Raw genomic sequence first — 48,506 nt, forward strand, 5'->3', positions numbered from 1 at the left:
TGTCAATTTGAAAATATATTAAAATTTAAAGTATTTGTACACATCACTTAGCCGTATCTTTATAATCACATAAGATATTTTGTTGATAAAATATTAATTTTTAGTATTTCTTTAAGAATTAATATTTAAAAGATTTATAAAATGAAAGAAAAATCAATGATCAATTGAAAGAAGCACTATCTTTTATGAAAGACGGTGTCTTAGATTGTACAAATTTAGAGGGAATAAGCTTACAAGAGATTTTTAATTTTCTTCAAAATCCTTATATAGTAAAGGATAAAATTATCGCTCTTGATATATCAACTTATGAACATTGGAAAGAAGTAAATGATAATTCATCTTTTAAGCCCCAAACTATAGAAATTTATACCTTCTATAGATATATGGAAGATATTTTGAATTTAAGATTAAAAACAGGCATAAATATTACTAATCATATTGATGTTAATATGACAGATCGCAGAAAAGAGGCTTTATTAAAAAAATTCTTAGAGAGATTTAAAAAAGAATAATTTTACTAAAGATGAAGAACAGTGAAGTCAATTTATAAAAGCTGTATGTAAAGAAGATAAAACCCCGGATGGAATCGAAATGTAATATGGGCGAGCTTTACGGCTTGGTTCTAAGTATAATTTCAGTAAAATAGATAAACAATAAACAATATTCTGATTTACAGGGTATTTTTAAAAAGTTACAAGAGACACAAATACAAAAAGTAAATTCAGAAATTCATCATTATAAACAGGAAGATGATTTACATTTTTATATGGTAAAAGTCAACGGAGCGAATATGTCTGCTTGGCAAGATTTTTTGGGTAAGCAGAGTAGCTTTCAAAGTGCTTATCAAGGTAATGATCTGGTGATAAAAATTTTTAAGGGGAAGTATGCCTTTTCCGCTAGCTTAGATTATCATGATCAAGGCTTAACCGACCAATAAAATATGACTCGCGTGATACTTCTCATCTATAGAGATGTTTATAACCATGCTGACTTCTCAAAATGCAAGCTTTATTTCGCATTCTGGTATAGCAAGACTTCCAATATATCAAGAAAAACCTTTTATTATAAAACATAAAAATCTTGCAGTTAAACTTCATAGTTTTATTGCCGCCTGTGCCAAAGATATGTATTCTAATAAAAAAGAATATATGATTACTGTACCGGTAAAAGAAATGACACAAATAATTCTTAAAGAATATGAGAAAAAAGGAGTTTTAGAAAAATATATATAGGACATCAGCAAGAAAATTTAGATAATAAACAAACCCCTATAAAAGTTATTGAGGATAATGACAAAACTTTATTTAGTCTTTATGATAAAAACGGTAATATATTACATGCATTAACTAGTGCACAAATGGAAGGAGAATTCGCTTGGTTTTGCAAACATCCGTATCTATGCAGGGGGCAAGGTAAAAGGTGCACCGTTCGTTACTTGTCATTTAGAAACATTAGCAACACTTGATCCTAAACCTAATTCTATAGAACATGAATATTATTCAGAAATAATTGGTAATTTATAAGATTTACTATAACTCTTATTTAAGGTTAAAATAATAATCGCAATACTCTTTAATAGGGCAGATGTCGCAATTGGGTTTTCTAGCTTTGCATATATATCTGCCGTGTAGAATTAGCCAGTGATGGGCATGCGTTAGCCATTTTTTATCGATAATCTGCAGTAGCTCTTTTTCTACTATTTCAGGAGTACCGCCTTTAGCAAGCCCGATTCTGTTGGCTACTCTAAAGACATGCGTATCAACTGCCATTGTAGGCATGCCGAATAAGCAATTTAGTACAACATTAGCAGTTTTTCTGCCAACGCCCGGTAGTTTAATTAATGCCTTAAAATCATTCGGTACTGAAGCTTGATAATTGCTTATCAATATTTTACATAATGCGATAATATTTTTTGCTTTGCTGTTAAATAGTCCTATAGATTTTATATATTTTTTAAGTCCTTCTTCGCCGAGTTCTAAAATTTTTTCTGGTGTATCATAAGTTTCAAATAAAGATTTAGTTGCTAAATTTACTGATATATCGGTGGCTTGAGCAGATAATATTACCGCTACTAATAAGGTAAAATCATTCTTATATATTAATTCGGTTTTCGGATTTGGATTATTCTTGCTAAAAATCTCAAAAATTTTATTCACTATTTGTGCTTGCATATATTACTATAGAAAGTGTATTTTAGAAGATAAATTATTGAGTCTTAAAATGCTAGAAAATAAAAATTTTAAATTTATAGAAAATGAGATAAAAAATAATAAAGTAGTATTGTTCATGAAAGGTATTAAAAAGTCGCCTGCATGCGGATTTTCAGGAACCGTAGTAGCTATTTTGAATAAATTAGGTGTAGAATTTCGTGATATTAATGTACTTTTTGATGCTGAATTACGTGAAGATTTAAAAAAATTTAGCGACTGGCCGACATTCCCACAATTATACATTAACGGAGAATTAGTCGGCGGGTGTGATATTGCTAGAGAGTTATATCAAAGTGGAGAACTTGAGAAGATGTTGAAAGCGTATACTCGGTGAATTTCAAAAATTGGCGTATTCGTCTAGCAAGTTCTGCGGTGTTCACGTATTCAGTATACGCTCCGCTCCTCGCCTTGCAGACTCCTTGCTCTTTTTGAAATTGACCTTCGTATACTCTACTCAACTTAATATTTTAAGTACATAAACATATAAAAACATGAGCAAATATTTAGAATACCCCGAAGTAGAAAGTAAAGAGCAGCCGCCGAAGAAGCTAGTAGTATTACTGCACGGTGTCGGCTCGGACGGACATGATTTAATAGGACTTGTGCCTTATATCAAAAATTATTTACCCAATTGTCATTTTATTTCCCCGCATGGTATCGAAGCTTATGATATGATGCCTTATGGTAGACAATGGTTTAGTTTGCAAGACCGCAGCCCGCATATTATGGTAAAGCTAATTGCAAATAATATTTCTAAGGTTGAAGATATAATAAAGCAAAAGCAGGACAAGTTAAATCTAACCAACAAAGATACTATCATTATTGGCTTTTCTCAAGGTACGATGATAGGATTATATTTAACACTAGTTCAAAAAGAGCCGTTTTTCTGTACTATAGGTTTTTCGGGTGCATTAATTCCACCTATGGAAGTTAATAATAAGCTTACTCCTATATGCTTGATTCATGGGGAATTAGATGAGGTGGTCGGTGTTAGCGAGATGTATAATGCTTCAAACTATTTATCTAAGCTGCATATAGAGTATAGCGGACATAAATTAACGTCTCTTGCTCATTCAATAGATGGACGGGGGCTTGAGATTGCGATTAATTTTATAAATAACCGTCATTGCGAGCAGCCGTAGGCTGCGTGGCAATCTCAGGATTTTGGTATGAGATTGCTTCGTCAAAATTTTCAATTTTTCCTCGCAATGATGATTAGATATCCACACAACAAAACCAAAAAAATATGAGGATGAATGAATATTTTTAATAATAATTTACGCGAAACGGATAAAGAGATTAATGAAATAATAAAGCATGAAAAGCTACGTCAAAGTAGCGTAATCGAGCTTATTGCATCAGAAAATTTCGTAAGTCCTGCTGTGCTTGAAGCTCAAGGGGCGCTTCTGACTAACAAATATGCCGAAGGATACCCAAGTAAGCGATTCTATAACGGTTGCGAGGAAGTAGATAAAGCTGAAAATTTAGCTATAGAACGAGTAAAAAAACTCTTTAACTGCAAATATGCAAATGTCCAACCTCATTCAGGATCACAAGCAAATCAGGCTGTATATCTTGCTTTATTACAGCCGGGTGATACGGTTCTTGGTATGTCCTTAGATAGCGGCGGGCATCTAACGCACGGTGCAGCTCCTAATATGTCTGGTAAATGGTTTAACGCCGTTTCTTATAGCGTAAATAAAGAGACTTATTTAATCGATTATGATGAGATTGAACGCTTAGCGGATTTGCATAAACCAAAATTACTTATAGCCGGTTTTTCTGCTTATCCTCGTAATATTGATTTTGCAAAATTTAGAGAAATCGTGGATAAAGTAGGAGCTTACTTTATGGCAGATATTGCTCATATTGCAGGACTTGTTGCCACAGGTGAGCATCAAAGCCCTATTCCTTACGCTCATGCTGTTACCTCTACTACTCATAAAACACTTAGAGGTCCAAGAGGTGGTTTAATTTTATCTAACGATGAAGAGATAGGTCACAAAATAAATTCTGCATTATTTCCAGGACTACAAGGTGGTCCATTAATGCATATAATAGCTGCAAAAGCCGTAGCTTTTTTAGAAAATTTGCAGCCTGAATATAAAAGTTATATTCAGCAGGTAATAAGTAACGCTAAAGCTTTAGCAAGTAGCTTGCAAGAAAGAGGATATGATATATTAACAGGTGGTACCGATAATCATATTGTTTTAGTGGATTTGCGTAAAGACGGAATCACTGGTAAGCTTGCCGCAAATTCTTTGGATAGAGCAGGGATTACGTGTAATAAGAATGCTATCCCGTTTGATGAAACTTCGCCTTTTATCACTTCAGGTATTCGCCTTGGTACTCCCGCATGTACTACTAGAGGCTTTAAAGAAAAGGATTTTGTATTAGTCGGTCATATGGTAGCAGATATTTTAGACGGCTTAAAAAATAATGAAGATAATAGCGCTCTTGAGCAGAAAGTATTAAATGAAGTGACAAAATTAATTGAATTATTTCCGTTTTATGGCTAATTTAAATAAACGACCTGATTGGATAAAAGTAAAAGCTCCTAATTCTACAGAGTACTATAATACAAAAGATTTAATAAAGAATCTGAGATTAAATACTGTGTGCGAGGAAGCTGCTTGTCCTAATATTGGTGAGTGCTGGTCAAAAAAACATACAACTGTGATGATTTTAGGTTCGGTTTGTACTAGAGCTTGTAGGTTTTGTAACGTTAAAACGGGTAGACCGGATTTACTTGATCCGTATGAACCGCAAAGGTTAGCGGAGGCGGTACAAAAGCTAAATCTTAAGCATGTAGTAATTACTTCCGTCGATCGTGATGATCTTGAGGATGGCGGAGCGTCACATTTTGCGGATTGTATTAGTGAAATCCGAAAATCATCGCCAAATACTACTATTGAGATTCTAACACCCGATTTTTTAAGAAAAGAAGGAGCAGCTGAAATAATAGCAAACGCAAAACCTGACGTTTTTAACCATAATGTCGAAACAGTACCGTCTTTATACAAAACGATTAGACCGGGGGCTAGATATTATAATTCTTTAAGCTTACTTCATAATATTAAAAAATTATCTCCTGAAATTTTTACAAAATCCGGTATGATGGTAGGACTTGGGGAAGAAATAAATGAAGTAGTACAGGTTATAGATGATTTAAGAGAAGCAAAGGTTGATTTCCTAACTATCGGGCAGTATCTGCAGCCTACCAAAAATCATGCTGAGGTCGCAAAATATGTTACGCCGGAAGAGTTTAAATATCTAGAGCGAGTAGCAAAAACAAAAGGATTCTTGATGGTTTCGGCAAGCCCGCTAACCCGTTCTTCATACCATGCCGATGAGGATTTTCAAAAATTAAAAGAGAATTACCAACAAAAACTGGTGTCTTAAAATACATGCTTATTGCCTGTGTGGTCAGTTTTCATAGCTATTATCTTTGTTTACTAAAGTAAATAATCCTTATGTTGATTAATTTATATATATGATATCATACGTGTAACACACGTGTATACGAGTATTTTATGCAGAAGAAATTGACAATTACTATAGATGAAGCGGTTTATTATAGGCTTTATTCTGTAATAGGTGAGCGTAAAATTAGCAAATTTATTGAGCAACTTTTTGTAAAACCTTATGTAATTAATGAGAAGCTTGGAGCCGCTTACAAAGCCATGGCTCAAGATACAAAAGCTGAGGAGAAGGCCGATGAGTGGGTAGAAGGGTTAATAGAACGCGATTTTTATGAAAAGAGCTGAGGTATGGTGGTCGACTTTAATCCTTTGTTAGGTGGGAAGTCGCTAAGGTAAGATCGGCAATAATTACTCAAATGCTTCATTAAATCGTGTGCAAGTAATACCTTTAACTAGTAACATCGATAAATGCTATCCTTGTGAAGCCTACGTAATGATAGGTAGCACAAAAGGTAAAGCCATGACTGATCGAATAATGACAGTAAGCAAATTAAGATTAAAATCTAAAATTAACTTTATCTCTAATGAAGATATACAGCTTTTAAAATATGCTCTTAAGTTACAGCTAAGTCTATAACGACTATTTATTCAATATTTGGTACAATGATAAACGTAGAAATTGTAAGAAACTACAACAAATGGCGTGAGCATAAGCAGATAAATAAGAGTTTAATCAAAAAAATAACTCAAAATATTTTATTGCGGTTTGATAATTTTAGTAAAATAAAACAATTTGAATTATCAATTTTACTAACAAATGCTGCAGAAATATTGACCTTAAACAAACAATTTCGTAATATAGAAAAAGCTACTAACGTTCTTTCTTTTCCAAGCAACGAATTAAATTGGCAGGATTTATATTCTAAACTTGAATTTTTAGGTGACTCTGATTATATGCATTTAGGTGATATAGCATTTTGTTATGAGGTAATATATAATGAATCGTGCGAGCAGCACAAAACTTTTGAGAATCATTTTATTCATCTTTTAATACATAGTATTTTACACTTAATTGGTTTTGATCATCAAAATGACACAGAAGCAAATATTATGGAAAATCTAGAAATTGAAATATTATCATATTTCGGTATTTTCCCCCCTTATTAACTAAATAAAAAAATTTATGTTAAAATCTTCAAAAAAAGAAGATTCTAGTAAAAAAAATCAAAATAATAAGTTAATTTTTATTGTACGAAAATTATTCTCTCCGATAAAAAATTTTTTTAGAAAAACAAAAACGCCCGATAATTTTTTTGGTGTCATAAAACGCCTTAAAATTAATAGCCAAAAAATGACTTTAGACGAGCGTAATATTTTAGCTAATTTATTGGAGCTAGAAGATAAAACTATTGAAGATATAATGGTACCGCGTTCCGATATTGCGGCAATAAAATTAACTACGAATCTAGAAGAATTAAGTGAGTCTATTAAGTTAGAAGTCCCACATACACGAACTCTTATATATGACGGTACTTTGGATAATGTAGTAGGGTTCATTCATATCAAGGATTTATTTAAAGCATTGGCTACAAAGCAAAACGGTCGTTTAAAAAAGCTTATACGTAAGCATATAATTGCAGCTCCTTCTATGAAATTATTAGATTTGCTAGCAAAAATGCGTCGTGAGAGAACACATATTGCAATAGTTGTTGATGAGTATGGCGGTACTGACGGTTTAGTTACTATTGAAGATCTTATAGAAGAAATAGTAGGACGAATAGATGATGAGCATGATCAGCAATTAGATAGCGATAATTTCAAGGTTATTAATAACTCAACAATTATTTCAAATGCACGTGTTGAAGTAGAAGTGCTTGAAGAAATAATAGGAGAAAAGCTACACAATGATTATGATGAGTTTGATACGATAGGTGGATTAGTATTGACTAGAGTCAGTAGTGTGCCGGCTATCGGTACTAGAATAGATATTTCAGAAAATATTGAAATTGAAGTTACGGACGCAACTCCTCGTTCTTTAAAACAAGTCAAAATTAGACTAAAAAACGGTTTGAATGGTCAATGAATACGAATTTAGAGTCGGTGTGTCCTCTAAATTCGTTAAAAATATTTTATTATTATATTGCAGCTTGTGCTTCATTTCCTATCATCGGACTTTCTTGCGAAGTTGCGTCTGTATAATGCTCATATGCTAGAATTGCTCCCATTGTTGCTAATATATCGGCACCACATTTGAGAATAAAAGCCGGAGATTTAAGTAAATCACCTGCTATCACATAAATTCCAACAGCACATGCTCTTACTACTGCAAGCTTACCATACCAAGGGGTTGGTATCATCACTTCTACATAACTCGACTATTTTGTTAAGCATAAAAATAAACCTAATTAGTTAATATTAAATTTTAGTTATGCGATATATAACTAAACATTAACTAATTGTCAATGATAATTACCATGAAACATGGACAATATAATTTTATGAAATTATTTTCATTTGACTTAGCAGAGAAATTTGAGTTAAATATCGAAGCTCTATACATAAAAAATTATCATTATGAATGAATTACATATTAAACTACAAAATTACAGTAGTACATATCCTGAAGAAATTGTTACAAAAACAAAAATGCTTGAATTTTTAAATGAATATGAAAACCCTTTTAGCTGAGATTTACAAATAGGACATTTCACTGCTTCGGCTTTTTTACTTAATAATGATAAAACTAAATTTTTATTGATGCACCATAAAAAGCTTGATAAGTGGCTTCAACCAGGTGGTCATTGTGATGGAGATAGTAATATATTAAATGTAGCGGTTAAAGAAGCTATAGAAGAATCCGGAATTAATGAAATCAAAACGATAAATAAGGAGATTTTTGATATAGACACCCATTATATTCCGCGAACTCATAAGGAGCCTGCTCATTATCACTATGATGTACGATTTTTACTAAAAACAGTAAATAATGATAATTTTATAAAAAATAACGAATCGAATGAACTTAAATGGTTTAACTTTTCTGATTATTCAAAATTAGATATTGAGCTAGAACGTTCCGTTACTAGAATGATAGAAAAGTTTATGACAATTAACCATCCTGCTTGTTAAATATAAATTATTGCCCTATAATAAATAGCGTTTTTTAAATAAAATGTAAATCAAATGCCATCATCTAGAATTTTTTCATTCCGTAGTAAGAACAAGGAAGATAATACTCCAAAAAACCTAGAAATTACGCATCCAGATTCAATTAATAAGAACAGATATCCGAACTCTCTAGCAGGCGAAGTTGTTACTATTAAACTTAAGACTCAACCTCAGCCTCATAATTTTATAAAGAGGGAAAAAGTTACCCTAACTTAATTTAAACCGCCTTCTTCTCAAAGTAAAGACGAATTTGATCCTATCTTAAAAGATGTTGAAAATATCTTAAAGGATTTTGAGATTTTCTTAGATAATATAGAGACTAAAGCTTTAGGAGAGATTGATTCATAGTAACATCGATAGTTTTATGCTGTAAGGTTCCTAGCTAAAAAGGGCATTACCCGCGTGGATCAAAAAACGCGTTCGGTGTCATACCGTGGCTTGACTACGGTATCTTGGTCACAGACTTGTATTCTTAGATCCCGTGGTCAAGTCGCGGGATGACAATAATTTATTTTATGCTATTTTTTGATATTCAAAATATATTTTTCTTACTGCATAAATCCACGCTAAGCATACAAAAGTAAATACCACCATTAGAATTGGTGAGATTAAGGTAAAAGTAGCGGTTGGAACTAAAGTAAAAATAATAGATTGCACAAGACCGCTAGAGGATTTGCCGACTTTTGCACTTATCACGTCAACCGCAGCTTTGCCTTTGGTTTTAAGTTCCTCATCAAGAGGGATATATAACATTTCTCTTGAAGTATCCCATATAGAATATTTAGTACCTTTAGCTAAAATATTTTGAATACCACCGATTGAAACGGCAAGAGCAAGAGGTGACATTAAAATTGCTCCATCAAATAATGATAAAATTTGTTGGTCAAATACGATAAGTACAAAGAACAAAATGCCGGTCACCATTATTATAACCGGTGAAATAACTGCTGCTACAAACCAGTTGTGCATACGCATAATGTTATTACCGATGATGGTCATAACCATTATTGCCACGCCTGTCCAAAGTATATACAGACTGTTAAATTCAGCATAGGTATTTACAGTCGGATATAATTCCTTAATTTTTGCTTTCCATACGGCTTCGACTAAGTTAATAGCAAATCCGAAAGCTGCCGAACAAATTAAAAGTAGCCATAAATATTTTGATTTCGCAATATATTTAAAGCTTTTAATTAGCCCCATACGTTCTGAAGTTGATCTACCGCTTTTTGCTTTAGCATAAAATAACGGATTAGTAAAAACGTTCTTGCTAATAAATCTAACTAACAAACAACAAATAATAGCAACAATTGCCACAATTGTTGTGGATACTTGAACTAAAGTGATTTTACTATCCGAAATACTCATAAACTTCTTAATAATAGTATCTTCCGATGATAGATTCATCATTAAAAAGCCGACTAATATTAAAGAAGAGTTGCCGAATAGCGAAAAGAGAGTATAAAATCTTTTTGCTTCTTCGGTAGTAGTAAGTTCATTAGCAAACTGCCAAAATAATAATACGTAAAAAATATTAGGCCAAAGCTCGGCAAGACTATAATATACTATATAACCCCAATTACCTACTAATGAGATGTACCACTTAAAATGAGGATAACGTTCCATCCAGTCAGCTAGATTATCGGGATGTACATGAAAAATATGAATATTAGGATAGATTACAAAAGTGAATAAAACAAAAAAGCTGATAAAAAATGCACTTAAATAATAAAAGATCTTTTCAAAAGTAAGATAATTAATCATTTTAGCATAAATAATCACGAATAAAGCAGCGGCAGGCGTAACGCAATAAACTTTAGCAAAACCTGCTATTTCTGCACTAATCTCGGAGATTAAAATACTATCTTTTAAGATTCGTAAAACATTTTGATTAAATAAAATACAAAACATTAAGGTACTCATCGGAATAAACTTTCCGAGTTCGTAATTATGCACAGGCCAAAATGCCGCTCTGAATTTGTTTTTAAACGATCGTGATGAGGTACTTAGCATTATAAATCCCTAAGGACAAAAAAAAACTTAAGCACTTCAAGATTTTATGAAAAGATATTTCCCCTAAGACTTTAGAGCCTATATACTTGTTATTACATTCTGAAGGTGCTGAACTTATACAATATATTTAGCCTTTTGTCAAGAATTACTAATATAAGATTAGATACTCTCAATGCTAGATAGTAATAAACTACAGGAATATTTTGACCTTTATAATAATTATACAAAAACACATAATTTAGGTAATTAATATTTAAAATCAGGTAAAATAGTAATGCAAACAGAGCATTATAGGGCGTTGTATTACTCGGCGTTATCCCGTGGTTTGTCCAGAGGTTCCAGTAAAAATAAATTAAAAATGGATTCCCGCTTTCGTGAGAATGACAAAGGGGAAGTCGGGAATGACATAGCAAGAAGTCAGGATGACATCAAAACTTTCCTAATCATCCTCTCTATCTTCAACTCACTGGAAATATTTTTTTTAGCTCGTGACAAAAGTTTTATTGAAAATTTGAGAAGCTACGGTGAAGTTTATTTAATAGATTGGCTAGAGATTGAGGAACCTAAATATTTACTAGACGACTATGTGCATAAAATAATCGAAGTAATAGATAATTTGAAAATTAAAGACATTAATTTAATAGGTCATTGTATCGGCGGTAACCTTGCGATAGCTACAAACGTACTTATGCCTAAATTTATCAAAACTCTGACTTTACTTACCTGCCTGTGGGATTTTTCTCATTTTTTCTATATAAGAATGTTGCATCGATATTTAAAACTAGATAGTGGCATAGACAATTTACCGATACTTCCTAAAATTCATATTCAAATTTTATTCCCTGATTATTTCAATGCTAAATTAAAAAAATTTTTCTCTATAACTTCCGATAAGGAGCAAGAATTAGCATTGAGAATAGAGAATTGGCTTATGTCAGGTAATAGTATATCTAAGGAGGTTTATAATCAAATTATACAAAATATATTAGATGAAAATATGTTTATAAATCTTAAATGGAAAATCGAATAATTTTATTATTGATCCGAGTTTAATTCATTGTCCTGTATATATATTAGTAGCAGCAGAAGATGATCAAATAGTACCTAAATTTTCCATTTTATCTTTGCAAAAATTATTAAAAAACTCTAAGCTTATAGATGTAGCAGGTGGACATATTAGTTATTTAATAAATGATAAACTATATTAATTGTTTAAGGAGTACACATTATGACAAAACCGGTTTATATAACTTATGCGAAAAGGACTGCTTTCGGCTCGTTTATAGGTAGCCTTAGTACAACGGCTGCACCTATGCTTGCTGCTCATTTAATAAAGGATATACTGCAAAACAGCAAAATCGATCCAGCTTTAGTAGGTGAGGTAATCCTTGGACAGGTAATAACCGGCGGTAGCGGGCAGAATCCGGCGAGGCAAACTCTGATTTATGCGGGAATACCGAAAGAAGTGCCGGGCTATACGATTAATAAAGTATGCGGCTCAGGTCTTAAAAGCGTAGTACTTGCAGCAAATTCAATTATGACGGGTGATAATGAAATAGTTATAGCAGGTGGGCAGGAGAATATGTCGCTCGGTATGCACGGTAGCTATATCAGAGCAGGAGCCAAATTCGGCGATATTAAAATGGTTGATCTAATGCAGTATGACGGATTAACCGATGTATTTTCAGGAGTATTTATGGGTATTACAGCCGAAAATATCTCGAAACAGTTTAATATTAGCAGACAACAGCAGGACGAGTTTGCCTTAAGCTCTCACAAGAAAGCAGCTAAAGCACAGCTAGCAGGAGTTTTTAAAGATGAAATCTTACCTATCGAAGTAACGATTAAAAAAACTACTAGTTTGTTTGATCATGATGAAACAGTAAGACCTGATATCAGCCTTGAAATTCTGAGTAAATTACGTCCTGCTTTTGATAAAGACGGTGTAGTTACAGCGGGTAATGCTTCCTCTATTAATGACGGTGCGGCATGTCTTATGGTAGTTTCCGAAGAAGCTTTGAAAAAGCATAATTTAACGCCGCTAGCTCGTATTGTTTCTTATGCTTCAGCCGGTGTTGATCCAAGTATTATGGGTACTGCCCCTGTTCCTGCATCCAAAAAAGCCTTAAGTAAAGCAGGTTGGAGCGTTAATGATTTAGAAGTTATTGAGGTTAATGAGGCGTTTGCCGCTCAAAGTATTTATGTAAACCGTGAAATGAAATGGGATATGGAGAAGGTTAATGTTAACGGTGGAGCAATAGCCATCGGTCATCCGATCGGGGCAAGCGGCGGACGTGTACTTATTACTCTGGTACACGGCTTACGCAGAGCTAAAGCTAAAAAAGGCTTAGTTACTTTATGTATCGGTGGCGGTATGGGTATGGCTATGTGCGTTGAAGCGGTTTAAATGTGCATTTGACTATATAGGAATTCATTGCTTTATTTGCTAAAGAAGAAAGTTGTATTCATCTGAATTAACTATAGTTCATTGTAATATATATCTGATCTAATATCTCTACAACCTAATAATGCATCATTACAATGTGTTATTGTATTTATAAACTCATGAAAGGTAGAAAAATGAGAGAATGCCTTCGGTTCATAACTCTCCTAATAATTTTCTGCTTCTTCTATATTATTACAAACACGCTTTAGCTTTTGACCAAAATATTTAGGAATGTTCCCTAAATTTTTTGCCTAACTCCATACCATAAAATAGTTAGGATTAAAATCAGTAGAATCTATAAGAGGAGTTAGTTTAAAATGCTTCAATAAATTAGAAAAGTTATTTATGAGCTTATGAGAGGCTAACGCTTCATTGGGTATATAATTCTCATCATCAAATTGATGAAATATTTTTAATCTTTTTAGGCATATAGGTATCTCTTTTGCAAGTTCCATATAACGGAGAAGATAGAAATTGGGTATTAAAAAGGTATAAGTTTGATTGCTTTTAAGCCATTCCTGGTCATTATTTATTATTTGTGCATCTTCAATTGGATATGCATCATTCCCATCAATTAAACAAGACAATATATAACTTAAGGTAGAGAATTGTATGCTTGGTGACCAGTTTATAGGATTCCAATAAGACCAAATGCTAGACACTATATATTTAATAATTTCCTTATTATTTTGCATTTATTATCTCCTATTTGGGTTAAGGAAATATATTAAATGAATTTATAAAATACTAAATTTTATTAAATCATTAATAATTTGGTGATAATTGTGTTAATTATACACATCTTTATATGCTATAAATGGTAACATTAAAAAGTTGTTTACTTCTTCTAGTGTCATACTTAGGATATTTCTATTTTAAGTGTACACTTCTTTTGATGTACAATCAATCTGATGAATTAAATCTATCCTCGGTGTATGGAAGATTATTGAAGTACTAACTCCTAATAAAAACGAAAATTTAAATAGATATTTTGACATTATTAGAGAACATACCGATAAAAAAGGCAGTTTTAGTTGCAAACTGGATAAGAAAGAAACACTTTGTTCTTAAAAGATGCTTAGTTTGTGGATAAAACAAAACTCGGTATTGATCTTGAGAAAAACGAAGTAGCAGTTCATTGGCATATTTATCTCGGTTATTTAAAATGGTCGGAAGCTGCACTTGATATTTTAAAGAAAATCCAAAATATAACTAAATTAGATCAAGAGTTCTTAAATGATTATAATAACCATCAAGATAAGCAAGAGCAACCGACAAACACCTATTGCTGGTTTAACTATAGATGAAAACGGTAAATATATTGAAGGATTGATGGTTATCTCTACTGCTGCTTATGCTCTCGGTAGAATCATGAGAGATGAGTTCCAAGAAAAAGAATTAAAAGATTTACCAAATTTTGTAGATAATAATAACAGCCTAATAGAGGAAGTATTTTCAGAAAGTGAGAGATATATTTTAAGGATAAAAAGCAATATTCTTGAGTTAAAACTCTAGATTTAAAAATGATTAATCTTATGATTGATCTTGTAGTGCAGAAGTTAGAAATTGAAAAATATTTATTTAGCCGCTCTGAAATATGCTTAAGAAGAGTTACCTCGCATAAAAAGAAAAAAGATAAACCGGTAATTTATAATTTTGCCGCTCCTTCCTTAGAAATGTTTAATAGTTTTTTTCTAAGACCATTAGATTTTGTACGAAGTAATATAGAAAAATTTGACTCGGAATCAGCAATTGCCAAATATCTCGGTAAAGAAGATAAGCCGGATTCCATAGATGTTTTAAAGCATCAAGAAAGTCTACAAGAACTGTTATCTCCATTTATGATGCAACCGACGCGTTGGTGTTCATCGCCGAGTCACTGTCTTGCGGTACTGCAAGCTGTTGCGATTAATTTGGTATTACCCTCTTTTCAGGAAAGCTTTTTGCTGTTAATGGTCCACCTGGTACAGGAAAACCACTATACTTTTTGATCTTATAGCAAATATCTATGTAGATCGTGCTTCATATTTAGCAACTTTAGAAGATCCTAAGGAGGGGTTTCAAAATAAACAATCTTCCTTACATACACCAAATTTTGATTATCATGTTAATTCTTTAAAACCGGAATTACAAACTTAAGGTATGGTTGTTGCATCATCTAATAACAATGCCGTTAAAATATATCTAAAGAAATATCGTTATATAGTAAAATAGATAAGCTATATCATAAAGATTTCAGTTATTTTAAATAACTTTTATTGAAAGAGGAAAAAGAGAAAGATAGGGGTATAGTTGCTGCGGTGCTCGTTAATCATGGAAATAAAAAGAGATTTTCAAATAAGTGTTGGAAATATAAAGATGAAGAAGAAAACGATGATAAGAATGATGAAAAACATACAATGCTGCAATATCTTAATCTGCTAGTTAATAATAAATGTAAAGATAAAGCCCCTGCACATTTTAAACCTGAATATTGTAATTCTATAGATGAAATTAATAATGAATGGAAAGAAGCGTGTGCTGGTTTTAACAATTTATACAGTGAAATTCATGAAGTTTATGAAAATATTGCATCAGTTATGGAATTTAATAAAAAGAAAAGAGAGTTAATTAAGGAAGAGGATTTAGGAGTGATATATGCAGAAAAAAAGAAGAGTAAAATGAGTTAGAATTAGAGCTTGATTATAAAAGCTCTAAAATACTTGAAATTGATTGTGAAATAACATTATTAAATTTGGGTTTTTTTGAAAAAATTCATGCATTTTTTAAAACCGCAAAATACAATTCTTGCTATGAGCAAAAACGGGATTTAATTAAGCTAAAAAATAAATCTTCAGAAGAAATTGACCGGATAAAAACTGATATTAAGAATATTAAAGCTGCAATTAAGAAAATTGAAGCTTCTGTAGAAGAAATAAAACAGCTTAACGACGATATAAGCTTGGCTATCTTAAGTTTAAAAGATAAATATTTTAATATTAAGGATTTTGAAGAAGATTTATTTTGGAAAAATTGGCAAGAAAATTTTTAACTTACAAGATTGCTTGGCAAAATTTCTTTATGGTCATACCTGTTGTGTCTACAACTTTTCACTCATTCGATAAAATGTTGGCAACATCCGAGCATAATGAAATTCCTTGGTTATTTATTGATGAAGCAGGGCAGATACCGCTACAATACGCAGCTAGTGCTATTTACAAATCAAAAAAAGTCGTAGTAGTCGTTGATCCGCTGCAAACAGATCCTATTTCTATATTAAAGCAAGATTTAATGAACAAATTATGTGAACATTTTAAGGTTTCATATCCTGAGTGGTCACCTTCGGAAGTTTCATTGCAAAACCTAGCTGACCGTAATTCTTTATGTCAAACAAAAATAGATGATGTTACGGTTGGTTTCCCTTTATGAGTGCATAGAAGATGCCAAAATCTGATGTTTAAAATATGTAACAAAATAGCTTACGGTGTGACAAAATGATTTTTGCTACCTCTGACTGTAACTCTGATATTAGAACGATTTTAGGTACTTCAAAATGGATAGATATAAAAGATAATAAGGTTCAACGTTATAAATATGCATCGGAAGCCGAATTTCAAAAATTACTAGAGTTATTAAAACCAAGTATTAAAAGAGAAAAATGGGGATGATTTGCTCAAACAAATTTACATTATTACAATGTATAAAGATTACAGCGAATCTATTCGTAGAAAATTGAATGAAATATATGACGATTCAAGATATGAGAAAACAATTACTACTAGGAGTTCAGCATCCTCTTGATAAAGGTGCACGAAATATAATGACACAAAAGCCAAACGTCTTAAACGTCGGTATTAGCAGAGCTAAAAATAACCTTTATATTATCGGTATCCTTGAGATTTGGCTGAAACATAAATATATGCCGGAAATCTATGCTTGGTGATAAAGATTATACTTAGATAGCACTACAAGAATTGGTTAACTGTCTAGACTGGCGGGGGGATACGTTATGCAAACCCTTAACCAGTTTAGATTAGCCTTGATTCAGGCTACGCTTAGGCCTGTTTATGCATTAGTACCAGCTCCAAATATTTAGTTTAAATATATTTATACCCCATGCTCATTAGTCCGGCTAAAATAAGCTCCTTATTATCATTATTAATTGCTTCGTAGATTAAATTAGGGCTTAGTAATGTAGTGGCCACTTGTAGCAATTCTGGATTATTGAAAAGTGGTTGGTAATAAATCCTTTGCTATAAATGTAATTATACTAGTGGATTCGTTTATGTCTTGAAGTATTATTGTCTCAATTTTCTTTCTTAAATCTATAACTGTTCCTTTAGTAATTTTGCCATCTAAAAGTTTCCCCATCCAGTTTGTTATTTGCTCTATACTAACATTGTTTTCTAAAGTTTGTACTTTACTTGATATTTCGTTTATTTGTGTTTGTATCACTGCACTATACTTTAATGTTAGCAGTTTCTAATTTCGTAATTATTTTTTTACTGTTGCGTTGAATATATTTAACTCTTGTTGCGTTTGTTTTTCTGCCATTTCATTAACTTCATCTTCTAAATCTACAACTGTCCCTTCGGTAATTTCGTTTCCTATAAGTTCTGTTATACTTTGAGTTATATTTATTATGTCGTTTTTATCTGTTAGCTTCTGAACCTTATTAAGTATTCTATATAAGCTATTCTCTATTATGGATTATGGGCTTGTCTGCTTCATCAATATTAGTACTATTTTGTAAGTTAAAAATTATCTTGCCTATTATTTGGTAAATATTTGCTTCCTCTGCAATAATAAGTTTTTCGTCCTCGTTCTTATATATATATTTGTTTTATTGAATTGATTATTTAGCTCATTTATTCTTAAAGTTAATAAGTCATATATATTTTTAAAATTATTTTTTATAACTAAATTTAATACTGTTTCACCTTTATTATTAACATGATGAATAGCTTGAATAGTCGTTCTAGGTATTAATATAACTCACAAATCCTTTCTAAACCATTCCATACAGCTAAAGTTAAGGCTATAGTACCAATAAGTTTTGGTAATAGTATTAATAGCCGGATCGCTCATTAGAGGGATTAGTTGCATGCATACTTTACTTAAGCCTTTACTAGCAGCATAAGTTAAAACCGTTTCACCATTATTAATAGTACTAATAGCCTGATTAGACATTTTAGAGATTAGTTGCAAACTTTATCTAATCCTTTATAAGCAGCTAAAGTTAAAGCCGTATCGCTGTTATCGTCTATCTTGTTAAGCATGTCACCGTTTAGCTCTTTAACTAAATTTTCTGCTTCTTCTTCCTTACTTTCTTTTATTACTAAAATTAGTTGATTATATTTTAGCTCATCAAGCTTGAGGTTTTGCTGTTGTTTTTCTTGTTCTTCCAATAGTTTTCTTTTTTCTTCCTCTACTTGTTGTGTTTCTAGTTCTTGCTTTTGCTGTTCTTCATATTTCTTTTCTGCTTTTTTTGGTTATAGTTTTATTTCTGTACAGATATTCATTAATTATTTTAAATGTTGCCTCGCCTATGTTGTGCCAAGGAAGATAAAGCGACGTTAAAGATTGATTACCGCTTAAGCTTGTTGCTAAGTCTCTTGTTCCAGCATCTCCTATTTGGTTATTCCAAAGACTAAGCGACGTTAAAGATCTATTAGCTTTAAGTGCTGCAGCTAAATCTTTTGCTTGTTCATCAGTTATATTTTTATTACTAAGGTCACTTGTTGTACTTTCGGATAATCTTTTGTGCCAGTTTGTTTTAAAAATGTTTAGTATGAACATAATTATATCCTTATTAAATTCTATAAATTTTAATATTTTGTTAAAAATGAGCTATAGACAGAATCATAATAAGAAACTTTAAGAATGCAATAGAAATTTAACTAAAAGCATAAATAAATTGGAATTGATTTAGGGAATTTTTGAATATATAGAAGATTAAGAGAGATAATTTTAATAAATGATAATAATTACAATTAGTAATTTAATATAGTAGTTAAGTATTTTAAACAATCAGTTACTACATTGGCAGCAACCGCAATCTCATTAGCAATTGAGGTTGTGCCTGTTGCACTTAAGAACAATGACCGCTCTATTTGCCGGTGTGTCACTAAGTATAGTACCGGACAATTTTTAAAAAGCCCTAGATGTTATCCCTGCGAAAGCAGGGATCCAGGCTAAAAAATCTTAATTTTAAAGATTTTTTATTATATCATTTTTTTCAAGGTAAAACTTTTAAAAAAGCTTTAAAGTACTGGATTTCCGCTTTCGCAGGAAGGCATTGTTGTGTGGATCAATTTCACCTCTGTCATCCCGTGGCTTGACCACAGGGTCCATAAAAACAATAAAAAATACTAATAATTTTAGTATTTTTAACTGGATCCCGAGGTCAAGCCACGGGATGACAGAGGTGAAATTGATCCACACAACAATGTCTCGCGGGAATGACAGTAGCACCTCAAATTGTTTGATTAAATCAGTCATAATTTAATCCTTTAAATAATATCTCAACTAATAAGCTATAATTATTGCATAATAATTACTGTAAGTTGAGTATTGAAGTGTTATAATATCTTATGTGGGTTCGTCCTTTCCCACCAATGAGCTGAAGAGGTCGTTTACTGGAGCGGGATACGATTTTGTATGTTGTGATTGCGTAGTTAACGCCTTAGATTTATTTCTTAATTTCTGTTATGCATCTCGATTATATACCAGCTACCGGCTTCATCTTTAACCTTTAAATCAAATATGCTTTTTTTTCCTTTATTGAGCATAGGTACTTGCTCTATGGGCATAAACTCTATTTCTTTAATTCTTAAAACCCTCCTGAAGTTCAAGAACTGCATTGATACATTCCTTTAATCTCTCTAAATCACGAAAGATTTTTTTTAACAAACTATCATTCGTTGGGTCTAAATATCTTTGCATATTAATTACTACTTTTAGTATTGCTTATATTATTTTCTATATTTAGTAATTATGGCTTTTGATATCTTAACTTATGTAATTTTCGAATAAACCGTAATTTTTTGGTGTGTAATTGCTACTCATATATAAATTCTATTAAACCTAAGGTTATAGGAGATAAACCTTATATTATATAGTGTATTATAGCTTTTCCTACTTATGATTTAGCAAATTTTTATAATTTATGTTGTAATCAAAAGCTGAAATAGCTAGGTTATTTTGAATAAATAGAATTTAACTATATGTAAGAAGTAAAAAATGAAAGAACAAAAATTATTTATAAATGATATGAATTATATAAATCAACACTTGGAAATACAGAAGGAGTACAAGGTTGGTGTTGGGGTTTGTGTCACAAATACGATAGTGGTTTACCTTATGTTTCTTGGCATACTAATGAAGATATAAATGATATAAGAAGGACAGTTTCGTAAGGCGTAAATAATATATTTAATGAAGTAATAGATGGTTTTCGCAACATAAGTGATTAAAATTGGCTACCTTAGTAACACAATTAAAAGATTTAGTAGCAAATGATAAAGTAAAATTAGGATGTACCATGTGTAATAATGGTAGCATAGACTGTATTAATAAAGAAGAAACGTTGAAATTTTTAAACCTTTATATTTCCGACCCAACCCTTGAGCTTTATTTAAGTCCTTACTCAATTTTGGTAATAGGTGCAATTTTTATACACAAAAACTGAAAAATTGTGGTATAAACAATTAATTCTATTAAAAAAAATTTTTACAAAAAGCCCTCCAATCCCTTATTTTACGAGGAATAGCCCCTAGTTTGTATAGCGTACATATTTTTAGAAAAAAAATGGCTAAAATTGGTGAAATTTGTAGAAAATAACGTATAAGTAACAGAAAATATTAGAGAAAAGTCTAGCATAAACTAACATATGAATAGCATAGAACATATTAGTAGGTTTGTATTAAGAGCTAAAATCCTTGTTACATTAAGGCAATAAGGCGACAATGTGTATTTGCAAACCTAAATTTGAAATGTGGAAATCTTGATTACTCCTTGGCTTTTCCATTCGATAAACTACAAGAATTGGCTAACTGTCCAGACTGGCGGAGAGAGAGGGATTCGAACCCTCGATACGGTATGACCCGTATAACGGTTTAGCAAACCGCCGCCTTCGGCCACTCGGCCATCTCTCCGATTATGGCTTTACTTTATATCATCTAATAAGCAAAATTTCTAGAATTATTTTATAATTTTTCTAACTAAATATAATCATTTTCCGGCTTTACGGAATTGCCCATAATCAAAGCTTCCTTATCACATCCGGATAGCCCTTTAAAGTCCATATACCAATAACTAGGTAAATCATCCCAACTACGGAAATATTCAATATATTTGTAAAACTGTTTAGCCTTGGATTCGAGAGTTTTAATATCCGTGTTATCATCACAAATATCAAAAAGTTGTTGGGTTATGTAATAAATAGATTTAGTATCATTTTTATATTTATCTATTAAGTACTCTATAATTTCGATTCGCTTGTTTAAGCTAAGATTATAAGAGTCTGAAATTAACAATTTTATAAAATTCTCACTATCACTACAGATGCTAAATAATATGTTCTGAATGTTCTCAAATAATTTCTGATATTTGACTAAAAATCTATTCCAAGTTATTGCTTTAAGATTGACAAAACTCTTATAGTCTTTTGGTTGGCATTCGGGAATATATTTTTGTAACGGAAAAATTGAGGTTATCTAAATTTTGATGAAAATTGTTTAATTCTTCAAAATATGCAGCCATAAAAATGATTGTACACTGAGTAATAAGAAAATCTACAAAATAAAATTGATAAATAAATTTGATGATATTTGAATATCTGCTACTAACTTGCTGTCTAGTTTTCTAATATCATTTACTATATCACCTATATATTTTAACTCTTCATCCGTGTGATCTACATATTTAATATTTAAATCTTCAAAGGTAATAACTTATACCTTCGGCTATTTTATCTATTATTGTATAGTTTTTAATTATAGGTTCTTCATAATTAGCAATAATATAAATTTCCGGATTATATATATCTTTGAAGTTATTTCGCAGCATATTTTTTACTGCTTTTACCGTATTTTGATTTAGATAATCAAGCTCTAATATATGAGAATATTGGTAAGTAATAAACTTGCATGATCTATTTTATTAAAAGGAGCAACATACCATGGATATTCACCTTCTTTAATGTCTTTTTGGATAAGCGCAATTATAACATTCTTCTTTTAAAAATGTATCATTAGTATCTGTTAAGGCTAAATTTTAAAATCCTCGATTACCTTGTCTAAATAGCTCTGCCAACCACTAGTGAATAATTCTAGCAATTGCTTAAAAAAACTAAAACTAATTTGCATATAATAATATTAAGTTAATTTAAAAACTGTATGAATCAGAAGTTATTAGAGACAGTTATTGACTAACGTTATCTAAACAATGCTGTAGTTCTTCTAAATTACTTATATTACTTAACTTATATGGATAATTAATTTTCCGGAGCATATTTGTTAGTACGCTTCCTGCCCCTATTTCTACTATATGAGCGATTTCTAATTTGTGAAATAGTTCTAAAGTTTCACGCCATCTAACGCGCCCGCATATCTGAAGCATTAAATTTTGTTTGATTTCTGTAGGATCTAGAGTAGGTTTTGCGGTATAATTTTGGATTATCGGTATCAGAGGTTTATTAATTACAGCTTTATCAAGAGCTACTCGCATTTTTTCTTCTGCCGGCTTCATTAAGCTACAATGAAATGGAGCACTGACTTTCAGCTTTATCGCTTTATAACCTAAATCTTTAATTATACTAATAGCATGATCTATAGCTGTGGTCTTGCCGCTAATAACTATTTGTCCTTCGATGTTATCGTTGGCAATTTGGCATAAATTTATTTTGTTGATCTCTTCTAATATTTCTTCAAGTTTTTGAAGCGGAATATTGATACAAGCCGCCATGCTTCCCTCACCTTCAGGACATGCTTCCTGCATAGATGTACTACGTATATGAAGTAGTTTTGCTGCTGTCTCAAGGTTAATACTTTCGGTGCTACATAAAGCACTATATTCACCTAGCGAATGACCGGCAGCATAATCGCAAAGACTATCCAAACTTTTACCGGTTTCAGCTTTGATAATATTTATTATTGCCATAGATACTGCCATTAATGCCGGTTGTGCGTTAGTGGTTAAGGTAAGTTCTTCAGAAGGTCCATTAAAAATTATATCAGTGAGTTTTCGGTTTAGTACTTCATCAACGATTTGAAAAGTTTCTTTGGCTGGTTTAAAATTATCATAAAAATCTTTTCCCATGCCGATCAATTGCAACCCTTGACCGGGGAAGATAAAAGCTGTTTTCATATTTTGTATTATCGATTGAGTTTATTAATAGATTTTATTAAAATTTTCTAAAATAGTCAAATTATTTTAAGCATTTTAACACTGTTTTTCAATTTTTACGCTATATATAATTTTTACAAAAGTATTAATTTTTCTTAGCTCTATAACTTGATTACTTCCAACTAGTACTATAAATTAAACTAAGAAAATATAAACAATGAAATTAGTTATGAAGTTATAAAGAGTATTTTAAACAGTTAGAAAGTACAGCTTTTGGTCCGTGGCTTGCTGCATTTAAAAAATTATTTAGTAAAGAGGCATTAGAAGAGGAAATACTGAATATAAAACTAAAGGAATCTGAAAAGCAAGAGGTTAATAAAAAAGATTTAGTTATTTTATCTAATAATGTTATTGAAATTGGACAAAAAGATACAATAGCACATGAAATTTCAAGAGTTAACCAATATAAAGAAAATATAGGTTTGGTATTTACTCTAATTACCAATATTCAATTAGAAAAATTTGCAGAATTTATCTCTAATTTACCGAAAAAACATAGTGAATTTAAGGATTACTTTCGTAGTGAAGAACAAAAAGATGGTTTTTTTAAAAGAAGATGCTTATAAAAAAGTTGTTAATAAAGGTAAATTAGTTGAAAAATTCCAAAACTCATATAAATATAATTATGAAAAAATAGAACAAAATGTTCATGAATTACAAGCTTATTTAGATTCATATGAATATAATTGTGGTATCCTTAAATCTGATTTATTAAGGCATGATTATTATCATAATGCATAAATTATTATGCTATCTATTTTAGAAGTAGCGGTTTCAATAAAAATCTTATTAATTTTCTTATGACAATATCTATAAATGATTTAAATTTAAGATATAGGAGTTAAGTTGAAAAAATAAATGTTACTACTATTATGTAGTATCTAACTAAATTCTGTGAAATTAATGATGTTTGATCAGTTAAATATCTTATATCCTCTGTTAATAAGTATTTTTATTTTTCTTGTTGTAGTTGTTATTTCTAAAATAACAAAGTATAAACAAGCCTTAAAAGAAAAAAATTTAAGTATTATTCCTTATGACCTTTGTCATAAGCATAATGCAGGGATGGTAATTGTTTAACCTTTCTATTTTAATGCTTGCTTTATTTTCAAAGAAACTTTCTAAAATTTTTAACATAAGACGCTATTTAAATATATGTGCGTCTTAATAGTCTATTATATTTAATATAGCAGCTACTAATTGAGAGATTTATCGCAAGTTTGTTTGGCTATTTCATACCAGCAATTTTCAGGAGTGGTAGATTTATTACTAAACCCGCATATAATCAGCCTGTCTTTAGCTCTTGTCATTGCAACGTAGAGTAGTCTTATATATTCTTGCAAATCTTTTAATTTTTCAGCTTCTTTCAGTTCTTGCAAAAACTCAGGAGTATCGGCAGCATTAGCAGAGAAAAACATTTCTCCTTTATCATCCCAAATAAATTTATTGCTGCTTATCGGTAAAGTAGTAGAATCGCATAATATAACAATAGGAGTTTCAAGCCCTTTAGAGCCGTGAACAGTCATTACTCTTATTTTGTCTGAATGCTCTATATCACGTTTAATATAGATATCGTTATTCTCAAACCAAGCAACGAATCCTTGCAGTGAATTATCTATATCATTTGCATAGTTTTTGCTTAATGTTAATAGCTCATTTATCATATCATCACTATCATCATCGTAAATCTCTCGTAAATTTAGATTATGTACCACTAAATCAAAGAAGTTCTCAACAATCGATATTTTATAAATTTCAATTAGAGAATCTAACTTATTATATATCTCCTCATGTGAAGAGAGTATATCCCATAAGCTATTCTCACTTTTATTTACAAGAAGTTCGTATAATTGCTGCTCGCTTATTCCAATAATCGGTGATTTGAGTAAACCGGCAAGATTTAAATCATCATCAGGTAGTAACACAAATTTAGCTAATGAAATTAAATCCATTATAGTTAGATTTTCCTTAAGGTTCATTCTATCGCTTACCTCAACTTTAAGCTTAGCTTTGCTAAGTTCTTTGATCAGATTATTACTAAATTCATCTCTCTTTCTGACTAATATCATGAAATCTTTTTCAGATATTCTGTTTGCAGTAGACGGTAAAATTTCTGCGCTTTCTATTTGTTCTTTTATAAAATTTACGATTTTTTCTATGAGTAAATCGGCAGCGGATTTAGAATTTTCATAATCTTCAGGTAGTGCCCAAAAAAGCTCTTCTTGTTTTTCACTCGTCACTAATGGCCAAACCGTTACAGAGCCTTGATGTGTACGAAATGAGGATATTAAAGGATTATTCGAAAGGAATAAACTCGGCTCATTGGATTTTATATTTTTTAAAACATTATAAGTAAATTGTAAAATCTCTGTACATGATCTATAAGAATATTCAAGGGTGATATTTTTGAATTTCTTATTAGCATTTGTAAGATTTGCTTTTAGTCGCTCATTTACTAAGTTGAAATTACGAAGATCAGCCCCTTGAAAACTGAAGATCGATTGTTTATCATCGCCGACTATGAAAACACTATTATTTGGCCTCTCTACAGCATTAAACTCTGTTATTAAAGTAGTAATAATATTCCACTGCGAGGGGCTTGTGTCTTGTGCTTCATCGACAAGAATATGATTTATCTCGCTTTCAAGCTTATGCAGCAACCACTTATGAGTAGTTTTATTATTTAGTAATTTCTCGGTGTAGTAAATTAAATCGTCGTAATCGAGTAAATTATTTTCTTCCTTATATGAATCGTATTTTTTTAAAATAATATGCGCAAGTTTAGTAAGTAAGTTCGTATGATATTCTAGCTCTTCTATGCGACGCAGCTCATCTAATCGGTAAATTTCAGAGGTAATTTTTTCTAGCTCTAGTAATAATTTAGGATATTTCCTTATTAATTCTTTCGATAAAAGGCTTTTTCGTTTTTTCCCATCTTTGGTAAAAAAAATTTCTTTCGGTGCTATCTCCACATCATACTCGGCAAATAAGTTTTTTACCTTATCGTAAATATTATTTAATTCCCCTAACGCTAATCTTTTATTAGATATTTCTTTGGGAATTTGCTTATTTATAAATAACTTTCTGAATTTAATTTTCTGCTCGATTATCTCAGTAAAAATATCTTGCAGAGTTATTTCATGAAATCGGTTAAGTAAAATTTTCATTAAGTCATTATGTTCATCGCTTAAGTAAATTTCGTTTCTGATATTTAGGAAGATATCTTGTAATTTAGTTTCTTCAAGGATTTTAAATTCTGGTGTTATGCCGGCTTCTAAGGGAAAAGTGTTAAGGATTTTTTGACAAAAAGCATGAATTGTATAGATATTTAAAAGCTTATTGCTATTTAGTATTTTATCATATAAAGTTTTTGCGTTTTCTGTGTCTTGCGGCGATGGCTTATTGCCGCTCATTAAGAAAAGTGCTTCTTCTAGTTTCTCGGCGTTGCAAAGAGAAAGATATTTAAGTCTGCTATTAATCCTTACTTGCATCTCTATAGCTGCAGCATTAGTAAAAGTAAGGCATAAAATATTGGAAGGCTCTACGCCCGTTATTAACAGACGTAAAAATCGATCGGTTAGGATTTTGGTTTTACCGGTACCGGCAGATGCCGATACCCAAACGGAGTAATTAGGATCGGATGCTTCTCTTTGTAAGTCACTCATTTATGTATCGATTTTCTACTGTTACCCCGTGGCTTGACCACGGGGTCCAGTCTTTTTAATTATTTTTCTGGATCCCGCTACAAGTTCGCGGGATGACATCCACAGCCATATAACGACGTCGATAAATTACATATATTACGATTAAAGAAATAGCAAGTCCAAACCAAGTTAGGGCGTATTCTAAATGGTCATTTCTGACTGCTGCTAAATGATTTATTGCAAGAGGTAATAAAATATCTAGATTGCTAATATCTTTTCCTTCCGCAATAATATAAAAATTTTCAAGATCTAAGCCTAACACTTTGGATGTTTCTTTTAAATTTAGCGTTAGCCACACATTATTTTTTATATCGTTAGCAGGTAAGTAGATACGAGTTTTTTCTGATGGCATGGTAACACCGATAATCTCGTGCTGCCGGTCGTTTATAGCTTGTGTGATAATATTTTTATTGCGATTACTGAACCAACCTCGTACTACTAAAATAACTTTATCTTCTATAGTTTTAAAAGGAGTAACTAAATAATATCCGTCTTTTTCACTCGACATTGACCTTCTACCGTATAAATATATGTCTTTATTAGGCAAAAATTGACCGGTAATTTTTACTTTGTGATAAGGTAAACCGTCTTGAATTTCTGCTAAATTAATTGCAGGTGAGGTTAGGTTAGCTTGCATTGAAGCTAAAAATAATTTCTTTTCTTTTAAACGACTAAGCTGCCAAAAGCCTAAAGAGATAAGTATTGTAAAGGTTATAAATACAAGAAAATTTGTTTTCATAGATAAGGGGATTGTTGATAATCGTCATTACGAGCGACTAAAAGGAGCGTGGCAATCTCATGAAATAATATAAAATTCCTGAGATTGCCAAGTCGAGGGTTTGCCTCTCCTCGCAATGACGTTTTACTAAGCAGTTTTTAAAATCCTACTGAGAAACTCTTTATGTTTTTGTAGCTCTTCTGTTGTAGGTTTTATAACAATAGTAGTTTGCTCTGTTTTGTTATTTACTTGATTAGTTGCTAAATTATTTATTACGGCAGATTTATCAACCATTTTAAAAGCGGATTGTCTACCGCCCATTAACTCTACATATACTTCTGCAAGTAATGCGGCATCTTTCAAAGCTCCGTGAAGCTGCCTACCTGAATTATCAACTTTAAATCTTTTACATAATGCATCAAGATTATATTTTGAGCCTGGAAATATGCTTCTAGCCATTACTAAAGTATCAATAGTATTTGCTAGTTCCAAGAGTTTAATGTCGGTTCTTTTTAATAATGATAATTCGTGATTTAGAAATTTAATATCGAAAGGAGCATTATGAATAATCAGTTTGCTATCTGAAATAAACTCTAAAAAATCATCGACTATTGTATGAAATAGAGGCTTGTCTTTTAAAAATTCGCCGGATATGCCATGAATTCTATAAGCCTCAAACGGCATATCTCGCTCAGGATTAATATAAAAATGAAAATTCCTGCCTGTTAATACCTTATTTACCATCTCAATAGCACCGATCTCAACGATTCGATGACCTTGTCGTGGGTCAAGTCCCGTAGTCTCGGTATCTAAAATTATTTCTCTTAAACTCGACATTCCAAATCCTTTATTAGCTTCGCTATTTGTTTTTCCAAGTCTAACATATCAACGCCGCTATTTATAGCAAAATCTGCTTTTGCTATTTTGCTCTCTTGTGATAGTTGAATTTCTTTGATTTTATTATAAATTTCTATATCAAACGAAGATCTCGTTATTGCTCTTTGCATTCTTATTTCTTCAGAGCAGTATATTGTTACGATAAAATCAAAATATTTCTCAAATTTAGCTTCATAAAGCAGCGGTATTTCGGCAAAGCCAAATTTGGAATTAGCATTTTCTTTTTTAAATAAAATGAGTTTATCTATTAGTAAGGGGTAAATAAAATTTTGTAGTTTTTGTCTAGCTAGGTCGTTATTGTAAATTAAATTACTGATTTTTCTAATATTGAAAGACTCAAGTTTAGGTAGTAATTTTAAAATCTGAGTTTGCAAAACTACATCTTGATATAATTCTTTTATGCATCTATCGGCACAAAAAATTTTATATCCTTTTTCTGCTAAATAATCCAACATAAAAGTTTTACCCGATGCATAGCTACCGGTAATACCTATTGCTAACATTTTGTTATAAAAATTTTATGTTCATTAGCGAGTTTTATAGTTAATTCCTCTTCGACTATAATTACGTTATTTTTTTGAATCGCTACCCCTTTGTAATTATATTTAGCAAGATTCTTTATAGTATTAGGACCGATCGTCGGCATATCTAGTCTATTATCTTGACCTAATTTCGCTATTTTTACTAATACTCCTCCATGAGGATTTTTACGTAAATCTGCACATCTCGTTATTAAATTATCCGTTCCTTCGGCAGCCTCTATACCAAGTATATAGCCACTTTCAACTATAACCGATTGTGCGATATCGAATGCACTTAGATGATTCAATAATTTTATTCCAAGCTCAATATCATTTTTATCTGAACTTATAGGGTTAGTATCGGTTATAATATTGGAGTTACCTTGTTGATTTTTATATATTTCATTACTTGAAATTACCTTGAAACCGTAACTTTCAAAAAAATCCGCTACTATTTTTAGCAAACTATCATCTCCTCGAATTTTTTGCCCAACTATTTTGAAAAGCAATAAACCGCCTATTTTATCTACGGCTAAATTTTTAAAATTCGGTCTATTAATTCCACCGATAAAAATAATATTTTTTACCTTATGCTCCTTAAAATATTTTATAGCTTCCCCGACCATACCGATTTTTAAAATCTTATATTCAAAATCTTTAATTTGCTCTATATCAGCTTCGTCTTTAATTGCTGCGATATAGCAATTACCGCCTTGCTTTGTATAATTACCTGCTATTAAGTAAGGTAATGAACCTCTGCCAGCGATAATTCCAAGATTTGGTAGCATAATTAAGTTTTTAATTTAGAATTCTAACCATTTATTATAAGTCCATTTTTAATATAAATCTAGAATTCTTATTTTACCTTTACATTTTAATCAAATTAAGGCATAATATTTGGTGCTAATATAGCTATAGTAATAAACGTAATTTAGAATAGAGGTTGCGGACTCGGGGGCAGTACCCGACGCCTCCACCAAAACTTTCTAAATAACTTGCTCCTAAAGGTAATTTGTACGTCGATCCGGTATTCGAATCCTCACGTTACTTGCGTGTACCCTGCGTTCCGTGTCGCCTTCAAATTTCTCTTTATTAGCTACGTCATTTAGAAAAGTTTAAATATGTAATAACTCTTAAAGAGTAGACAATACGAAGTTCATTGAGTATTTTTGGGGGGCGAAATAGGATCGACGTGCCTAATAAAAAGATTGCTTTTACTCGGGATGATTCCGCCGATGGCTTGTGCCATATGGGTCAAAACAAAGAAACGCAAACGATAATAATCGTTCTGTAGGTCGTTTAGCTTTAGCAGCTTAATCCTACGCGGCTGGAGGGTGTGCCGGGCAACAGAAAAACCCTCACTTATACTTGTTTAATTTGAAAAATTGGCATTGCCTAAAAACGGTTGATCTTGTCATTGCAGGCGAACGTAGAGAATGTGGCAATCTCATAAAGTAGGACTTCTGAGATTGTTTCGTCAAAACTTACAGTTTTTCCTTGCAATGACTTAAACTGTTCAAATTAAACTTCGTCGACCTATTTTTATTTATTTTTCTCGTATGAATATTGAATATAAAAAATTTGTGCATGAATATATGCTAGAATTTGTGAAAAAAATTCTAACAAAAATTCAGCATGAAAATTTATATTGGGATCAGTTAATATACATATCGTACAGAACCGATAACCCTGCGGTAATTTTACCTTCAAAAGTTAAACAGGCATATCCGAAACAGATAACAATAGTACTGCAATATCAGTTTGAAAATTTAATAGTAAATGATACGGGCTTTTCTTTAACGGTAAGTTTTGACGGTGTTAAAGAAATAATTTACGTACCTTTTGATGCACTTATTAGCTTTGTTGATTCCAATAATAATTACAGTCTCACTTTTAATCAGTCGTTAAATATACATGAAAATCCTCAACATGAAGAGGCAATAAGTAATAATAAAAGTTATCAGACTTCATCATCTTCAAGTCCAAATGTTATAATGTTAGATAAGTTTCGTAATTCTTCTAAACCTAGTTAATGCATATTATGGATTCAAAAGTAGTGATATATACTGATGGTGCATGTGCGGGTAATCCAGGTCCCGGAGGGTGGGGAGCTTTGCTTCAATTTAATGATACTAGCAAAGAAGTATTTGGGTATGAGTTAGATACGACTAATAATCGTATGGAAATTACGGCAGCACTTGAAGCCTTGAGGATTTTAAAAAAATCTTGTAATATTGAGATTTATACCGATAGTAAATATTTGCAACAAGGAATTACAGCTTGGATTCATAATTGGATAAAAAATAATTGGTGTAAAAGCAACAATGAACCCGTTAAAAATGCCGATTTATGGCAAAAATTATACGCAGAATTGAGTAAACATACTATTATTTGGAAATGGGTAAAAGGTCATGCAAATAATAGCGGTAATATTGCTGCCGATAAACTTGCAGTGCAAGGAAGAGAAACTGCTATAGAAATTTTAAAATGTCGTGGATAGATAAGTTTTTTATTACTTTTTTTCACAAAAAAGTAGGAGAAGATGAGTTTTTGAACCAATATTATGAAAGCCGTAATATTGATTATTTAGGGCGTCCAAGGAGGTTTGTTATTTATAAAAATGTAAATGAACATACAAAAATTCCGCCAAGTTGGCACGCTTGGTTACATCATTTAGTCAATGAGATACCAAAAAATATTCAGCTTTTTCCATGGCAAAAGAATAATAAAATAGTTAAAAAGCTGCCTAAAACATCAAATCTTAAATATAATAGATGGCAACCGTAATTAATTAATAAAATATAAAAAACAATGCAACAGAATATTATTGAAACAATTATAGGCTTTGTAGTATTAATTATTGCTTTGCTATTTTTGATTTTTGCCTACAAAACAGGTAGTTCTATAACTAGCTCAAAAGGATATCAGGTAACTGCTCATTTCCAAAGTGCGGAAGGGATAGCAGTTGGAAGCGACGTAATGATTTCAGGTATAAAAATCGGTAGTGTAAAGCAAATTACTTTAGATCCAAATAGTTTTGATGCAAGTGTATATCTAAATATTAATGATGATGTTAAAATACCTAAAGATTCTAAAGCCCAAGTAGTCACCAGCGGGTTACTTGGAGGTAAATATATTTCAATTGTACCGGGTAATGACGATGAAAATTTAGCGGCTAATGAAGAGATAAAATATACTCAATCAGCAATTAATATTGAATCATTAATTAATAAAATTGTTTCTTCATTCGGTAGTAAGTAGAAGTAATACGAAATAAAAAATCATTAAATTTAGCCGAATCTAGTTTAGATTCGGTTTTTTTATTGTTTAAGCTATTGTAAAGTTCTTATAAGAGGAGCATCGTATAAGTTTTGTAGGCAAAATAATTTGCTTAACAAAATGTAAACTAATAAAGGAGTAAATTATGAAAGAATCAAATTCAAACTCTGCTAAAGCAGATGTCGAAGGTATCAAAAAAGATATTGAAAGCTTAGTGTCAAGATTACGTAATTTAAAAGGTAAATCCGGAGATATTCTAGATGAGCAGTTAGGTAATTTATCATCCCGTTATGGAACATTATAAAGATAAAGGAATGGATAAAGGTAAAGCTAATGTAGTGGATTTATGTGAGTCGACACGTGACCACCATTTGCGGAATCTCGCTTACGCTTTTGGTGCAGGTGTATTGCTCGCTATTCTTATGAAATAGGTAATTCCATGTTAAAATCTCTAATATATGAATTATTAAAAAGTAGCATTAAGCAAGAAGAGAAATCTTATGGCAAATCATTTGTCTATTTTTTTAATATTCTAGGTTTAGTTTTAATAATTATTGCTAATTATTGTTATTGTTCGGATAGTCTGGAATTTTATTTTCTTATGCAAAGCGGAATAATTTCTATTATATCTTCTATGGTTATTGAAACTGTTAGATGTTGTTTAAAATACAAAAATAGATATCGTACTTTAGATTGTTTAAGATCAAAAAGTAGAGAGTTAGTAGAGAGTATCAGTACGTCGTTTACTGACTTGGTCTCAACTAAGACCTTAATAAGATATTTACCTATGATAATTCGCTATGTTTCAAGTACCGTACTGACATTTTTAGTATGTACTTATATTAAAAGAAAATTCTTAAAAAATGTTACATATCCACTTTTAGGTAAGTAGTAATTTATCTCTCGGTTTAGGTAACTCTAAACCGAGCTTTAAATAACTCTGTCTTACTTAAAAATATAGTGTCAATATTAAGCTCTTGATACCGAATTTGGTAAGATTCGCTTATACGACTTCGTTAAGCTCACTCTTAAATTTGTTATTTGAGTGTCTGATTTTGTTTTTGGGAAATCTACATTATCTTAGCCAAGTGTATGAAAGTGTTTAAGCTTTCTTCGTCGTCTTTGGTCATTATATAATGCACTTTGACATATATTTGATTGTGTTGTCCGATATTTTATTTTTCTCTAAAAACGCATATGATTTATGAGTATTGTTATGTTCATCTTGTATACTAAACACTTTATTTACTGTAACTGATTTATCGGATTTTGATATAAAATCATCAATAAAATAGTTTAAAGAATCTCTAAATAATTCGCTTAATTGCTTATCATTTTCAAGTTCTTCATGTGATAACGATCTTGCGGTTTTCAACTTAAAATATGATTTAATCATTTCAAGAGCAGAATATCTATCGCTTATTAAGAATTTTATATAACATTTTTTTATCAAAATATGCAGGTATTATTTTTAAATCCTTATTAATAATTTGCTGTTTGTAATAAGATAATTGACGCATAAACACGATAACAGTAGCTGTAAGACCTGCAACTAAGATAGAGTATAAATTTAGTGATTGAAAAAGCATATTTTGAATATATTTAATTATAACTACTAATGATAGTATAGTATTTTTGCTTTTCAATCTAAAAATGAACCATTATTACTGTATATTATTTATTTTTTCTTTCAATTAGTTTATTTATCACATATCTATCCATGCTAATAAAATAAAGTAAATTTAAAGTACTAATTGTTAGTTTTTTTCTTGCTTTTAACGTTACTATTTGCTGGGGAATACAGTTAAATCTACATAATTACAACTATAAAAAACATCGCAATATATTATAGCTTTTTTCTATCAATTCACGGAATATATTAAGTTGCACTTCCTTTTCTTATTTATCGTGTACAGTGAAATTTTCTATTGACTTTTATATAAAACAGTTAATTTTTTGTAAAGAATTTATGCTAGGCTATGAAAAAGAACAGAGAAGTTTAACAAGCAACCAAAAAGCAGCCACGGGAATTTTATCTACAGCTACTTTTCTTGAGATTTTGATTTAATGTTGTACGTCCATTTAGCAGTATAAATGAATTGTTCTTTCCTAAATATGATGCGAGTGCAGCTGCTCTTCTCTCTGCCTTTACCGTTTGTTCTACCTTTATATTTAGACCACTAGGAGCATATGTTTTTGGTCGAATAGGTGATATAAATTAGGGCGAAAATCTACTGTTATCTACCTTAATGGTTTTATCCTGTATAATTATGGTAAATGCTCCTACTTATGAACAAGTAGGTTATTTTGCTGCTGTATTAATCACAATTTGCCGTGCAATTCAAGGTATAGCTTCTGTAGGTGAAATAGTAGTAGCAGAACTTTATTTAACTGAAATTACAAAACCACCTATACAATATCCCGTAGTGTCTTTTATCGCTGTAGCATCAGTAATTGGGACAACTGTAGCTTTAGCTATAGTATCTTTAGTTACTACTCAAGGATTTAATTGGCGTCTTGCCGTTTGGATAGGTGCAATTATTGCAGTTGTGAGAGGTTACGCTAAAGCTCATCTTAGAGAAACGCCTGATTTTGTAGATGCAAGTGCTAGACTTTTACGAAAATATGAAAAAGCAAATATCGACAAAACAGAATTAAAAAACGATGAGATTTTTTACCAAAAACCTAATAAGAAGACAACTATATATTTTTTCATAATGGTTGTGCTTGGCCCATATTTTCTACTATACTTATATTACTTGTGGTGAAGTTTTAAAGAATGCATTTGGATATAGTGCAGCTCAGGTTATTCATCATAATTTTATTATTTCAATGTTCCACCTAGCTAGTATGTCTTTAATATGTTTTCTAAGTTATAACATATATCCTTTAAAAATTCTTAGAGTAAAATTAGCTTTACTCTTATATTTATTCTATTTGCACCATACCTTTTAAAAAGTACAACTACACCTTTCCTAGCTTCTTTTAATTCAAATAGGTTTGATAATATGTTCATTTGATACTGTTCCTGCTGTTTCAATCTTTTTTTTAGGCTCCGGTTTTTAAACGCTTTACAGTAGTATGATATATGCTGTTTCTAGAGCCTTAATGTGTATAAATCACTTCGTTTGGAATTATATATTTAACAAAATATTTGGGTCAATATGGTTTGTTTGTTGTGATGGTTCCATTACTTATAATTTGTATGTTTGGTCTAAATCATTTTCAAAAGTTGGAAAAAGAAGAAGGTTATTCATAGTGAATAATGATATTTATTTTTGTTGAGAAAATTTATCTTTGCATAAAAACCTATAGCAAATTTCATTAAACTTTTCTTCAATTTCATAACACTCTAAATGTATAGCAACAACTAGAAACTTCTTAAATGTTTCCACAATGATCTGCTTCGCTTTTTCAGGTGATTTAGCTACTAATGTTTGTACATTATGAATACGATCAAATAATTTTATAAGTGCGGTATCCTATCTTTTTTGCTTAATTAATAGGTTTAAGCTTTCCTCGACACTGAGTTGTCCGTGAGGTTTAATTCTAGTTAAACCTTCTACATGTTTTGCTATTTCTTTACCAAAAATTTCGATGATCAGTTTTTCAGTAAGTTCTGTATCCTCAATAGTATAGTGGAAGTAGAGCAGAATTTATAATATTAGAAGTAAAAAGCTTAGGCGCTTCGTCTGCTACAAACTTTGCAAGCATAATCGCTACTTCGATCGGGTGCGAATAATACGGATCACCTGACTGACGCATTTGTGAACCATGATATTTACGAGCGTAGTAGATACCTGTTTTAACTTCCTCTATATCAACAGGATTTTTTACTTTAGTGTTTAAATATTCGAGTTTATCAAGTAGCTTTTTAGCGTAAACACAAATTTCAAACTTTTCTTTCCAAGAGTTTATATCTTCCATAAAAGTTATTTTATTTATATTAATAATAGTTGATTACAATTAAAGCAAAAGTGTAAAAATTGTAATAACAAATAATTTTTAACTTTAAATAGATTAATAGTTTTTGGTTACATTGTATTTAAACAATTTCATTTTGTGTTATTATTTATTTCAAAAAGTTAAAAAACTAGTGAGAATAATAGCAAATGTTATTAATATTAACTTAAGCTCTTTCCTTGCATTGTGAGCTTTTAAACGCTTTTCCTCCTCTTCATCTATTATTCACTCAAGGGTTAAAGTTTCTTCTTCTTTATTTTCCATATTTTAACTCTTATAAATTAGATTATATTATGAATGACAGAGTTTAATCATTTTTAAGAAAAGTAATCTATAAAGTAATTAAAATAAATCAATGACTATAATGATTTAGAGTTGAAAAGATTATCATTACGCTTACGCGGGAATGACATCGGAAGGCTAAATTACAGCATAAAACAACTGCTTTTAGGTGATACCTGCTTTTAATCTTAATTTTTATATTCCAGGATAAACTATAGTATGCTAAGATATTGCTTTTAAAAATAAGTGATTATTAGTGTCAAAATTTTCTTTTAATATTCATCATCAGCATAAAAAAGCTAGAAGCGGTATTATCGTAACCGCACACGGTGAGATGCATACACCCGCGTTTATGCCAGTTGGAACTAGAGGAACGGTTAAGGCAATGCTACCTGAATCGGTAGCAGAAACGGGGGCGGATATATTGCTTGGCAATACTTACCACTTAATGCTTCAGCCGACTGCCGAACGTATAGTACAGCTTGGTGGCTTACATAAATTCATGAATTGGGATAAGCCGATATTAACCGATTCTGGCGGTTTTCAGGTAATGTCGCTATCGAAGTTATGCAAGATAACCGAAGAGGGAGTAAGTTTCAGCTCTCATATTAACGGCGATAAATATATGTTAACTCCTGAGCGTTCTACCGAAATACAATATCTGCTCGGTAGCACAATCACTATGGCTTTTGATGAATGTACGCCTTACCCTGCAACCTTTGAAGAAGCTAAAACTTCTATGCAGCTTACGACTAGATGGGCGAATAGATCACGTAATGCTTTTGTTAAGCGGGAAGGCTATGCACAATTCGGTATTATTCAAGGTAGCGTTTACGAAGAATTACGTGAGCAATCGGCTAAGGATCTAGTAGAACTTGATTTTGAGGGTTATGCTATAGGTGGACTTGCAGTAGGTGAGGGGCAGGAGCTTATGTTTAAAGTACTTGATTATGCTCCTGATTTTCTGCCGCAAAATAAGCCGCGTTATTTAATGGGAGTCGGTAAGCCTGCTGATATTATAGGTGCGGTTAGCAGGGGTATAGATATGTTTGACTGCGTAATCCCGACACGCTCAGGTCGCAACGGTCAGGCTTTTACGAAATACGGTACGGTAAATATCCGCAATAGCAAATATGCCGATGATAACAAGCCGCTAGAACATGATTGCCTATGTCCTGCTTGTAGAAACTATAGTAAAGCTTATCTACATCATTTAGTTAGAATCGGTGAAATACTTGGCTCTATGCTAATGACATGGCATAATTTAACATATTTCCAAAATCTCATGAGCCGTATTAGAGCATATATTAAACTAGGTAAAGATTTTGATTTTGATTCTTAAAGTGACTAGTTATAAAACATGCCTTATTACAAAACGTACTTAAGTAGGTTATGTTATGAAAAAAGTTTGTGCAGATCACACTTCAGTGATTGTAACTAGACAAAAACAAAAACCGGTGGTTATTATGTCGCTTGAAGGTCATAATGCTATGGAGGAAACTATACTTGTTAAAAAGTCCTAAAAATGCTGAAAGACTAAAACGAGCAATTAGCGATTTTGAAGAAAATAAAAATTTTAGGAATTGGATTTGATTGTAAATTAAAATAAAAGTATGAACTACTAATGCAAAATATTGATTTAATATCTGAAGAGGAAGCACAAAAATTACTAGAAGAACTCGCTGATAAAATTGCAGCGTATAACCATGCTTATTATATAGAAGATAATCCTTTAGTTTCTGATAGCGAGTATGATCAGCTATTTAATACCAATCTCAAGTTAGAACAAAAATTTCCTCATTTAATTTTAGAAAATAGTCCTAGCAAAAAAGTAGGGGCTAAAATAGCAAATAAATTTGCTAAAGTTACGCATCAAGTGCCCATGCTATCTCTCAGTAATGCTTTTGATGAGCAAGATGTGAGAGATTTTGTAGACCGTATAAAAATTTTCTTACGCCTTAATGAGTTTGCTCCTATCTTTTGTGAACCTAAAATAGATGGTTTGTCTTTTTCTGCTGTTTATAAATACGGGGTGCTTACAACGGGAGCTACAAGAGGTGACGGATATGTCGGTGAAGATATAACAGCAAATATTAAAACAATCAAAAATTTTCCTCATAAAATAGATAATGTTCCGGAGTTTTTAGAAATACGAGGGGAAATTTATATTGAAAAACAAGATTTTTTAAATCTAAATAAAGAACAAGAAGAGCAGGGCAAGGATAAATTTGCCAATCCTCGTAATGCTGCTGCCGGATCACTTCGTCAGCTTGATGCTTCTATTACGGCTAAAAGACCGCTCAAATATTTTGTATATTCAGGAGGGGTAACTGAACAGAATCTCGCTTCTTCACAAGATCAATTACTTACAAAATTAAAAGAATGCGGCTTTAACATTAATGAAATATCTAAACTTGCGAGTTCTGAAGAAGAAATTTTCGCCTTTTACGAATATCTCAAAACAAATAGAGAAAATTTACCTTATGAAATTGATGGAGTAGTATATAAGCTAAATGATTTTGCACTGCAAAATAGAATGGGCTTTATTGCACGAAGTCCACGCTTTGCTACCGCTCATAAATTTCCTGCAATAATAGGACAAACAAAGTTACTTTCTATTACTGTACAGATTGGTAGAACTGGTACGTTAACGCCGGTAGCCGAACTTGAACCCATAGAAATAGGCGGGGTAACTGTTAGCAGAGCAACATTACATAATTTCCAAGAAATTGCACGAAAAGATTTGCGGATTAAGGATTATGTATTCCTGCAACGTGCTGGTGACGTTATTCCTAAAATCATGGGAGTTGATTTTGATAAACGTCCTAATGATACAACAACGTTTGATACTCCTTTATTTTGTCTGTCATGCAATTCTAAATTGCATTATACGCCTGAAGATATTATTATACGCTGTGATAATGGCCTTAACTGCCCTGCTCAGAATTATGAGCGTATCCGTCATTTTGTATCGAAAAATGCTATGGATATTGAGGGGCTTGGGCGTAAGCAAGTTGAGTTTTTAATAGATAAGGGATTGATTAGTAATCCTTTAGATATTTTCTTTTTAAAAGAAAAAAATGACTCTAGCTTAGCAAAACTTGAAAATATGGATGGATGGGGTAAAAAATCAGTAGAAAATCTTTTTAAAAATATAGAAAAATCAAAAAACGTTAGTTTGCCAAGATTTATATATGCATTAGGCATAAGGCATATCGGTGCACAAAATGCTAAATTACTTGCTAGAGAATTTGGCAGCTATAATAATTTTATAGCTCAAATGGAATTGCTTAGAACAAATGAGCCTGATATTTATCAAAAACTAAACAATTTAGAAGGAATCGGTGATAAGATTTTAGTAGATATTATTGATTTTTTTGATGTTAAAGAAAATATTGAGCTTATCAAAAAACTTGGTGAAATATTAAATATTGAAGATTATAAAGAGACTAGAGAACAGAGTAGTTTAACGGACAAGATAGTCGTATTTACCGGTAGTTTACCGACGATATCTAGAGCAGAAGCTAAAGCAACGGCTGAGAAGCTTGGGGCTAAAGTTGCAGTTGGCGTATCATCGAACACGGATTTAGTTGTAGCCGGCGTTGATGCAGGCAGTAAACTTAAAAAAGCTAAAGAGCTTAATATTAAAATTATTGATGAAGAAGAATGGCTTACGCTTATAAAAAATGTTTAAAGCAAGGCATTGCTAACGAAATGATAGTACATAAAAAACTCGATGTCACTTCCGCGAAAGCGGGAATGACATCGGAAAGCTAAACTACACTATAAAACAACTTTTTCTAGGCAATGCTAAACTTTTTGACAAAGATAGAACAGTTATTACAAAACATATTAATAAAATTCTAAAAGAAAGAAAACTATACAATATAGTATGTACAAATTTTGCACATACTGCCGCTGATGATAAAACATACCAAGTAGAATACTATATTTAGATATGATAATATCAGTAGGATATAGGGTAAATTCTAAGAGAGGGATCGCTTTCAGAAAATGGGCTACTAACTTACTTAAAGAATGTCTAATTAAAGGCTATAGTATTAATCTACACAAATTACTGTAGCTAAATTAGACGAGATGCCTAAATCTACTAATACGAGAAGCCATTAAAAATTATTTACGTGAACTAAAAGAAGATAGAAAAGATGCAGAAACTGCTTTAGCAAGAAGCAATAATAAAAGTGATAAATTACTTACTTCAGCAGAAGCAACGGAATTCTTAAAAAAGAAATATGGTGTATAAAGTATATGCTCTATATCATTCCCGCTTTCGCGGGAATGATATAGAGCCATGCGTGTGAGTTGGTCATAGAAGTGAAATTTATGATTAATTTAAAATGAACTATCGTCATATTTATCATGCAGGCAATTTTGCCGATATAGTCAAACATTTAGTCCTAATTAGTATTTTAGAACAGCTCAAGAAAAAAGAAAAACCTTTTGCGGTTTTAGATGCTTTTACTGGGCTAGGTCTTTACGATTTAAACTCGGAGGCGGCTTCTAAAACTCTAGAAAGCGATACGGGAATTAATAAATTACTGCACGCTACCGATCCTATTCCTCAGCTCTTACAAACTTTTTTAAATATAATAAATATAGCAGGCAAAAGTCACTACCCAGGTTCACCTTTTATAATCAAGCAATTATTAAGACCAAATGATCGCTTAATTGCCTGCGAACTTCATCCAAGCGATTATTTAAGTTTAAAAAAATTATTACCAAATGATACGCATAATATAGATGCTTATAATGCTATCAAAGCTTTGCTACCATTTAAAGAGAATAGAGGATTAATTTTTCTTGATACGCCTTTTGAAGTAAAAAATGAGTTTCAAAAATTACTTGAAGCACTTAAAAAAATTAAGCTACGAGTTCTTAATAATACTGTCTTCATTTGGTATCCTATAAAAGATTTATCTTTAGTCCGTGATTTTTACCATAATTACAAAAATATCGGATTTAAAGAAACTATGATTATTGAATATGAGCTTTTAAATAGTGATAAAAATATGGTAAAGTGTGGGTTAATGTTAATTAACCCTCCAAATATTAGAGGAGAATTAGAGAAATTAACAGAATATTTAAGTGGCACTCTTAATTTGAAATTTACATACATTTATCTTTAATGTCTTTTAAAAAATATATCTTTTTACTGTTTATAGTTTTTCTTGTTCAAGGTTGTAGCAGTATTAAAAAATCTAGTGATACTACGTTACTTGCTACTACTTCATCTCAATTAAAACAAAAATATAAAATCAGCCATGCCGATTTAGTAGTACAGTATGATTTAACAAACAAAAATAGCAAATGTATATATGCAAAAAACTTAGGTCTAATAATTAATAACCCTAAACAAAATAAGATTTTTTTACACAAATTACATAATAAAAACCCGGTAGAATTTAATAAAGCAGCCGAAATAAAAATAGCTAATATAAAGGCAGTTGTAACAAAACTACATTCAAAATATAAGTTTCTCTCTAAACCGGAAGCTAGCTATTTTGCAAAAAAACAAACTCATAGGAATAATATCTCAGAATTAACCAAGCTTGATCAAATAATTAGTACAATACCACTTATGATGCCGGAATATGAGCCGAAAATTACTAGCCATTATGGAACTAGGACCAGTCCTCATAAAAAGAAAAGAAAAAAGAAATGTTTCCATAGCGGTATTGATTTACAAGCTAAAAAAGCAGCACCGATATATGCAGCAGCAAGCGGAATTGTTATAAAAGCCGCTAGAGCACCTGATTACGGGAATTTTGTTGAGATTAAACATGGACGCAAATTTGTTACGAAATATGCTCATTTAAAAGAAATGTCAGTCAAGGAAGGAAATAAAATTAAGCGTGGTCAATTTATCGGTATACAAGGAAGCACTGGTAATGCAACGGGTGAACATTTGCATTTTGAAATTCTGTTAGATAATAAAGCAATCAATCCGTTTGACTTTATTTTTAACTACCATAAATGTTAAACTATGATCAAACTTTTATATCCTGAATTTTGGCAGAAGCGAAATATTATAGCTTATTTGCTTTTGCCTATAAGCTTGATATATCAATTTTTAGGCTATTTACGAGCTAGTTTAGCACGTCCTATTATGTTGCCTGCTAAAGTTATTTGTGTCGGTAATTGTAGCGTAGGAGGTACGGGTAAGACGCAGATAGTAATGTATCTAGCCAAATTACTAAAAGCTAGAAATGTAAGTTTTGTAATAGTAACTAAGGCTTATGGTAGTAACCTTAAAAGTGCAACTACCATACATCAAGGACATACAGCATTAGAGGTAGGAGATGAGGGGGTAATACTTGCAAAGTACGGAGCAGTTATTGCTACTAAAAATATTAAAGAAATTGTGCCGTTAATTAACGAGCTTAAACCTGATATAATAATAGTTGATGATTTCCTACAAAATCCTTATTTTCATAAAGACTTTACTATAGTCTCAGTAGATAGCCAAAGGCTTTTCGGCAACGGTTTTCTAATTCCTGCCGGTCCTTTAAGACAATATCCAAATAAAGCCCTTGATGTAGCTGATTTAATTTTTTTAGTCAGTAGCCACCAAGATAAAATACCGGATATTTTAACTCCTTATGTCAATAAGTTAATAAATGCTCAAATAGTTCCTTCAAATAATATAGATAAAACTAAAAATTATTTTGCTTTTAGCGGTATCGGTAATCCTGAGCGTTTCTTTGCGACTTTAAAAAATTACGGATTAAATATAACCGGTTACAAAATTTTTCCCGATCATTATAATTATTTACAAGCAGATTTAGAAAATTTATATTCATTAGCTAAAGAGCATAATGCTACCTTAGTTACTACAAGAAAAGATCATGTTAAGTTTAATGATTTAAATAATAATATTGTTTGTCTAGATGTAGAATTATCTATAAACCATCCTGATTTATTAAATGAAAAAATTTTTAAAAAAGCTTAGATATTTAATTGAGTATTTTATCGTTGTTATATTCCTGAAAGTAATAGGAATATTCGGTGTAGATAAAGCGGCGGATATTTGTAGTTTTATAGCAAGAAAAGTCGGTATATTATTTGCTGTTAATAAAATTGCTAGACGAAATATTAAAGTAGTATTTGGCGATATGTGTGATGTTGAAAAAATCATAGATCAAACTTGGGATAATTTCGGTAGGTTTATCGGTGAATTTACATATGTTAGCAAGATGGATGAAGCCGAGTTAGAGCGTAGAATCGCAATAATCGGCATAGAAAATATTAAAAAACTTGAAGGACAACCTTTTTTATTATTTAGCGGTCACTTTGCAAATTGGGATATTAGTATTAAGATTCTTCATAAATTTTATCCGAAAGTTGCCGTAATTTATCGTAAAGCAAATAACCCGTATGTTAACAAGTTGGTTAATGAAAGTCGTGCCGGTGATAAATTAAGACTTATACCGAAAGGTCCTGAAGGTAGCAGAGCTTTAGTCAGGGCTATCAAGAAGAGTGAATCTATTGTTATGCTTGTTGATCAAAAAATGAACGATGGAATTGAAGTGCCTTTTTTAGGGCATCCTGCTATGACTGCAAGCGCCATCGCTAAAATTGCTTTGCAGTATAAATATCCAATTATACCTTGCCAAATCATTAGAACTAAAGGTAGTTATTTTAAAGTAATAGTTCACCCGCAATTAAAGTTTGAGCAAACTGGCGATAATAAAGCCGATTGCTATAATATTATGCTTAATATTAATCAAATGCTAGGAGAATGGGTTAAGCAAAATCCTGCTCAATGGTTTTGGTTTCACAATAGATGGAAGAAATGAAACGTCATTGCGAGCAGCCGTAGGCTGCGTGGCAATCTCGTCAAATATCCTGAGATTGCTTCGTCAATTGCTATGCAATTTCCTCGCAATGACAAAAAAATGAGCCACGGTATGACATTTTAAGAAAGCATAGTCCGTAATTTCTCAAGTACTTCTTGAGCGTGATTTTTAGCATTTACCGACCGCCAAATATGCTTAACTATGCCTTCCTTATCAAGTAAAAACGTAGCTCTATCAATACCCATATATTTTTTACCGAACATTGATTTTTCTATCCATACCCCTAATTGTTCGCATAAATTTGAATTTGTATCAGAGGCTAAATCAAATCCTAAACTATATTTTTCTTTAAATTTATCATGAGAGTCAAGCTTATCTTTGGATACTCCGATAATTACCGTATTAAGTTTATCGAATTCCGGTTTTAGTTTGTTAAAATCTTGTGCTTCAATAGTACATCCAGGTGTATCGTCTTTCGGATAAAAATATAATATTACGAATTTTCCTTTTAAATCCGATAGTTTAATTACGTTATCTTGACCTATGTGTAAAGATAAATCAGGAAGTTTTTTTCCTAGTTCTAATGTCATAACACCCTCAAATTTATTTGATACAATAACTATATATTCAATATGTACTTTTTAAAATTGCTTTTTATAATTATATTATTTATGATACCGGTATATAATACTTAAGTTTAATTTTTATTAACTATTTCAATAAAGAGGTTTTATAAGAACTATAAGTGAAGCACTTGAAGAATTACATTAAAATTTTAAGGACTCTGCTAAAATTATTACTGTCGATTTTAATAAAAAATGTCATGAAGTAGCAGATAAATTATCCGTCAAAATTAATGATTTAGAGGAATATGCTAAGGATAGTAAAGACCATTCTTTAGAAACTATAAAAGCGCAATATAAAAATTTAACGAAAGAGTTACAGGATTATCAGAAAATTAAAGATGATAAAGTGGAAGAATATAGACAGACTCTTGTGAAAAAACTTGATGATTTAAGTAAGAAAGTTGAACAATATAATAATAAACATAAATAATTGGAGAATATAATGAAAAAATTTTTAATAACATTAGGTGCTACCGCTACTTTATTATTAACACCTAGTATTTTTGCAGATTTGCCTACCAAGGATGAAACAAAAGCAAATGAAGTGCAAACTGAAGAAGTAGCTACAAGCAGTACAAAAACAATTACCGAAAACTTACAGGAATTAAAAGACAATTTAACAAACCTAGCACAAACGGGAGCCGATAAATTTAATCAGACCTTAAGCAATACTTATGATCAGATAGCCCAAAGCGTTACAGAGATAAAAAAGAATGTGAAAGATCAGAAAGATAAAAAAGGTGAAGAACTGCAAAAATCTATAGATGCTGTAAAAGCAAAAATGGAAGATTATAAAAAAGCAGGCAGCAAGAAGCAAGAAAAAATACGTCAGCACCTAGTGGATAAATTAGAAGAGCTAAATAAAAATATTAACGAATATAATAACGATAAAGAAAAAGCAAATTCGTAATTTTTTAACGTCATTGCGAGGAGATGCGTAGCATCGACTCGGCAATCTCATGAAGTAGGATCAACTCCTGAGATTGCTTCGTCGAAACTTATAGTTTCTCCTCGCAATGACTGCAGACAATATACCCTTAAAAACCGGTATTATTTATGACTATTACCAAAGCAAAAATTGCAGCTATGTTAAGCTCTAAATTGGGTTTTTCAAATAATTTATGCGAGGAAATAGTTCATACGGTTTTTTCTAATATTTTAGAAATAGCAAAAGAGCAAAAATTAACTTTAAAGAATTTTGGTAGCTTTGAGGTGAAACAAAAAAATCCACGTCCCGGAATAAATTTTCATACCAAAGCACCGGTAATTATAGAATCAAAAAAGCATTTACGTTTTGTCCCTTCTTCTAAATTAAAAGCTTTAATTAATGAATCTACTCGATGAACTTCGTTATAATTTGTTGGCTTGTGGCATGTCTCGGAAAATGCTTTTTATGTCATTCCCGCGAAAGCAGGAATCCAGTAAAACCTATAAAAAACTTGTTTTTTTAGGTTTATTTTGTCAATAATGTGTATCAATATTAAGGTTATTTTTGGGACTCCCGCCTACGCGGGAATGACATAAAACGAGCCATGCAACAAAATCTGTATTCGGAGTATATGACAAACAATAAGCTAACAAAAAAATATTATTCTGCTAGTGAAGTGATTAAGCATTTAAATATTGCTTTACATCAATTAAGATATCTAGAGACAAAAAGCCCTGATTTATCTAATTATAAAATAAATAATAGAAAATATTATACTGCTAATGATATTGATCTACTCCAAAAATCTTTAAATAAAGATATTACATCTCTTTCTACCGCTAGAATCGATATATTACTTACCAATTTCCATAATTTGTCTCTTCAAATAAAAAAAATTCTTGCCGATTCCTCGATGACGTGCGTATAGTACTTGTCGTATCACGTTTTAAAGAAAAGAACATATTATGACAATAAGACAAATGGTAAAGCCAGTAATTATAGGTATATCTGGTCCTGAATTAACCGATGCCGAAAGAGAATTATTTGAAGAGCATAATCCTTTAGGTGTAGTTTTATTCCGTCGTAATATTAGAAAAAATGATAACGGTGCGCAGGCTAAAGAAGCCCTTATTAAGCTTATTGCAGATATAAAAGAAGTATTAGGGGAAAATACTATCATCTCTATAGATCAAGAAGGCGGTAGGGTACAAAGGCTTATAGCACCGACTTTTTATGACGCTCCGGCTGCTCAAACTTTTACTGATCCCCAAGTATGTAAAAAAAATTATAGTGATATTGCGAAAGAGCTGAGAGAAGTAGGCATTAATCTAGATTTTGCACCGGTAGCGGATTTGCTCCACGAAGGAGCAGACAAGATAGTCGGCGATAGAAGTTTCGGCGGGGAGCCGGAAGTAGTCGTGCCTTTATGTTTAGCTGCTATAGACGGATTACAAGAAGAGAAAGTCGGGGCTTGTATAAAACATATTCCGGGCCATGGTAGAGCTACGGTGGATAGCCATAAAAAATTACCGATTGTCGATGTTGATATAGAAGAGTTAGCAAAAACAGACTTTAAAGTATTTAAGGAGCTCGCGAAGCACGATAATATTAAACTTGCTATGACGGCACATATAATTTATAAAGCTCTTGATCCTGAGAATCCTGCCACCCTATCAAAAAAAGTGATAGACTATATTAAAAATAATATCGGCTTTAAAGGGCTTATTATTTCCGATGCAATAGATATGAAAGCTTTAAGCGGTAGTATGGCAGATATGACCAAAGAAGTTTTAGATGCAGGCGTAGATATAGTGCTTGAATGTACCGGAGAATTTAACAAAATGTCTGAAGTTCTATGTAGTGTTTCGGAAAGTTCTATAGATAAATTTTCTGACTTGTTTATTGCGTAATGCTATTATTCATTTAATGTCATACCGCGGCTCGACCGCGGTATCTTAGGACACAGTCTGTGATGTAAGATCCCGTGGTCATAAAGCCACCACGGGATGACAACGGAACTGCACAACGGCAGGTATTTAGCCGTAAAATGGCTATTAAGGAACTTATCCAATTAATCTAAGTTAAAATTAATTAAACAATTATATTGAAAAAATTTATTTTTACTA

Annotated in this window: 66 protein-coding genes, 1 tRNA gene, 1 other RNA gene and 3 pseudogenes; 49 read left to right on the forward strand and 22 right to left on the reverse strand. The window is 31.4% G+C overall.

What is annotated here, in order from left to right:
* Window positions 1–185 precede the first annotated feature (185 nt).
* The 4 genes from WSW_RS1000000109385 to WSW_RS1000000113035 all read left to right on the forward strand — a co-directional run bounded on the left by WSW_RS1000000109385 (window position 186) and on the right by WSW_RS1000000113035 (window position 1,523).
* Entirely contained in the window at window positions 186–512 is a 327-nt protein-coding gene (locus WSW_RS1000000109385; RefSeq protein ID WP_016917169.1) for a hypothetical protein, read from the forward strand.
* A gap of 254 nt (window positions 513–766) precedes the next feature.
* Entirely contained in the window at window positions 767–937 is a 171-nt protein-coding gene (locus WSW_RS1000000112005; protein WP_016917170.1) for a hypothetical protein, read from the forward strand.
* Between the two features lie 46 nt (window positions 938–983).
* Complete coding sequence (locus WSW_RS1000000113030; protein WP_016917171.1) at window positions 984–1,232, forward strand: hypothetical protein; 249 nt, start codon at window positions 984–986, stop codon at window positions 1,230–1,232.
* 117 nt (window positions 1,233–1,349) lie between these two features.
* Window positions 1,350–1,523 carry a hypothetical protein gene (locus tag WSW_RS1000000113035; protein WP_016917172.1) on the forward strand — a complete coding sequence of 58 codons (174 nt, stop codon included), beginning with the start codon at window positions 1,350–1,352 and terminating at the stop codon, window positions 1,521–1,523.
* A 15-nt stretch (window positions 1,524–1,538) separates the two neighbouring features.
* On the opposite strand, the gene nth is transcribed toward WSW_RS1000000113035, so the two are convergent.
* A complete protein-coding gene (nth, locus tag WSW_RS0104015; protein ID WP_029374982.1) occupies window positions 1,539–2,171 on the reverse strand; it encodes an endonuclease III in 633 nt (210 codons plus the stop codon).
* A 49-nt stretch (window positions 2,172–2,220) separates the two neighbouring features.
* Between nth and grxD the strand changes: the two genes are divergently transcribed.
* From grxD to tlyC, 8 genes are all read left to right on the forward strand, one after another.
* On the forward strand, window positions 2,221–2,544 hold the full coding sequence (grxD, locus tag WSW_RS0104020) for a Grx4 family monothiol glutaredoxin (RefSeq protein WP_012151266.1): 324 nt from the start codon (window positions 2,221–2,223) through the stop codon (window positions 2,542–2,544).
* Window positions 2,545–2,701: 157 nt separating this feature from the next.
* Entirely contained in the window at window positions 2,702–3,352 is a 651-nt protein-coding gene (locus WSW_RS0104025) for an alpha/beta hydrolase family protein (protein WP_016917173.1), read from the forward strand.
* A gap of 114 nt (window positions 3,353–3,466) precedes the next feature.
* Window positions 3,467–4,729 carry a serine hydroxymethyltransferase gene (gene glyA / locus WSW_RS0104030; protein ID WP_016917174.1) on the forward strand — a complete coding sequence of 421 codons (1,263 nt, stop codon included), beginning with the start codon at window positions 3,467–3,469 and terminating at the stop codon, window positions 4,727–4,729.
* Entirely contained in the window at window positions 4,722–5,612 is an 891-nt protein-coding gene (gene lipA, locus WSW_RS0104035; RefSeq protein WP_016917175.1) for a lipoyl synthase, read from the forward strand. The genes glyA and lipA overlap by 8 nt, the downstream gene beginning before the upstream one ends.
* 131 nt (window positions 5,613–5,743) lie before the next feature.
* Window positions 5,744–5,977, forward strand: coding sequence for a hypothetical protein (locus tag WSW_RS0104040; RefSeq protein ID WP_029374983.1), 234 nt, complete (start codon window positions 5,744–5,746; stop codon window positions 5,975–5,977).
* 52 nt (window positions 5,978–6,029) lie between these two features.
* Complete coding sequence (locus tag WSW_RS1000000110650) at window positions 6,030–6,269, forward strand: type II toxin-antitoxin system PemK/MazF family toxin (protein WP_083832933.1); 240 nt, start codon at window positions 6,030–6,032, stop codon at window positions 6,267–6,269.
* Between the two features lie 26 nt (window positions 6,270–6,295).
* The gene (gene ybeY, locus WSW_RS0104050; protein ID WP_010977713.1) at window positions 6,296–6,799 is read left to right on the forward strand and encodes an rRNA maturation RNase YbeY; all 504 of its coding nucleotides are present in this window, start codon (window positions 6,296–6,298) and stop codon (window positions 6,797–6,799) included.
* Between the two features lie 16 nt (window positions 6,800–6,815).
* On the forward strand, window positions 6,816–7,715 hold the full coding sequence (gene tlyC, locus WSW_RS0104055; RefSeq protein WP_016917178.1) for a hemolysin C: 900 nt from the start codon (window positions 6,816–6,818) through the stop codon (window positions 7,713–7,715).
* Window positions 7,716–7,767: 52 nt separating this feature from the next.
* On the opposite strand, the gene WSW_RS0104060 is transcribed toward tlyC, so the two are convergent.
* Complete coding sequence (locus WSW_RS0104060) at window positions 7,768–7,989, reverse strand: hypothetical protein (protein WP_016917179.1); 222 nt, start codon at window positions 7,987–7,989, stop codon at window positions 7,768–7,770.
* 217 nt (window positions 7,990–8,206) lie between these two features.
* Here WSW_RS0104060 and WSW_RS0104070 point away from each other — a divergent pair, with 217 nt between their 5' ends.
* Window positions 8,207–8,320: a hypothetical protein gene (locus tag WSW_RS0104070; protein ID WP_014014742.1), complete on the forward strand. Its 114-nt coding sequence runs from the start codon at window positions 8,207–8,209 to the stop codon at window positions 8,318–8,320.
* A 9-nt stretch (window positions 8,321–8,329) separates the two neighbouring features.
* Window positions 8,330–8,761: an NUDIX hydrolase gene (locus WSW_RS0104075; protein WP_081463632.1), complete on the forward strand. Its 432-nt coding sequence runs from the start codon at window positions 8,330–8,332 to the stop codon at window positions 8,759–8,761.
* A 552-nt stretch (window positions 8,762–9,313) separates the two neighbouring features.
* Here the strand turns inward: WSW_RS0104075 and tlc5 are convergent.
* Window positions 9,314–10,813, reverse strand: a complete 1,500-nt coding sequence (tlc5, locus tag WSW_RS0104085; protein WP_014419937.1) for a GTP/GDP exchange transporter Tlc5 — start codon at window positions 10,811–10,813, stop codon at window positions 9,314–9,316.
* A 358-nt stretch (window positions 10,814–11,171) separates the two neighbouring features.
* On the opposite strand from tlc5, the gene WSW_RS0104090 reads away from it, so the two are divergent.
* From WSW_RS0104090 to WSW_RS0104095, 3 genes are all read left to right on the forward strand, one after another.
* Window positions 11,172–11,843, forward strand: coding sequence for an alpha/beta hydrolase (locus WSW_RS0104090; protein WP_016917182.1), 672 nt, complete (start codon window positions 11,172–11,174; stop codon window positions 11,841–11,843).
* 94 nt (window positions 11,844–11,937) lie between these two features.
* Entirely contained in the window at window positions 11,938–12,021 is an 84-nt protein-coding gene (locus tag WSW_RS1000000113040) for a hypothetical protein (RefSeq protein WP_238528511.1), read from the forward strand.
* A 20-nt stretch (window positions 12,022–12,041) separates the two neighbouring features.
* Complete coding sequence (locus tag WSW_RS0104095) at window positions 12,042–13,220, forward strand: acetyl-CoA C-acetyltransferase (protein WP_016917183.1); 1,179 nt, start codon at window positions 12,042–12,044, stop codon at window positions 13,218–13,220.
* 290 nt (window positions 13,221–13,510) lie between these two features.
* On the opposite strand, the gene WSW_RS1000000113045 is transcribed toward WSW_RS0104095, so the two are convergent.
* Window positions 13,511–13,954 carry a hypothetical protein gene (locus WSW_RS1000000113045; RefSeq protein ID WP_016917184.1) on the reverse strand — a complete coding sequence of 148 codons (444 nt, stop codon included), beginning with the start codon at window positions 13,952–13,954 and terminating at the stop codon, window positions 13,511–13,513.
* Between the two features lie 390 nt (window positions 13,955–14,344).
* On the opposite strand from WSW_RS1000000113045, the gene WSW_RS0104105 reads away from it, so the two are divergent.
* From WSW_RS0104105 to WSW_RS1000000109405, 8 genes are all read left to right on the forward strand, one after another.
* Window positions 14,345–14,566 (forward strand): hypothetical protein, encoded by a 222-nt coding sequence (locus WSW_RS0104105; RefSeq protein ID WP_010977702.1) that lies wholly within the window; start codon window positions 14,345–14,347, stop codon window positions 14,564–14,566.
* Window positions 14,496–14,774: a cytochrome P450 gene (locus tag WSW_RS0104110; protein WP_238528498.1), complete on the forward strand. Its 279-nt coding sequence runs from the start codon at window positions 14,496–14,498 to the stop codon at window positions 14,772–14,774. Before WSW_RS0104105 ends, WSW_RS0104110 begins: the two co-directional genes overlap by 71 nt.
* 8 nt (window positions 14,775–14,782) lie before the next feature.
* Window positions 14,783–15,250: a hypothetical protein gene (locus WSW_RS0104115; protein WP_029374985.1), complete on the forward strand. Its 468-nt coding sequence runs from the start codon at window positions 14,783–14,785 to the stop codon at window positions 15,248–15,250.
* A gap of 267 nt (window positions 15,251–15,517) precedes the next feature.
* Window positions 15,518–15,928, forward strand: a complete 411-nt coding sequence (locus WSW_RS0104120; RefSeq protein WP_016917186.1) for a hypothetical protein — start codon at window positions 15,518–15,520, stop codon at window positions 15,926–15,928.
* A gap of 65 nt (window positions 15,929–15,993) precedes the next feature.
* Window positions 15,994–16,290, forward strand: coding sequence for a hypothetical protein (locus tag WSW_RS0104125; protein ID WP_016917187.1), 297 nt, complete (start codon window positions 15,994–15,996; stop codon window positions 16,288–16,290).
* Window positions 16,272–16,667 carry a DNA2/NAM7 family helicase gene (locus WSW_RS0104130; protein ID WP_016917188.1) on the forward strand — a complete coding sequence of 132 codons (396 nt, stop codon included), beginning with the start codon at window positions 16,272–16,274 and terminating at the stop codon, window positions 16,665–16,667. The genes WSW_RS0104125 and WSW_RS0104130 overlap by 19 nt, the downstream gene beginning before the upstream one ends.
* Window positions 16,668–16,732: 65 nt before the next feature.
* Window positions 16,733–16,906 carry a hypothetical protein gene (locus WSW_RS1000000112010; RefSeq protein ID WP_016917189.1) on the forward strand — a complete coding sequence of 58 codons (174 nt, stop codon included), beginning with the start codon at window positions 16,733–16,735 and terminating at the stop codon, window positions 16,904–16,906.
* Window positions 16,907–16,983: 77 nt separating this feature from the next.
* Complete coding sequence (locus tag WSW_RS1000000109405; protein WP_238528500.1) at window positions 16,984–17,181, forward strand: hypothetical protein; 198 nt, start codon at window positions 16,984–16,986, stop codon at window positions 17,179–17,181.
* Between the two features lie 278 nt (window positions 17,182–17,459).
* Here WSW_RS1000000109405 and WSW_RS0104145 read toward each other — a convergent pair whose 3' ends face one another.
* The 5 genes and pseudogenes from WSW_RS0104145 to WSW_RS1000000113925 form a co-directional block, all read right to left on the reverse strand.
* Window positions 17,460–17,693 carry a hypothetical protein gene (locus WSW_RS0104145; protein WP_016917191.1) on the reverse strand — a complete coding sequence of 78 codons (234 nt, stop codon included), beginning with the start codon at window positions 17,691–17,693 and terminating at the stop codon, window positions 17,460–17,462.
* Between the two features lie 540 nt (window positions 17,694–18,233).
* On the reverse strand, window positions 18,234–18,446 hold the full coding sequence (locus tag WSW_RS0104150; RefSeq protein WP_238528501.1) for a hypothetical protein: 213 nt from the start codon (window positions 18,444–18,446) through the stop codon (window positions 18,234–18,236).
* The gene (locus WSW_RS0104155) at window positions 18,437–18,646 is read right to left on the reverse strand and encodes a hypothetical protein (RefSeq protein ID WP_029374987.1); all 210 of its coding nucleotides are present in this window, start codon (window positions 18,644–18,646) and stop codon (window positions 18,437–18,439) included. Before WSW_RS0104155 ends, WSW_RS0104150 begins: the two co-directional genes overlap by 10 nt.
* Window positions 18,647–18,704: 58 nt before the next feature.
* Window positions 18,705–19,037 (reverse strand): hypothetical protein, encoded by a 333-nt coding sequence (locus tag WSW_RS0104160; protein WP_016917192.1) that lies wholly within the window; start codon window positions 19,035–19,037, stop codon window positions 18,705–18,707.
* Between the two features lie 899 nt (window positions 19,038–19,936).
* A pseudogene (locus WSW_RS1000000113925) lies at window positions 19,937–20,183 on the reverse strand (PD-(D/E)XK nuclease family transposase).
* 532 nt (window positions 20,184–20,715) lie between these two features.
* Here WSW_RS1000000113925 and WSW_RS0104180 point away from each other — a divergent pair.
* Window positions 20,716–20,928 carry a hypothetical protein gene (locus WSW_RS0104180; RefSeq protein ID WP_016917196.1) on the forward strand — a complete coding sequence of 71 codons (213 nt, stop codon included), beginning with the start codon at window positions 20,716–20,718 and terminating at the stop codon, window positions 20,926–20,928.
* 374 nt (window positions 20,929–21,302) lie between these two features.
* On the opposite strand, the gene WSW_RS0104185 is transcribed toward WSW_RS0104180, so the two are convergent.
* From WSW_RS0104185 to fabD, 4 genes are all read right to left on the reverse strand, one after another.
* Window positions 21,303–21,394 (reverse strand) — tRNA-Ser (locus WSW_RS0104185).
* Between the two features lie 66 nt (window positions 21,395–21,460).
* Complete coding sequence (locus WSW_RS0104190) at window positions 21,461–21,775, reverse strand: hypothetical protein (RefSeq protein ID WP_016917197.1); 315 nt, start codon at window positions 21,773–21,775, stop codon at window positions 21,461–21,463.
* A gap of 403 nt (window positions 21,776–22,178) precedes the next feature.
* Window positions 22,179–22,307, reverse strand: coding sequence for a hypothetical protein (locus WSW_RS1000000113610; RefSeq protein ID WP_016917198.1), 129 nt, complete (start codon window positions 22,305–22,307; stop codon window positions 22,179–22,181).
* Window positions 22,308–22,661: 354 nt separating this feature from the next.
* Window positions 22,662–23,606: an ACP S-malonyltransferase gene (gene fabD, locus WSW_RS0104205; RefSeq protein ID WP_016917199.1), complete on the reverse strand. Its 945-nt coding sequence runs from the start codon at window positions 23,604–23,606 to the stop codon at window positions 22,662–22,664.
* 561 nt (window positions 23,607–24,167) lie between these two features.
* Here fabD and WSW_RS1000000113055 point away from each other — a divergent pair.
* A complete protein-coding gene (locus WSW_RS1000000113055) occupies window positions 24,168–24,386 on the forward strand; it encodes a hypothetical protein (protein ID WP_238528503.1) in 219 nt (72 codons plus the stop codon).
* A gap of 162 nt (window positions 24,387–24,548) precedes the next feature.
* On the forward strand, window positions 24,549–24,725 hold the full coding sequence (locus tag WSW_RS1000000111640; protein WP_156793062.1) for a hypothetical protein: 177 nt from the start codon (window positions 24,549–24,551) through the stop codon (window positions 24,723–24,725).
* A 116-nt stretch (window positions 24,726–24,841) separates the two neighbouring features.
* Here WSW_RS1000000111640 and WSW_RS0104225 read toward each other — a convergent pair whose 3' ends face one another.
* From WSW_RS0104225 to WSW_RS0104245, 5 genes are all read right to left on the reverse strand, one after another.
* On the reverse strand, window positions 24,842–27,310 hold the full coding sequence (locus WSW_RS0104225; RefSeq protein WP_016917203.1) for a UvrD-helicase domain-containing protein: 2,469 nt from the start codon (window positions 27,308–27,310) through the stop codon (window positions 24,842–24,844).
* A gap of 55 nt (window positions 27,311–27,365) precedes the next feature.
* Complete coding sequence (locus WSW_RS0104230; protein WP_016917204.1) at window positions 27,366–28,088, reverse strand: SURF1 family protein; 723 nt, start codon at window positions 28,086–28,088, stop codon at window positions 27,366–27,368.
* A 126-nt stretch (window positions 28,089–28,214) separates the two neighbouring features.
* Complete coding sequence (gene dnaQ / locus WSW_RS0104235; protein WP_016917205.1) at window positions 28,215–28,904, reverse strand: DNA polymerase III subunit epsilon; 690 nt, start codon at window positions 28,902–28,904, stop codon at window positions 28,215–28,217.
* Complete coding sequence (gene coaE, locus WSW_RS0104240) at window positions 28,892–29,467, reverse strand: dephospho-CoA kinase (protein WP_016917206.1); 576 nt, start codon at window positions 29,465–29,467, stop codon at window positions 28,892–28,894. Before coaE ends, dnaQ begins: the two co-directional genes overlap by 13 nt.
* Window positions 29,461–30,273, reverse strand: coding sequence for an LpxI family protein (locus WSW_RS0104245; RefSeq protein ID WP_016917207.1), 813 nt, complete (start codon window positions 30,271–30,273; stop codon window positions 29,461–29,463). Before WSW_RS0104245 ends, coaE begins: the two co-directional genes overlap by 7 nt.
* 74 nt (window positions 30,274–30,347) lie before the next feature.
* Between WSW_RS0104245 and ssrA the strand changes: the two genes are divergently transcribed.
* From ssrA to WSW_RS0104275, 7 genes and pseudogenes are all read left to right on the forward strand, one after another.
* Window positions 30,348–30,848, forward strand: a transfer-messenger RNA (tmRNA) gene (gene ssrA / locus WSW_RS1000000110685).
* 196 nt (window positions 30,849–31,044) lie between these two features.
* Window positions 31,045–31,518, forward strand: a complete 474-nt coding sequence (locus tag WSW_RS0104250) for a ClpXP protease specificity-enhancing factor SspB (protein ID WP_016917208.1) — start codon at window positions 31,045–31,047, stop codon at window positions 31,516–31,518.
* Entirely contained in the window at window positions 31,518–31,985 is a 468-nt protein-coding gene (gene rnhA, locus WSW_RS0104255) for a ribonuclease HI (protein ID WP_004997577.1), read from the forward strand. Before WSW_RS0104250 ends, rnhA begins: the two co-directional genes overlap by 1 nt.
* Window positions 31,973–32,272 carry an NADH-ubiquinone oxidoreductase subunit NDUFA12 family protein gene (locus WSW_RS0104260; RefSeq protein WP_016917209.1) on the forward strand — a complete coding sequence of 100 codons (300 nt, stop codon included), beginning with the start codon at window positions 31,973–31,975 and terminating at the stop codon, window positions 32,270–32,272. Before rnhA ends, WSW_RS0104260 begins: the two co-directional genes overlap by 13 nt.
* Before the next feature lie 24 nt (window positions 32,273–32,296).
* Window positions 32,297–32,746, forward strand: coding sequence for an outer membrane lipid asymmetry maintenance protein MlaD (mlaD, locus tag WSW_RS0104265; protein ID WP_004997581.1), 450 nt, complete (start codon window positions 32,297–32,299; stop codon window positions 32,744–32,746).
* A gap of 163 nt (window positions 32,747–32,909) precedes the next feature.
* A pseudogene (locus WSW_RS1000000113930) lies at window positions 32,910–33,195 on the forward strand (hypothetical protein).
* Window positions 33,196–33,203: 8 nt separating this feature from the next.
* On the forward strand, window positions 33,204–33,656 hold the full coding sequence (locus WSW_RS0104275; RefSeq protein WP_016917210.1) for a hypothetical protein: 453 nt from the start codon (window positions 33,204–33,206) through the stop codon (window positions 33,654–33,656).
* 178 nt (window positions 33,657–33,834) lie between these two features.
* On the opposite strand, the pseudogene WSW_RS1000000109425 reads toward WSW_RS0104275, so the two are convergent.
* A pseudogene (locus WSW_RS1000000109425) lies at window positions 33,835–34,353 on the reverse strand (hypothetical protein).
* A 380-nt stretch (window positions 34,354–34,733) separates the two neighbouring features.
* On the opposite strand from WSW_RS1000000109425, the gene WSW_RS1000000113060 reads away from it, so the two are divergent.
* Together WSW_RS1000000113060 and WSW_RS1000000113065 are read left to right on the forward strand one after the other, a co-directional pair.
* Entirely contained in the window at window positions 34,734–34,832 is a 99-nt protein-coding gene (locus WSW_RS1000000113060) for a proline/betaine transporter (RefSeq protein WP_238528505.1), read from the forward strand.
* A 202-nt stretch (window positions 34,833–35,034) separates the two neighbouring features.
* Entirely contained in the window at window positions 35,035–35,532 is a 498-nt protein-coding gene (locus WSW_RS1000000113065) for an MFS transporter (protein WP_238528507.1), read from the forward strand.
* Window positions 35,533–36,391: 859 nt separating this feature from the next.
* Here WSW_RS1000000113065 and WSW_RS0104290 read toward each other — a convergent pair.
* Window positions 36,392–36,691: a bifunctional (p)ppGpp synthetase/guanosine-3',5'-bis(diphosphate) 3'-pyrophosphohydrolase gene (locus WSW_RS0104290; RefSeq protein WP_029374990.1), complete on the reverse strand. Its 300-nt coding sequence runs from the start codon at window positions 36,689–36,691 to the stop codon at window positions 36,392–36,394.
* A gap of 574 nt (window positions 36,692–37,265) precedes the next feature.
* On the opposite strand from WSW_RS0104290, the gene tgt reads away from it, so the two are divergent.
* The 4 genes from tgt to rhuM all read left to right on the forward strand — a co-directional run bounded on the left by tgt (window position 37,266) and on the right by rhuM (window position 41,093).
* Window positions 37,266–38,351, forward strand: a complete 1,086-nt coding sequence (gene tgt, locus WSW_RS0104295; RefSeq protein ID WP_016917211.1) for a tRNA guanosine(34) transglycosylase Tgt — start codon at window positions 37,266–37,268, stop codon at window positions 38,349–38,351.
* 55 nt (window positions 38,352–38,406) lie between these two features.
* Window positions 38,407–38,532 carry a hypothetical protein gene (locus tag WSW_RS1000000113615; protein ID WP_016917212.1) on the forward strand — a complete coding sequence of 42 codons (126 nt, stop codon included), beginning with the start codon at window positions 38,407–38,409 and terminating at the stop codon, window positions 38,530–38,532.
* 101 nt (window positions 38,533–38,633) lie between these two features.
* Window positions 38,634–40,703, forward strand: a complete 2,070-nt coding sequence (ligA, locus tag WSW_RS0104305) for an NAD-dependent DNA ligase LigA (protein ID WP_016917213.1) — start codon at window positions 38,634–38,636, stop codon at window positions 40,701–40,703.
* 264 nt (window positions 40,704–40,967) lie between these two features.
* Window positions 40,968–41,093, forward strand: a complete 126-nt coding sequence (gene rhuM / locus WSW_RS1000000110720; RefSeq protein WP_083832936.1) for a RhuM family protein — start codon at window positions 40,968–40,970, stop codon at window positions 41,091–41,093.
* Between the two features lie 50 nt (window positions 41,094–41,143).
* On the opposite strand, the gene WSW_RS1000000112310 is transcribed toward rhuM, so the two are convergent.
* Window positions 41,144–41,323 carry a hypothetical protein gene (locus WSW_RS1000000112310; protein ID WP_016917214.1) on the reverse strand — a complete coding sequence of 60 codons (180 nt, stop codon included), beginning with the start codon at window positions 41,321–41,323 and terminating at the stop codon, window positions 41,144–41,146.
* Window positions 41,324–41,367: 44 nt separating this feature from the next.
* Between WSW_RS1000000112310 and rlmJ the strand changes: the two genes are divergently transcribed.
* From rlmJ to WSW_RS0104330, 4 genes are read left to right on the forward strand one after another with little or no spacing between them, the layout of a single operon-like run.
* Window positions 41,368–42,156 (forward strand): 23S rRNA (adenine(2030)-N(6))-methyltransferase RlmJ, encoded by a 789-nt coding sequence (gene rlmJ / locus WSW_RS0104315; protein WP_016917215.1) that lies wholly within the window; start codon window positions 41,368–41,370, stop codon window positions 42,154–42,156.
* Window positions 42,156–43,010 carry a M23 family metallopeptidase gene (locus tag WSW_RS0104320; protein ID WP_016917216.1) on the forward strand — a complete coding sequence of 285 codons (855 nt, stop codon included), beginning with the start codon at window positions 42,156–42,158 and terminating at the stop codon, window positions 43,008–43,010. Before rlmJ ends, WSW_RS0104320 begins: the two co-directional genes overlap by 1 nt.
* 3 nt (window positions 43,011–43,013) lie before the next feature.
* The gene (gene lpxK, locus WSW_RS0104325) at window positions 43,014–43,979 is read left to right on the forward strand and encodes a tetraacyldisaccharide 4'-kinase (RefSeq protein ID WP_016917217.1); all 966 of its coding nucleotides are present in this window, start codon (window positions 43,014–43,016) and stop codon (window positions 43,977–43,979) included.
* Window positions 43,954–44,826, forward strand: a complete 873-nt coding sequence (locus tag WSW_RS0104330; protein ID WP_016917218.1) for a lipid A biosynthesis lauroyl acyltransferase — start codon at window positions 43,954–43,956, stop codon at window positions 44,824–44,826. The genes lpxK and WSW_RS0104330 overlap by 26 nt, the downstream gene beginning before the upstream one ends.
* 119 nt (window positions 44,827–44,945) lie before the next feature.
* On the opposite strand, the gene bcp is transcribed toward WSW_RS0104330, so the two are convergent.
* Window positions 44,946–45,416, reverse strand: a complete 471-nt coding sequence (gene bcp, locus WSW_RS0104335) for a thioredoxin-dependent thiol peroxidase (RefSeq protein WP_016917219.1) — start codon at window positions 45,414–45,416, stop codon at window positions 44,946–44,948.
* Window positions 45,417–45,894: 478 nt separating this feature from the next.
* Between bcp and WSW_RS0104345 the strand changes: the two genes are divergently transcribed.
* The 4 genes from WSW_RS0104345 to nagZ all read left to right on the forward strand — a co-directional run bounded on the left by WSW_RS0104345 (window position 45,895) and on the right by nagZ (window position 48,290).
* Window positions 45,895–46,362: a hypothetical protein gene (locus WSW_RS0104345; RefSeq protein ID WP_016917220.1), complete on the forward strand. Its 468-nt coding sequence runs from the start codon at window positions 45,895–45,897 to the stop codon at window positions 46,360–46,362.
* Between the two features lie 146 nt (window positions 46,363–46,508).
* The gene (locus tag WSW_RS0104350; protein ID WP_004997606.1) at window positions 46,509–46,796 is read left to right on the forward strand and encodes an HU family DNA-binding protein; all 288 of its coding nucleotides are present in this window, start codon (window positions 46,509–46,511) and stop codon (window positions 46,794–46,796) included.
* A gap of 215 nt (window positions 46,797–47,011) precedes the next feature.
* A complete protein-coding gene (locus WSW_RS0104355; protein ID WP_014364966.1) occupies window positions 47,012–47,308 on the forward strand; it encodes a MerR family transcriptional regulator in 297 nt (98 codons plus the stop codon).
* A 37-nt stretch (window positions 47,309–47,345) separates the two neighbouring features.
* On the forward strand, window positions 47,346–48,290 hold the full coding sequence (gene nagZ, locus WSW_RS0104360) for a beta-N-acetylhexosaminidase (protein WP_016917221.1): 945 nt from the start codon (window positions 47,346–47,348) through the stop codon (window positions 48,288–48,290).
* Window positions 48,291–48,506 lie beyond the last annotated feature (216 nt).

Source organism: Rickettsia honei RB (assembly GCF_000263055.1).
Lineage (GTDB): Bacteria > Pseudomonadota > Alphaproteobacteria > Rickettsiales > Rickettsiaceae > Rickettsia > Rickettsia rickettsii.

What these genes read in the sequence shown, in the direction of transcription:
- WSW_RS1000000113615 (WP_016917212.1), top strand. Translation starts at nt 38,407, where the DNA reads ATGAAAAAAGTTTGTGCAGATCACACTTCAGTGATTGTAACTAGACAA.
- grxD (WP_012151266.1), top strand. Translation starts at nt 2,221, where the DNA reads ATGCTAGAAAATAAAAATTTTAAATTTATAGAAAATGAGATAAAAAAT.
- WSW_RS1000000109385 (WP_016917169.1), top strand. Translation starts at nt 186, where the DNA reads ATGAAAGACGGTGTCTTAGATTGTACAAATTTAGAGGGAATAAGCTTA.
- WSW_RS0104115 (WP_029374985.1), top strand. Translation starts at nt 14,783, where the DNA reads ATGATTAATCTTATGATTGATCTTGTAGTGCAGAAGTTAGAAATTGAA.
- WSW_RS1000000111640 (WP_156793062.1), top strand. Translation starts at nt 24,549, where the DNA reads ATGATGTTTGATCAGTTAAATATCTTATATCCTCTGTTAATAAGTATT.
- WSW_RS0104025 (WP_016917173.1), top strand. Translation starts at nt 2,702, where the DNA reads ATGAGCAAATATTTAGAATACCCCGAAGTAGAAAGTAAAGAGCAGCCG.
- WSW_RS0104090 (WP_016917182.1), top strand. Translation starts at nt 11,172, where the DNA reads ATGGATTCCCGCTTTCGTGAGAATGACAAAGGGGAAGTCGGGAATGAC.
- bcp (WP_016917219.1), bottom strand. Translation starts at nt 45,416, where the DNA reads ATGACATTAGAACTAGGAAAAAAACTTCCTGATTTATCTTTACACATA.
- rhuM (WP_083832936.1), top strand. Translation starts at nt 40,968, where the DNA reads ATGATAATATCAGTAGGATATAGGGTAAATTCTAAGAGAGGGATCGCT.
- fabD (WP_016917199.1), bottom strand. Translation starts at nt 23,606, where the DNA reads ATGAAAACAGCTTTTATCTTCCCCGGTCAAGGGTTGCAATTGATCGGC.
- WSW_RS0104345 (WP_016917220.1), top strand. Translation starts at nt 45,895, where the DNA reads ATGAAAAAATTTTTAATAACATTAGGTGCTACCGCTACTTTATTATTA.
- WSW_RS1000000113060 (WP_238528505.1), top strand. Translation starts at nt 34,734, where the DNA reads ATGCTAGGCTATGAAAAAGAACAGAGAAGTTTAACAAGCAACCAAAAA.
- WSW_RS1000000109405 (WP_238528500.1), top strand. Translation starts at nt 16,984, where the DNA reads ATGACGATTCAAGATATGAGAAAACAATTACTACTAGGAGTTCAGCAT.
- WSW_RS1000000113030 (WP_016917171.1), top strand. Translation starts at nt 984, where the DNA reads ATGCTGACTTCTCAAAATGCAAGCTTTATTTCGCATTCTGGTATAGCA.
- nth (WP_029374982.1), bottom strand. Translation starts at nt 2,171, where the DNA reads ATGCAAGCACAAATAGTGAATAAAATTTTTGAGATTTTTAGCAAGAAT.
- WSW_RS0104250 (WP_016917208.1), top strand. Translation starts at nt 31,045, where the DNA reads ATGAATATTGAATATAAAAAATTTGTGCATGAATATATGCTAGAATTT.
- WSW_RS0104110 (WP_238528498.1), top strand. Translation starts at nt 14,496, where the DNA reads ATGATTATAATAACCATCAAGATAAGCAAGAGCAACCGACAAACACCT.
- WSW_RS1000000112010 (WP_016917189.1), top strand. Translation starts at nt 16,733, where the DNA reads ATGATTTTTGCTACCTCTGACTGTAACTCTGATATTAGAACGATTTTA.
- nagZ (WP_016917221.1), top strand. Translation starts at nt 47,346, where the DNA reads ATGACAATAAGACAAATGGTAAAGCCAGTAATTATAGGTATATCTGGT.
- WSW_RS0104070 (WP_014014742.1), top strand. Translation starts at nt 8,207, where the DNA reads ATGAATGAATTACATATTAAACTACAAAATTACAGTAGTACATATCCT.
- WSW_RS0104330 (WP_016917218.1), top strand. Translation starts at nt 43,954, where the DNA reads ATGAAAAAATTTTTAAAAAAGCTTAGATATTTAATTGAGTATTTTATC.
- WSW_RS1000000113045 (WP_016917184.1), bottom strand. Translation starts at nt 13,954, where the DNA reads ATGCAAAATAATAAGGAAATTATTAAATATATAGTGTCTAGCATTTGG.
- WSW_RS0104060 (WP_016917179.1), bottom strand. Translation starts at nt 7,989, where the DNA reads ATGATACCAACCCCTTGGTATGGTAAGCTTGCAGTAGTAAGAGCATGT.
- dnaQ (WP_016917205.1), bottom strand. Translation starts at nt 28,904, where the DNA reads ATGTCGAGTTTAAGAGAAATAATTTTAGATACCGAGACTACGGGACTT.
- WSW_RS0104260 (WP_016917209.1), top strand. Translation starts at nt 31,973, where the DNA reads ATGTCGTGGATAGATAAGTTTTTTATTACTTTTTTTCACAAAAAAGTA.
- WSW_RS0104040 (WP_029374983.1), top strand. Translation starts at nt 5,744, where the DNA reads ATGCAGAAGAAATTGACAATTACTATAGATGAAGCGGTTTATTATAGG.
- rnhA (WP_004997577.1), top strand. Translation starts at nt 31,518, where the DNA reads ATGCATATTATGGATTCAAAAGTAGTGATATATACTGATGGTGCATGT.
- mlaD (WP_004997581.1), top strand. Translation starts at nt 32,297, where the DNA reads ATGCAACAGAATATTATTGAAACAATTATAGGCTTTGTAGTATTAATT.
- rlmJ (WP_016917215.1), top strand. Translation starts at nt 41,368, where the DNA reads ATGAACTATCGTCATATTTATCATGCAGGCAATTTTGCCGATATAGTC.
- tlc5 (WP_014419937.1), bottom strand. Translation starts at nt 10,813, where the DNA reads ATGCTAAGTACCTCATCACGATCGTTTAAAAACAAATTCAGAGCGGCA.
- lpxK (WP_016917217.1), top strand. Translation starts at nt 43,014, where the DNA reads ATGATCAAACTTTTATATCCTGAATTTTGGCAGAAGCGAAATATTATA.
- WSW_RS1000000113610 (WP_016917198.1), bottom strand. Translation starts at nt 22,307, where the DNA reads ATGCTGCGAAATAACTTCAAAGATATATATAATCCGGAAATTTATATT.
- WSW_RS0104290 (WP_029374990.1), bottom strand. Translation starts at nt 36,691, where the DNA reads ATGGAAGATATAAACTCTTGGAAAGAAAAGTTTGAAATTTGTGTTTAC.
- glyA (WP_016917174.1), top strand. Translation starts at nt 3,467, where the DNA reads ATGAATATTTTTAATAATAATTTACGCGAAACGGATAAAGAGATTAAT.
- coaE (WP_016917206.1), bottom strand. Translation starts at nt 29,467, where the DNA reads ATGTTAGCAATAGGTATTACCGGTAGCTATGCATCGGGTAAAACTTTT.
- WSW_RS0104160 (WP_016917192.1), bottom strand. Translation starts at nt 19,037, where the DNA reads ATGTTCATACTAAACATTTTTAAAACAAACTGGCACAAAAGATTATCC.
- WSW_RS1000000112310 (WP_016917214.1), bottom strand. Translation starts at nt 41,323, where the DNA reads ATGGCTCTATATCATTCCCGCGAAAGCGGGAATGATATAGAGCATATA.
- WSW_RS0104320 (WP_016917216.1), top strand. Translation starts at nt 42,156, where the DNA reads ATGTCTTTTAAAAAATATATCTTTTTACTGTTTATAGTTTTTCTTGTT.
- WSW_RS0104355 (WP_014364966.1), top strand. Translation starts at nt 47,012, where the DNA reads ATGACAAACAATAAGCTAACAAAAAAATATTATTCTGCTAGTGAAGTG.
- WSW_RS1000000113065 (WP_238528507.1), top strand. Translation starts at nt 35,035, where the DNA reads ATGGTAAATGCTCCTACTTATGAACAAGTAGGTTATTTTGCTGCTGTA.
- WSW_RS0104230 (WP_016917204.1), bottom strand. Translation starts at nt 28,088, where the DNA reads ATGAAAACAAATTTTCTTGTATTTATAACCTTTACAATACTTATCTCT.
- ligA (WP_016917213.1), top strand. Translation starts at nt 38,634, where the DNA reads ATGCAAAATATTGATTTAATATCTGAAGAGGAAGCACAAAAATTACTA.
- WSW_RS0104225 (WP_016917203.1), bottom strand. Translation starts at nt 27,310, where the DNA reads ATGAGTGACTTACAAAGAGAAGCATCCGATCCTAATTACTCCGTTTGG.
- WSW_RS0104350 (WP_004997606.1), top strand. Translation starts at nt 46,509, where the DNA reads ATGACTATTACCAAAGCAAAAATTGCAGCTATGTTAAGCTCTAAATTG.
- WSW_RS0104095 (WP_016917183.1), top strand. Translation starts at nt 12,042, where the DNA reads ATGACAAAACCGGTTTATATAACTTATGCGAAAAGGACTGCTTTCGGC.
- ybeY (WP_010977713.1), top strand. Translation starts at nt 6,296, where the DNA reads ATGATAAACGTAGAAATTGTAAGAAACTACAACAAATGGCGTGAGCAT.
- tlyC (WP_016917178.1), top strand. Translation starts at nt 6,816, where the DNA reads ATGTTAAAATCTTCAAAAAAAGAAGATTCTAGTAAAAAAAATCAAAAT.
- WSW_RS1000000112005 (WP_016917170.1), top strand. Translation starts at nt 767, where the DNA reads ATGGTAAAAGTCAACGGAGCGAATATGTCTGCTTGGCAAGATTTTTTG.
- lipA (WP_016917175.1), top strand. Translation starts at nt 4,722, where the DNA reads ATGGCTAATTTAAATAAACGACCTGATTGGATAAAAGTAAAAGCTCCT.
- WSW_RS0104245 (WP_016917207.1), bottom strand. Translation starts at nt 30,273, where the DNA reads ATGCTACCAAATCTTGGAATTATCGCTGGCAGAGGTTCATTACCTTAC.
- WSW_RS0104275 (WP_016917210.1), top strand. Translation starts at nt 33,204, where the DNA reads ATGTTAAAATCTCTAATATATGAATTATTAAAAAGTAGCATTAAGCAA.